Origin of the sequence: Acidihalobacter yilgarnensis (assembly GCF_001753245.1) — a bacterium.
Taxonomy (GTDB): Bacteria; Pseudomonadota; Gammaproteobacteria; order DSM-5130; family Acidihalobacteraceae; genus Acidihalobacter; species Acidihalobacter yilgarnensis.
In genome coordinates, this window is record NZ_CP017415.1 from 282,643 (window position 1) to 339,411 (window position 56,769).

At 60.9% G+C, this 56,769-nt stretch carries 53 protein-coding genes, 1 pseudogene and 1 riboswitch (1 of these 55 only partly in view); of the genes and pseudogenes, 42 read left to right on the plus strand and 12 right to left on the minus strand.

All coding sequences use genetic code 11. The features are described from left to right. Positions 1-167 precede the first annotated feature (167 nt). From BI364_RS01405 to BI364_RS01430, 6 genes are all read left to right on the plus strand, one after another. A complete protein-coding gene (locus tag BI364_RS01405) occupies positions 168-515 on the plus strand; it encodes a response regulator (RefSeq protein ID WP_070079811.1) in 348 nt (115 codons plus the stop codon). 113 nt (positions 516-628) lie between these two features. Next, on the plus strand, positions 629-994 hold the full coding sequence (locus BI364_RS01410) for a response regulator (RefSeq protein ID WP_070077232.1): 366 nt from the start codon (positions 629-631) through the stop codon (positions 992-994). Between the two features lie 17 nt (positions 995-1,011). After that, positions 1,012-1,557, plus strand: coding sequence for a chemotaxis protein CheW (locus tag BI364_RS01415; RefSeq protein ID WP_070077233.1), 546 nt, complete (start codon positions 1,012-1,014; stop codon positions 1,555-1,557). 73 nt (positions 1,558-1,630) lie between these two features. Next, the gene (locus BI364_RS01420; protein WP_070077234.1) at positions 1,631-3,718 is read left to right on the plus strand and encodes a methyl-accepting chemotaxis protein; all 2,088 of its coding nucleotides are present in this window, start codon (positions 1,631-1,633) and stop codon (positions 3,716-3,718) included. A 51-nt stretch (positions 3,719-3,769) separates the two neighbouring features. After that, positions 3,770-9,202: a hybrid sensor histidine kinase/response regulator gene (locus BI364_RS01425; RefSeq protein WP_070077235.1), complete on the plus strand. Its 5,433-nt coding sequence runs from the start codon at positions 3,770-3,772 to the stop codon at positions 9,200-9,202. Positions 9,203-9,224: 22 nt separating this feature from the next. Further along, entirely contained in the window at positions 9,225-9,704 is a 480-nt protein-coding gene (locus BI364_RS01430) for a chemotaxis protein CheW (RefSeq protein WP_070077236.1), read from the plus strand. A gap of 6 nt (positions 9,705-9,710) precedes the next feature. Here BI364_RS01430 and BI364_RS01435 read toward each other — a convergent pair whose 3' ends face one another. The 4 genes from BI364_RS01435 to metK form a co-directional block, all read right to left on the minus strand. After that, on the minus strand, positions 9,711-10,445 hold the full coding sequence (locus tag BI364_RS01435) for a 16S rRNA (uracil(1498)-N(3))-methyltransferase (protein WP_070077237.1): 735 nt from the start codon (positions 10,443-10,445) through the stop codon (positions 9,711-9,713). Positions 10,446-10,457: 12 nt separating this feature from the next. Next, entirely contained in the window at positions 10,458-11,321 is an 864-nt protein-coding gene (gene metF / locus BI364_RS01440; RefSeq protein ID WP_070077238.1) for a methylenetetrahydrofolate reductase [NAD(P)H], read from the minus strand. 74 nt (positions 11,322-11,395) lie between these two features. Then, complete coding sequence (gene ahcY / locus BI364_RS01445) at positions 11,396-12,811, minus strand: adenosylhomocysteinase (protein ID WP_070077239.1); 1,416 nt, start codon at positions 12,809-12,811, stop codon at positions 11,396-11,398. Between the two features lie 16 nt (positions 12,812-12,827). After that, positions 12,828-12,911: riboswitch (S-adenosyl-L-homocysteine riboswitch) on the minus strand. Between the two features lie 35 nt (positions 12,912-12,946). Further along, on the minus strand, positions 12,947-14,131 hold the full coding sequence (gene metK, locus BI364_RS01450; RefSeq protein ID WP_070077240.1) for a methionine adenosyltransferase: 1,185 nt from the start codon (positions 14,129-14,131) through the stop codon (positions 12,947-12,949). A 398-nt stretch (positions 14,132-14,529) separates the two neighbouring features. Between metK and tkt the strand changes: the two genes are divergently transcribed. The 5 genes and pseudogenes from tkt to fba all read left to right on the plus strand — a co-directional run bounded on the left by tkt (position 14,530) and on the right by fba (position 21,616). After that, positions 14,530-16,524 carry a transketolase gene (gene tkt, locus BI364_RS01455; protein WP_070077241.1) on the plus strand — a complete coding sequence of 665 codons (1,995 nt, stop codon included), beginning with the start codon at positions 14,530-14,532 and terminating at the stop codon, positions 16,522-16,524. Between the two features lie 67 nt (positions 16,525-16,591). Then, on the plus strand, positions 16,592-17,599 hold the full coding sequence (gene gap / locus BI364_RS01460; RefSeq protein WP_070077242.1) for a type I glyceraldehyde-3-phosphate dehydrogenase: 1,008 nt from the start codon (positions 16,592-16,594) through the stop codon (positions 17,597-17,599). 109 nt (positions 17,600-17,708) lie between these two features. After that, a pseudogene (locus BI364_RS01465) lies at positions 17,709-18,886 on the plus strand (phosphoglycerate kinase). A gap of 128 nt (positions 18,887-19,014) precedes the next feature. After that, positions 19,015-20,460: a pyruvate kinase gene (gene pyk / locus BI364_RS01470; RefSeq protein WP_070077243.1), complete on the plus strand. Its 1,446-nt coding sequence runs from the start codon at positions 19,015-19,017 to the stop codon at positions 20,458-20,460. Positions 20,461-20,551: 91 nt separating this feature from the next. Continuing rightward, positions 20,552-21,616, plus strand: coding sequence for a class II fructose-bisphosphate aldolase (fba, locus tag BI364_RS01475; protein ID WP_070077244.1), 1,065 nt, complete (start codon positions 20,552-20,554; stop codon positions 21,614-21,616). Between the two features lie 100 nt (positions 21,617-21,716). On the opposite strand, the gene bioD is transcribed toward fba, so the two are convergent. Together bioD and BI364_RS01485 are read right to left on the minus strand one after the other, a co-directional pair. Next, entirely contained in the window at positions 21,717-22,403 is a 687-nt protein-coding gene (bioD, locus tag BI364_RS01480) for a dethiobiotin synthase (protein ID WP_070077245.1), read from the minus strand. 57 nt (positions 22,404-22,460) lie between these two features. Then, entirely contained in the window at positions 22,461-23,357 is an 897-nt protein-coding gene (locus BI364_RS01485; protein WP_070077246.1) for a phosphoribosylaminoimidazolesuccinocarboxamide synthase, read from the minus strand. Positions 23,358-23,471: 114 nt separating this feature from the next. Between BI364_RS01485 and purE the strand changes: the two genes are divergently transcribed. Further along, on the plus strand, positions 23,472-23,969 hold the full coding sequence (gene purE, locus BI364_RS01490) for a 5-(carboxyamino)imidazole ribonucleotide mutase (protein ID WP_070077247.1): 498 nt from the start codon (positions 23,472-23,474) through the stop codon (positions 23,967-23,969). Further along, positions 23,966-25,114 carry a 5-(carboxyamino)imidazole ribonucleotide synthase gene (locus tag BI364_RS01495; RefSeq protein ID WP_070077248.1) on the plus strand — a complete coding sequence of 383 codons (1,149 nt, stop codon included), beginning with the start codon at positions 23,966-23,968 and terminating at the stop codon, positions 25,112-25,114. The genes purE and BI364_RS01495 overlap by 4 nt, the downstream gene beginning before the upstream one ends. Here BI364_RS01495 and BI364_RS01500 read toward each other — a convergent pair. Further along, the gene (locus tag BI364_RS01500) at positions 25,111-26,040 is read right to left on the minus strand and encodes a LysR family transcriptional regulator (protein WP_070077249.1); all 930 of its coding nucleotides are present in this window, start codon (positions 26,038-26,040) and stop codon (positions 25,111-25,113) included. The genes BI364_RS01495 and BI364_RS01500 overlap by 4 nt on opposite strands. Before the next feature lie 256 nt (positions 26,041-26,296). Here BI364_RS01500 and BI364_RS01505 point away from each other — a divergent pair, with 256 nt between their 5' ends. The 17 genes from BI364_RS01505 to BI364_RS01585 all read left to right on the plus strand — a co-directional run bounded on the left by BI364_RS01505 (position 26,297) and on the right by BI364_RS01585 (position 40,537). Continuing rightward, positions 26,297-27,718, plus strand: a complete 1,422-nt coding sequence (locus tag BI364_RS01505; RefSeq protein WP_070077250.1) for a form I ribulose bisphosphate carboxylase large subunit — start codon at positions 26,297-26,299, stop codon at positions 27,716-27,718. A gap of 81 nt (positions 27,719-27,799) precedes the next feature. Next, entirely contained in the window at positions 27,800-28,126 is a 327-nt protein-coding gene (locus tag BI364_RS01510; RefSeq protein ID WP_070077251.1) for a ribulose bisphosphate carboxylase small subunit, read from the plus strand. Between the two features lie 91 nt (positions 28,127-28,217). After that, on the plus strand, positions 28,218-30,914 hold the full coding sequence (locus BI364_RS01515; RefSeq protein ID WP_070077252.1) for a CsoS2 family carboxysome shell protein: 2,697 nt from the start codon (positions 28,218-28,220) through the stop codon (positions 30,912-30,914). A 5-nt stretch (positions 30,915-30,919) separates the two neighbouring features. Next, the gene (locus BI364_RS01520) at positions 30,920-32,485 is read left to right on the plus strand and encodes a carboxysome shell carbonic anhydrase (RefSeq protein WP_070077253.1); all 1,566 of its coding nucleotides are present in this window, start codon (positions 30,920-30,922) and stop codon (positions 32,483-32,485) included. Then, on the plus strand, positions 32,482-32,730 hold the full coding sequence (locus BI364_RS01525; protein WP_070077254.1) for a carboxysome peptide A: 249 nt from the start codon (positions 32,482-32,484) through the stop codon (positions 32,728-32,730). Before BI364_RS01520 ends, BI364_RS01525 begins: the two co-directional genes overlap by 4 nt. A 9-nt stretch (positions 32,731-32,739) precedes the next feature. After that, a complete protein-coding gene (locus BI364_RS01530) occupies positions 32,740-33,006 on the plus strand; it encodes a carboxysome peptide B (protein WP_070077255.1) in 267 nt (88 codons plus the stop codon). 81 nt (positions 33,007-33,087) lie between these two features. Then, entirely contained in the window at positions 33,088-33,384 is a 297-nt protein-coding gene (locus tag BI364_RS01535) for a BMC domain-containing protein (RefSeq protein ID WP_070077256.1), read from the plus strand. Between the two features lie 48 nt (positions 33,385-33,432). Next, entirely contained in the window at positions 33,433-33,732 is a 300-nt protein-coding gene (locus tag BI364_RS01540) for a BMC domain-containing protein (RefSeq protein ID WP_070077257.1), read from the plus strand. 47 nt (positions 33,733-33,779) lie between these two features. Next, a complete protein-coding gene (locus tag BI364_RS01545) occupies positions 33,780-34,118 on the plus strand; it encodes a BMC domain-containing protein (protein ID WP_070077258.1) in 339 nt (112 codons plus the stop codon). Positions 34,119-34,131: 13 nt separating this feature from the next. Next, positions 34,132-34,578 (plus strand): ferritin-like domain-containing protein, encoded by a 447-nt coding sequence (locus BI364_RS01550; protein WP_070077259.1) that lies wholly within the window; start codon positions 34,132-34,134, stop codon positions 34,576-34,578. Next, a complete protein-coding gene (locus BI364_RS01555) occupies positions 34,575-34,838 on the plus strand; it encodes a 4a-hydroxytetrahydrobiopterin dehydratase (RefSeq protein WP_070077260.1) in 264 nt (87 codons plus the stop codon). Before BI364_RS01550 ends, BI364_RS01555 begins: the two co-directional genes overlap by 4 nt. Positions 34,839-34,847: 9 nt before the next feature. Beyond that, entirely contained in the window at positions 34,848-35,474 is a 627-nt protein-coding gene (locus BI364_RS01560; protein WP_070077261.1) for a ParA family protein, read from the plus strand. A 5-nt stretch (positions 35,475-35,479) separates the two neighbouring features. Then, a complete protein-coding gene (locus BI364_RS01565; RefSeq protein WP_156782583.1) occupies positions 35,480-35,728 on the plus strand; it encodes a hypothetical protein in 249 nt (82 codons plus the stop codon). Positions 35,729-35,775: 47 nt separating this feature from the next. After that, positions 35,776-36,684, plus strand: coding sequence for a CbbQ/NirQ/NorQ/GpvN family protein (locus BI364_RS01570; protein WP_083251089.1), 909 nt, complete (start codon positions 35,776-35,778; stop codon positions 36,682-36,684). Between the two features lie 27 nt (positions 36,685-36,711). Further along, positions 36,712-39,060: a nitric oxide reductase activation protein NorD gene (locus BI364_RS01575; RefSeq protein ID WP_070077263.1), complete on the plus strand. Its 2,349-nt coding sequence runs from the start codon at positions 36,712-36,714 to the stop codon at positions 39,058-39,060. Between the two features lie 5 nt (positions 39,061-39,065). Then, entirely contained in the window at positions 39,066-39,707 is a 642-nt protein-coding gene (locus BI364_RS01580) for a BMC domain-containing protein (RefSeq protein WP_070079813.1), read from the plus strand. Between the two features lie 2 nt (positions 39,708-39,709). Continuing rightward, complete coding sequence (locus BI364_RS01585; protein WP_070077264.1) at positions 39,710-40,537, plus strand: S1 family peptidase; 828 nt, start codon at positions 39,710-39,712, stop codon at positions 40,535-40,537. 24 nt (positions 40,538-40,561) lie between these two features. Here the strand turns inward: BI364_RS01585 and BI364_RS01590 are convergent, their stop codons facing one another. The 4 genes from BI364_RS01590 to BI364_RS01605 are packed head-to-tail and all read right to left on the minus strand — an operon-like array spanning position 40,562 to position 46,439. Next, positions 40,562-40,888, minus strand: coding sequence for a P-II family nitrogen regulator (locus BI364_RS01590; protein WP_038093852.1), 327 nt, complete (start codon positions 40,886-40,888; stop codon positions 40,562-40,564). Between the two features lie 16 nt (positions 40,889-40,904). Next, positions 40,905-44,015: a DUF2309 domain-containing protein gene (locus tag BI364_RS01595; protein ID WP_070077265.1), complete on the minus strand. Its 3,111-nt coding sequence runs from the start codon at positions 44,013-44,015 to the stop codon at positions 40,905-40,907. Between the two features lies 1 nt (position 44,016). Then, positions 44,017-44,775 (minus strand): hypothetical protein, encoded by a 759-nt coding sequence (locus BI364_RS01600; RefSeq protein WP_070077266.1) that lies wholly within the window; start codon positions 44,773-44,775, stop codon positions 44,017-44,019. After that, positions 44,775-46,439 carry a proton-conducting transporter transmembrane domain-containing protein gene (locus BI364_RS01605; protein ID WP_070077267.1) on the minus strand — a complete coding sequence of 555 codons (1,665 nt, stop codon included), beginning with the start codon at positions 46,437-46,439 and terminating at the stop codon, positions 44,775-44,777. The genes BI364_RS01600 and BI364_RS01605 overlap by 1 nt, the downstream gene beginning before the upstream one ends. A gap of 491 nt (positions 46,440-46,930) precedes the next feature. Between BI364_RS01605 and BI364_RS01610 the strand changes: the two genes are divergently transcribed. The 3 genes from BI364_RS01610 (at position 46,931) to BI364_RS01620 (ending at position 48,922) form a co-directional block, all read left to right on the plus strand. Beyond that, positions 46,931-47,743 (plus strand): hypothetical protein, encoded by an 813-nt coding sequence (locus BI364_RS01610; protein ID WP_156782584.1) that lies wholly within the window; start codon positions 46,931-46,933, stop codon positions 47,741-47,743. A 72-nt stretch (positions 47,744-47,815) separates the two neighbouring features. Beyond that, on the plus strand, positions 47,816-48,487 hold the full coding sequence (locus tag BI364_RS01615) for an energy-coupling factor ABC transporter permease (protein ID WP_083251090.1): 672 nt from the start codon (positions 47,816-47,818) through the stop codon (positions 48,485-48,487). A gap of 99 nt (positions 48,488-48,586) precedes the next feature. After that, a complete protein-coding gene (locus BI364_RS01620) occupies positions 48,587-48,922 on the plus strand; it encodes a c-type cytochrome (protein ID WP_233279560.1) in 336 nt (111 codons plus the stop codon). A gap of 59 nt (positions 48,923-48,981) precedes the next feature. On the opposite strand, the gene BI364_RS01625 is transcribed toward BI364_RS01620, so the two are convergent. Then, complete coding sequence (locus BI364_RS01625) at positions 48,982-49,446, minus strand: CopD family protein (protein ID WP_070077271.1); 465 nt, start codon at positions 49,444-49,446, stop codon at positions 48,982-48,984. A gap of 164 nt (positions 49,447-49,610) precedes the next feature. Between BI364_RS01625 and rpe the strand changes: the two genes are divergently transcribed. From rpe to speD, 9 genes are all read left to right on the plus strand, one after another. Continuing rightward, the gene (rpe, locus tag BI364_RS01630; protein ID WP_070077272.1) at positions 49,611-50,303 is read left to right on the plus strand and encodes a ribulose-phosphate 3-epimerase; all 693 of its coding nucleotides are present in this window, start codon (positions 49,611-49,613) and stop codon (positions 50,301-50,303) included. Between the two features lie 7 nt (positions 50,304-50,310). Then, the gene (locus BI364_RS01635) at positions 50,311-50,997 is read left to right on the plus strand and encodes a phosphoglycolate phosphatase (RefSeq protein ID WP_197495796.1); all 687 of its coding nucleotides are present in this window, start codon (positions 50,311-50,313) and stop codon (positions 50,995-50,997) included. A 213-nt stretch (positions 50,998-51,210) separates the two neighbouring features. Next, entirely contained in the window at positions 51,211-52,704 is a 1,494-nt protein-coding gene (gene trpE, locus BI364_RS01640; RefSeq protein ID WP_070077273.1) for an anthranilate synthase component I, read from the plus strand. Between the two features lie 13 nt (positions 52,705-52,717). Then, positions 52,718-53,320, plus strand: coding sequence for an anthranilate synthase component II (locus BI364_RS01645; RefSeq protein WP_070077274.1), 603 nt, complete (start codon positions 52,718-52,720; stop codon positions 53,318-53,320). Further along, positions 53,317-54,351 (plus strand): anthranilate phosphoribosyltransferase, encoded by a 1,035-nt coding sequence (trpD, locus tag BI364_RS01650; protein ID WP_070077275.1) that lies wholly within the window; start codon positions 53,317-53,319, stop codon positions 54,349-54,351. Before BI364_RS01645 ends, trpD begins: the two co-directional genes overlap by 4 nt. Beyond that, positions 54,348-55,148: an indole-3-glycerol phosphate synthase TrpC gene (trpC, locus tag BI364_RS01655; RefSeq protein WP_070077276.1), complete on the plus strand. Its 801-nt coding sequence runs from the start codon at positions 54,348-54,350 to the stop codon at positions 55,146-55,148. Before trpD ends, trpC begins: the two co-directional genes overlap by 4 nt. 36 nt (positions 55,149-55,184) lie before the next feature. Continuing rightward, entirely contained in the window at positions 55,185-55,601 is a 417-nt protein-coding gene (locus BI364_RS01660; RefSeq protein ID WP_070079815.1) for an OsmC family protein, read from the plus strand. A 32-nt stretch (positions 55,602-55,633) separates the two neighbouring features. After that, entirely contained in the window at positions 55,634-56,038 is a 405-nt protein-coding gene (locus BI364_RS01665) for a VOC family protein (RefSeq protein ID WP_070077277.1), read from the plus strand. 31 nt (positions 56,039-56,069) lie between these two features. Beyond that, positions 56,070-56,769 carry the 5' portion of an adenosylmethionine decarboxylase gene (speD, locus tag BI364_RS01670; RefSeq protein ID WP_407639329.1) on the plus strand. Its footprint extends 113 nt past the window's final position, so only the first 700 of its 813 coding nucleotides appear in the window; its start codon is at positions 56,070-56,072; its stop codon lies off the right edge, out of view.

The window sequence follows — 56,769 nt, forward strand, 5'->3', positions numbered from 1 at the left end:
TGCGGCGCAGGCGCGCTTGGCTGTTTGCGCCTCGCTCGGCAGATAGGGTACATTCGAACGTCAAGTTAGGCTTAGCGGCCAACGGGGGTGATGAGTTGAGCGTGACGGATGCCAGGCAGGTCAATGGTGCGGCGGGTGTCGATACCGGAGACGCGACCCTCAGGGTGATGGTGATCGATGATAGTAAAACCATCCGACGGACCGCCGAAACCCTGCTTAAGAAAGAGGGCTGTGAGGTGGTGACCGCCAACGACGGTTTTGAGGCGCTGGCCAAGATTGCGGAGTTTCGCCCAGACATCGTATTTGTCGATATCATGATGCCACGGCTGGATGGGTATCAGACTTGTGCCCTGATCAAGCAGAATGGCGCCTTCCGTAAGACACCGGTGATCATGCTTTCGAGTAAAGACAGCATTTTCGATAAAGCGCGCGGCCGTATCGTTGGGTCGGAGGAATATCTGACCAAGCCCTTTACGCGAGACGATTTACTCGACGCGATCAGAAAATTTACATGAGTATCGAGGCCCTGCCGGACTCGTGATGACCGCCACCCAGGGCGGCGGTATCGACATTAGAAAAATCAATTCAAAGTGCATAGATGGCCAAGGCCACAGGAGACTAGGAAGCGATGGCGCATATATTGGTAGTGGACGATTCGCCTACCGAGTTGCATGTCATCAAGGGCATGCTGGAGAAAAACGGATTCCAGGTAACGGCGGCCCAGAGCGGTGAAGAGGGCGTTGATATTGCGCGCCGACTCAAACCCGATCTCGTGTTGATGGATGTGGTGATGCCGGGTCTGAACGGCTTTCAGGCAACGCGTCAGTTGGCACGCGAGCCGGAAACCGCGAAGATTCCGATCATCATGGTCACCACCAAGGATCAAGAAACCGACAAGGTTTGGGCGATTCGCCAAGGCGCGCGCGACTATATCGTCAAACCGGCCAAGGAAAAGGATCTGATTGAGCGGGTCAAAAGCCTGCTGGCATCCTAAGCGACCATCAGCGAACCATGTCCGCCACCGAACAACGTTCGCCCTACGACTACCTGGTGCAGCTGGAGCGCAAGTGCCGTGTAGCCTCGCCTGGACTGCCGGTCGCGGAGGCGCAGCATCAGCAGTGGTCTGGTGTGCTGTTCAAGCTGGCCGGGTACGAGATGGTTGCGGCGATGAGCGAGGTTGCCGAGATCGGCGATATGCTGCCCGTCGCACATCTCCCAGGTGTAAAGCCTTGGGTATTGGGGCTGGCGAACATGCGAGGAAACCTACTGCCGATCATTGATCTACGGCGCTACCTGTTTGCCTCGGCGGCGCCGACTGCGGAGGCTGGGAGAGTGCTGGTGGTCAAGCAGGATGGTTCACTGATTGGCTTGCGGGTGGATGCCGTGATTGGTATGCGCCACTTCCTCGAGACGCAACGTACCGGTGACACGCCGACACTGCCCGACCCCCTTGATGTCTACGTCGTCGAGGGCTTTGTCGATCAGGGCTTGGTCAAGCCCGTTTTCAGCATCAGGCGCCTGGTAAACAATCCGGCATTTCAGGATGCGGCACTGTGAACCGCGACATGAATGATACTTGGCGTGAAGCGTTCCGGAGACCGGAATCGACTGTCAGCTTGGAGAAAAATGCATGAAGTCACCAAGAAAGGCTGATCGGCAGAAAATCGGGCTGAGCGGACGATTTGCGCTGCTGTTCGCATTGCTACTGCTTTTCCTGTTGCTTGCGGGCGCATCCTTCGTCTACACCGCAATCCAGGATCGTCATTACCAGCGGTTTACGCGCACCAACGCCGCGCAGCAGTTGCTTTCCCAGCAGTTGGCTGCAACTGCGCTTGAGGCTGCCGGGGGTAATACGCTCGCCTTCAAGCGACTGGCTGAGCAGCGTGATCATTTCGATGCGCTGATGCAGGCATACAATCTTGGTGGCCAAGGCGCGGGCCCGGCACTGCCGGAATCGCTTAAACCGCAATATGAACGTCTCAATACCCTGTGGCAGATCTATCGCAATCGGTTGGACGAGATTATCCAAGGACAGAAATCGGTTGCTGACATCACGCGCTATGTGACCGATGTCGACCGGTATGTACCCAAGCTGCTGGCCTTTTCGGATCAGGTCACGACTGCGTTGGTCAAGCGTGGCGCAAGCGCTCAGGAGATCTACGTGGCCGAGCGTCAGACCCTACTCGCGCTGCGTATCCAGAACAGCTTGACCCGTGTTTTGCAAGGGGGGGAGGGCGCTTCCACCGCTGCCGACCAATTCGGGCGGGATGCGACGTTGTTCGGCAACGTAATGCAGGCCTTGCTGACCGGTAATGCGGCGATGAAGATCGCCCCGGTGAAGGATGAGCAGACCCGTGAAATCCTACGCCAGATTGCGATGTTGTTCAGTTCAGTGAGCGACCATGTGGCCACGATCCTTGAGCTTGCGCCCCGGTTGTTTGCGATCAAGAACGCCTCTACGCAGCTGCAGGCCAATGCACCACAGCTGCTGAGCGCCACGGGTGATCTGGAAACGGCACTGGGGGCGCACTATCGTCGTTTGGGCCTGATCAATCTGGCCGGTTACGTCTTCGGTGGCTTGGCCTTATTTGTGCTGATTCTTTTCGGTGCATTGTTGTACCGCGATTCGCAGCGTCGTTTGGCATTGACCACCGAGCAAAATCGCCGTAACCAGCGCGCGATCCTGCGCCTGCTCGACGAGATGACCAATCTGGCGGAAGGCGATCTTACGGTTCATGCCACGGTGACTGAGGACATCACGGGGGCTATCGCCGATTCGGTTAATTATGCCATCGATGCCCTGCGCAGTCTGGTGACCACGATCAACCAGACATCGGTGCAGGTCGCGACCGCGGCCGAGAAAACACAGACTACGGCCTTGCGTCTTGCCGACGCCAGCGGCCATCAGGCGCGCGAGATTGCCTCTGCCTCGGCGGCGGTGACCGATATGGCGGATTCCATCGAACGGGTATCCAAGAACGCGATGTCTTCGGCGGATGTGGCCAAAAAATCCGTCGAGATCGCGGCCAAGGGCGCAGCCACTGTGCGGCGTTCGATCGACGGCATGGACACCATTCGCGAACAGATTCAGGACACCGCCAAGCGCATCAAGCGCCTCGGCGAAAGCTCGCAGGAGATCGGCGACATCGTCGGCCTCATCAACGACATCGCCGACCAGACCAACATTCTGGCGCTGAACGCCGCCATCCAGGCGTCGGCGGCGGGCGAGGCCGGACGTGGCTTCGCGGTGGTGGCCGACGAAGTCCAGCGCCTGGCGGAGCGTTCTGCCAATGCCACCCGCCAGATCGAAGCACTGGTCAAGGCGATTCAGGCCGATACCAGCGAGGCGGTGTTGTCGATGGAACAGAGCACCTCGAACGTGGTTGCCGGGGGGCAGCTGGCCGGTGACGCTGGCGACGCGCTGGCTGAGATCGAGAGCGTGTCCAACCAGCTCGCGAAGCAGATTATGACCATCGCGAGTGCGGCACGTCAGCAGGCGGCAGTGGCCGCCAACGTGACCAATACCATGAATGTGATTCAGGAAATCACGATGCAGACCTCGGACAGCACGCACGAGACCGCGCAGTCGATCGGTCAGCTGACCGAGCTTGCTGCCGAGCTGCGGCGCACGGTTGCCGGCTTCAAGCTGCCCGACAGCGAGGATACCGACACGGTTGTGCTGGATGACGGTGGCGCCTCCGATATCGAGGCGGCCTGACGCCGACTCACGACCGGCCGAGTGCGGGCCGATGATAGGGTGGTTTTGCCAATGAAGCACGAAACGACCGTCGAATTTGATGTGCTCGGTTGGGTGAAGCCCGAACTGGATGCGCTGCTCGACCGGGCCAGGCAATCGCTGGAATCCTATATCGAGGACGGCAACCGCGATCAGGAGCGCCTGAGACAGACCGTTACACTGCTTCGCCAGGTGCGAGGTACCCTGCAGGTGGTCAATCTGGCTGGTGCGGTCATGCTGGCGGAGGAAATGGAGGCGTTGGCTGATGCCTTGCTGAGCGGGCAGGTCGGCAACCTCGATGTGGGCCTGGGCGTGCTCTCCGCTGCGGTACTGCAACTGCCCGATTACCTTGAGTATGTGCAGTCGGGACATCCCGACACCCCGATTGTCATTCTCTCTCTGCTCAATGATTTGCGCGCCGCGAGGGACGCCGAGCTGCTTTCCGAGGCCGTGGTTTTCCTGCCGGATCTGGCAAGTGAAGGCAATGGTACGTTCATGGCCGCTGCCGAAGGCGTCTCTAAGGCCGCGGTGACGGCCAAGGGCAAGCGCCATCGATTCCAGTTGGGCCTGCTTGGTTTGTTTCGCGACCAAGATATCGGCACGGCACTGTCACACATGATCAAGGTGATTGATGCCCTGGAGGCTGCCTCGACCGAGGCTGCAGCGAAGCGATTCTGGTGGGTGTCCGGCGCAATGCTCGATGGCGTCAGCCGTACGGAGGTGCCGGTAGCCGTCAAGTTGCTACTGGGACGCGTGGATCGCGAAATCAAACGGCTTATCGATCAGGGAGAGACTGGATTCGCTGCTGGATTAGGCGATGAGCTGCTCAAGAACCTACTGTTCTACGTCGCGCGCGCGGAGACCGCCGGACCTCGTGTGGAGGCTGTTCAAGAAGCCTTTCATCTCGACGAGCTGCTACCTCGCACCCTTACCTTGGAGGCGGCCAAGCGCGAACTTTCGGCGCCTAACCTCAAGCTTTTAGAGGCTGTTTCGAACGCGATCCGCGAGGATTTGGCAGAGGTTCGGGATCGGCTTGAGATCTACACCCATGCGGATGAGGTCACACTTTCGGATATCGGCGCGGTAGCCGAGCGTATGCGTCGCATTGGCGATACGCTGGGTATGCTGGGTCTCGGTGGTGCGCGTGACCGAGTCACGGAGCAGGCGCGTCAAATCGAGCGGGTGAGCCAGGGTAAAGTGGCTCCCAGTGCGGATCAGTTGCTCGACTTGGCCGAGACCATGTTGACGGTCGAAGATAGTCTGCACGATTTATTGGCGCGACGTCGGGGCGAAGCCTCGCTGGTCGATGGGGAAGGCCCTCACCAAGAGATTACCGCGGCGGGAATCGGCGAGGCCTTACGCGAAATCAGCCAAGTCAAGGAAGCGTTGATCAACTATCTGGCGGCGCCGACAGAACCCGGAATGCTTACCGGAGCGCCTGATCGATTGGGCGACGTGGCCGCTGCGTTGTCGGTGATGGGCGTGGCAGAGCCAGTGCCGCAGCTCGGCGCGATCCGTGCACAGTTTTCGGCCTTGCTTGCGGGACAGGTACAGCCTGGGCAGGCCTGGTTGGATTTGATGGCGGATGCCACCACGGCGATCGAAATGTATCTGGAGGCACGGGCGGGGCGTCGCCCAGGTCAGCAGGCACTTCTGACGCGAGCGGACGAAGCACTATCACTGTTAGGCGATATGTTCGGCGAGGCGCGCGTAGAAGAGACGGTGCTCGGCTCCGGCGACAGGGTTCCGCAAGAAGCGCCGGCCGAACCTGAAGAGGATGTCGTCGAAGACGAAATGGCCATCACGGCTATCTCACCGGCACCTGCTTTGGACCCTGCCGAGTCAAACGCAACGCCTGCAGCGGATCGGGTGGATGTTTCGTCCGAGGAAATGCCTGGCTGGCGCGTGTTGAAGCCGGATGCGGACCCCGAAATTCTGGAGATTTTCCTCGAAGAGGCGGAAGAAGAGTATCAGCGGATTCGATCCCTTGTCCCCCGGTGGCGCGCGGACCGGCAGGACTTGGTGGCGCTACATGATCTACGCCGTTCCTTCCATACGCTCAAGGGAAGCGGCCGTTTGGCTGGCGCAGAGTGTCTGGGAGAGTTCGCCTGGGCCTTCGAAGGCATGCTCAACCAAGTGCTCGATCAGCGCGTGGCGATTCAGGAGGCGCATTTTGCCTTGCTTGATGAGGCTATTCCCGCGCTACATCAGCTGATTGTCCATCTGCAGGGTGGAGAGGCGCCAACGCTGGATGTCCGACTACTTGCGGCGCGCGCAGGTCGTGTTGGGATGCCGGATGCGCCGACGGTCGACCTGGACTCTACGGATCCAGAACCGTCGTTAGCTCCGGATGAAATGAATGAAACCCTGATCTCCGAGCCAGCGCACATGCATGCCGCTGGTGACATTCCGCTCGATGATTCGTCTGTCGAGCAGGCACGTATCGAACCAGTATTGGCGGAAGCATTCGCTCTGGCGGACGTGCCGGAAATACCAGCAGAGGCAGAGGCAGAGGCAGAGGCAGAGGCAGAGGCAGAGGCAGAGGCAGAGGCAGAGGCAGAGGCAGAGGCAGAGGCAGAGGCAGAGGCAGAGGCAGAGGCAGAGGCAGAGGCAGAGGCAGAGGCAGAGGCAGAGGCATACCTTGATCCGATTTTACTCGATATTTATACACGAGAATCCAGGCAGCACTTTGCGGTCGTTGACGAGTTTCTGAGTGAGGCCAGAGGTGCTGCTGGCCCTATCGAAATCGGTGAGGATTTTCTACGCGCCTTGCACACCATCCATGGCAGCGCACAGACCGCAGGCGTCCCGGCCATATACGAGGTGTTTGCCCCGCTTGAAGGTATTGCAAAGCATCTGATTGAATCCCATCGAGGCCTCTCGCCGGCGTTCCTCGATCTCTATGGTTCCGCCAATGAATCTGGGCGTGCCGTACTGAACGCATTGAGTGACGCTCGGACATCCCTGCCGGACACCAGTGTATTGCGCGAACAGGCGCTGGCTGCGTTGGCTGACGTCGAGACCAGCGTGCTGGCAACCTACGACGAGCGGTTGCCCTCGCCACGAGAGGCCGGGGTTCCGGACAAGGTCGAGGCACTGGACCCGGAATTGGTGGAGATTTTCCTCGACGAGGCCGATGAGTTGATGGAGGGAGCCGAGTCGGCAGTCGCATCATGGCAATCAACGGATGGCGATACGCTGGCGGCCATAGGCATGCTGCAGCGGCAGTTGCATACGCTCAAGGGCGGTGCACGCATGGCTGAGTTCACCACTATTGGAGATCTGACCCACGCCCTAGAAACACGTGTCGCACGCATGGCTGAGGCCGCCGCCGCGCCCGAGGAAGCTGGTTTTGCATTGCTGCATGCCGCGCTGGATTGTTTGAGTGGCATGCTCGATCAAGCGCGCGAAGGTGACATGATTTATCCGCAAATGGCCATGATAGAACGCCTCGATGCTTACGGGCAGAGTGATGCTGGCATGGTGGCGGAGGACATGACGCCGGCTTCTGATGAAACGCTCTCGCAGGACGGCGGCGCGGCCTCCAGCGGTCCGAATACGCCCGCGACCATAGCGGCGCGGGATGCCCCCGACGAGGCTGCCGAGTCGGAAGCACGCGCTGGTGCTGGTGATCATCTTCGCGTGAGGGCGGCGCTACTTGATGGGCTCGTCAATCACGCGGGCGAAGTCAATATCTACCATGCCCGTCTTAAGCAGCAAGTTACGGGATTGGGTTACAACTTAGCCGAATTGCGCCAAACATCGACAAGACTGCGCGAACAGTTGCGTAAGTTGGAATTGGAAACCGAAGCACAGATTCTGTTCCGTTACGAGCAGGAACATGGCGAATTACCGGCACAGAACACCGATTTTGATCCTCTGGAGTTGGATCGTTACTCGAATATGCAGCAGCTTTCGCGTGCACTTGCAGAGAGCGTCAGCGATTTGTCCAGTATCGAGGAGCTGATGGCCGAACAGCTGCGCGATGCGGAAACACTCCTGCTACAGCAGGCTCGCGTCAGCACGGATCTCCAGGACGGATTGATGCGTACGCGAATGGTCCGCGTGGGCGGTCTTTCCTCACGGTTAAATCGTGTCGTGCGGCAGACCGCAACGGAGCTGGACAAGCGTGTGACGCTGGATTTCGAGGGCGCCGAGCACGAAGTCGATCGCACCATTCTCGATCATCTGATTGCCCCGCTTGAACACATGCTGCGCAATGCGGTGGCGCATGGCATCGAGCGGCCGGATGTGCGTCGTACGTCTGGAAAACCCGAACAGGGCCGCATCGGCGTGCGCTTTAGCCGTGAAGGGAGCGAGATCGTGGTCGTGGTCGAGGATGATGGCCGTGGTATCGATGCCGAAGCGGTGAGGCAGCGAGCCCGCAGCCAGGGATTGCTCGATGCCGGCGTCGAACTGGATGATGAACAGGCGCTACAACTTATTCTGGAGACGGGTTTCAGCACGGCAACGGAGATTAGCCAGATCGCGGGCCGCGGCGTGGGTATGGACGTGGTCGCGCGTGAGGTGCGTCAACTGGGTGGAGTACTTGCGATCGGCTCGGAGCCAGGTAAGGGCGCCCGCTTTACCTTGCGATTGCCGTTTACGCTGACGATTACGCAAGCGCTACTAGCGCAGTCCGGCGACGATCTGTATGCGGTGCCATTATCGGGCATCGAGGGTGTGGTACGTCTTTCGACGCGGGTGCTGGCCGAGTATTTCGCGGGGGATGAGCCGGGTTACGAATACCTGGGTAATTCCTACCGCCTGAAGCGTCTGGATGCGCTGTTTGGAGAGCCGGCCGGACAATTGCCAGAGCAGGAGGGCATTTATCGTCCGTTGCTGATGCTGCGCTCTGGTGAGCAGCGCATCGCCTTGATGGTCGACAGCCTCCTCGGTAGCCGCGAGGTCGTGGTCAAGGCGTTGGGCGCGCAGCTGAGCAAGCTGCGTGGCGTTGCTGGGGCTACGATCCTAGGCGACGGCCGAGTCGTCTTGATTCTGGACGTTCCTAGCTTGGTCCGACTGGCCAGCATCAGCCTGATTCGCAGTGAAACACCGCGGCATGTTGAACATGCGGCGCCGGCACGTCAAACGGTGATGGTGGTGGATGATTCAATCACCATCCGCAAGGTGACGGCCCGTATGCTGGGCCGTGGTGATTACGAGGTCATATCCGCTCGCGACGGCATGGACGCGGTTGCGCAATTGGAAGAACACCTGCCAGACCTGATTCTGACCGATATCGAAATGCCGCGCATGGACGGGTACGAGCTGGCCTCTTATTTACGCAACGACACACGCTTCAGGCAGATACCGGTGATCATGATTACTTCGCGCAGTGGTGAAAAACACCGACAGCGTGCCTTTGAGCTGGGGGTCGATCGTTATCTCGGCAAGCCTTATCAGGAACAGGAATTGATGGATAATATCCGAGAGCTGTTGGCAGACCGGCGGAAATCCGGATGAGTGGGGTGATGGGGGCGAAGGCATGGCGATGAATGCGGTCGGCAGCTTGCTGGTAGAGTTGATCAGCCACCGCCATTGGTTGATTCCGCAGGCCATATTGGCCGAAATCGTGCCGGCGGACCCGCTGCAGCCGATGTCGGGTGCTCCCACATGGATCCGGGGTCGACTTGCCTGGCGTGGTCAGCAGCCCGTGGTGATCGAACCCGGCGTGTTCTGTGGGCTGGGTGCCGGCGAAGAAGCGTTGGCCAATCGATATGCCGTTATCTACGCACTGGAGCATTTGCCGGGTTTGACCTATTACGCCCTCCCACTCGCCGCTATCCCGCATCCTATGCGCCTGGGTGCGGAGGATCTTATTGCGGAGCCTGGGGAGGAGGCTTGTGAGCTTGAGGCCTACAGGGTCAATCTTGGCGAGCGCCAGGCCGCGATTCCCGATTTCGCAGCCTTGGAGCGTCGACTGGCGGGGCAACTCGCCGGCGTGCAGACAACGAGCAGCACCTAGCCAGTTTCAGCGCAGATCTCCCCAGCGTGCCTGGATCAGTGTCAGCGCAGCGATAGCGGCCGTTTCCGTGCGTAACACGCGTGGTCCCATGCGGGCGGCGACGACTCCCGCGGCGGTGACACGCGTAAGTTCATCGTCGGCGAACCCGCCTTCCGGTCCGATCAGCACGTCCAACGTCCCAGTGGCATCCAACGTGATGTCGCTCAATCCGGCATCGGCACGTGGATCGAGCATCAGTCGTTGCTTTGGCGTTCCGATATCGGCGAGCCACTCGTCCAGTTCGATTGGCGACATAAGCGCTGGTAAGCGGCTGCGTCCGCTTTGTTCGCAGGCGCTAACGGCGATTGCGAGCCAGTGCGCATGGCGCCGGGGTATGCGGTCCCTGGGTATGCGTTGGCTGCGCGCGCAGATGACGGGACAAATGCATCGAACGCCCAGCTCGACGGCCTTTTGGATCGTCAGATCCATGTGATCAGCCTTGCTGATGCCTTGTGCGAGACAGAGGTCGAGAGGTGACTCGGTAGGATTTTCGCGGGCTGAAATGATGGCAGCGGATGCTTCGCGCCGGCCGACGCGTTCGAGGGTCGCAGTATAATCGCGACCGTTGCCATTGAATAACACGACTCGCGCGCCCTCTCCTAAGCGAAGTACCTGCACGCAGTGCCGGAATGCGGTCTCCGGTAATGGCAGGTTGTCACCGGGCGTGAGGCTTGCCTCGACGTAGAGGCGTGGGATACGCATTACTTTCTCGGCTCAGGTTGCGGGCATCGGCAGTCCCAGGCGCTGCCAAAGGCTGAGCGTGGCTTCCGACTGGTTCATGGTGTAGAAGTGCAGTCCGGGCGCACCGCCCGCCAGCAGGCGCTCGCACAAGGCGGTGACCACGTCGAGGCCGAATGCGCGAATCGAATCGCGGTCGTCGCCGTAGCCTTCGAGGCGTTTGCGCACCCAGCGCGGGATTTCGGCGCCGCAGGCGTCCGAAAAGCGCGCGAGCTGGGTGTAGTTGGTGATCGGCATGATGCCAGGTACTACGGGCAGATCGAGGCCCATGCGTTCGCATTCGTCCACGAACCGGAAATAGGCGTCGGCATTGTAGAAATATTGGGTGATCGCGCTGTCGGCACCAGCGTCGACCTTTAGCTTGAAGTGACGCAAGTCGTCTTCGGCGCTGCGCGCCTGTGGATGGATTTCCGGATAGGCCGCGACTTCGATATGAAAATGATCGCCGGTTTCCTCGCGGATGAAGGCCACCAGTTCATTGGCATAACGGAATTCGCCGATATCGTGCATACCGGAAGGCAGGTCGCCCCGCAATGCGACGAGGTGACGAATGCCGTGATTTCGGTAGATGTGCAGGGTCTCGCGGATGTGCTCGCGGGTACTGCCGACGCAGGACAGGTGCGGTGCGGCATCGATACCGGAGTCGCGCTGGATCGCGAGGACGGTATTCAGCGTTCGTGCCTGCGTGGAGCCTCCCGCGCCATAAGTGACGGATAGAAAGCGTAGCCCAAGCGCGCAGAGGTCCATCTGTACCTTCTGCAGCCGCTCGGCAGCCTCATCCGTCTTGGGTGGGAAGAATTCGCAGCTGTAAATTTTCGGGTGACGGATTTGGTGTGACATCTCGGATCGTCCGGTGGAGCCGGCGATTGCCGGCCCCACGATTAGGTAACATCTTCTGATTAACGCGGGCCGACTTAGTAGCGGTAGTGCGCCGGCTTGTAGGGGCCATCGGCGGGGATGTCGATATATTCAGCCTGCTGGTCGCTAAGGCGTGTAAGGTGCGCACCGATCTTTTCGAGGTGCAGTCGCGCGACCTCCTCGTCGAGCTTTTTGGGCAGGACGTAGACCTTGTTGACGTAGCTGCCGTCATTGTTGAACAGCTCGATCTGTGCCAGCACCTGGTTGGTGAAGCTATTCGACATGACGAAGCTAGGGTGCCCGGTGGCACAGCCAAGATTCACCAGGCGACCCTCGGCGAGCAGGATGATGCGGCGCTTGGTCGGGAAGATGATGTGATCTACCTGTGGCTTGATGTTGTCCCAGGTGTACTGGCGCAGACTGGCGACGTTGATCTCGCTGTCGAAATGGCCGATGTTGCAAACGATGGCCTGGTCCTTCATCGCAACCATATGATCATGATCGATCACATGGAGGTTGCCGGTGGCGGTAACGAAGATATCGGCCAGTGGTGCGGCCTCTTCCATGGTGACGACGCGGTAGCCTTCCATCGCCGCCTGCAGTGCACAGATCGGGTCGATCTCGGTCACCCACACGGTGGCACCCAGCCCACGGAGGCTCTGCGCGCAGCCCTTGCCGACGTCGCCGTAGCCGGCGATCACGGCGATCTTGCCAGCGATCATGACGTCTGTCGCGCGCTTGATGCCGTCGACCAGCGACTCGCGGCAGCCGTAAAGATTATCGAACTTCGACTTCGTCACCGAATCGTTGACGTTGAACGCGGGGAAGGGCAGGCGCCCGTCTTTTTCCATGTGATAGAGGCGGTGTACGCCGGTGGTGGTTTCCTCGGTCACACCCTTGATGCTCTCGGCCAGCTTGGTGTAGAAGCCGGGTTGAGTCTTGAGACGTTCGCGCATGGCGGCGAACAATGCGACTTCTTCTTCGTTTTCAGGCCCGCCGATCGCGGCGGCATCGTGTTCCGCCTTCGCGCCCAGCGTGACCGCCAGAGTGGCGTCGCCACCATCGTCGAGGATCATGTTGGCTGGCTGTCCGTCAGGCCAATACAAGATGCGATGGGTGAACTCCCAGTATTCTTCCAGCGTCTCGCCCTTGTAGGCGAATACGGGTACGCCAGTGGCGGCAATGGCCGAGGCGGCATGGTCCTGGGTCGAGTAAATGTTACACGAGGCCCAGCGCACCTCTGCACCGAGCGCGGTCAGCGTCTCGATCAGTACGGCGGTCTGGATGGTCATGTGCAGGCTGCCGGCGATGCGGGCGCCCTTGAGGGGCTGGCTGGCAGCGTATTTCTTGCGCAGCGCCATGAGACCGGGCATTTCGGTTTCGGCGATGGCGATTTCCTTGCGGCCCCAGCCGGCAAGGTCGAGGTCTTTTACGTAATAATCGTGTGCAGAATCGTTCACGATGGCGTTCATGGGTTATCTCCACGTCCGTTCGCGAGCGCCGTTGCAATGGGTGAATGGCCGCGCCGTCAGGCCTGGCAGGGGATGCCCTGTTGCAACGCTCCCCGGCGACGCGGTGTCTGCCCTGATTCAGGGCAGCAGATGACGCTACATAACGCCAGCCTTCGGAACCGAGGTGCCGGCGGCATCATTGAGCAGTGCGGCGCGATCGGTGCGCTCCCAGGGCAAGTCGACATCGGCGCGGCCGAAGTGACCGTAGGCGGCGGTTTGTTGATAGATCGGATGCAGCAGGTCGAGCATGGTGATCAGACCCCAGGGACGCAGGTCGAAGTGTTCGCGCACCAAGGCCACGATGCGTTCGTCTGGAATGCGTCCGGTACCGAAGGTGTCGATGCTGATCGAGGTCGGCTCGGCCACGCCGATGGCGTAAGAAATCTGGATTTCGCAGCGGCTGGCGAGGCCGGCGGCGACGATGTTCTTGGCCACGTAGCGCCCGGCGTAGGCCGCTGAACGGTCGACTTTTGACGGATCCTTGCCGGAGAAGGCGCCGCCACCATGGCGAGCCATGCCGCCGTAGGTGTCGACGATAATCTTGCGCCCGGTCAGTCCGCAGTCGCCTACCGGTCCGCCGATAACGAATTTGCCGGTCGGATTGATGTGATAATGCGTGTCCGCACCCAACCATTCCGCGGGGACCACCGGGCGGATGATGTGCTCCATAACCGCCTCCTGCAGGTCTCGTTGCGAGATTGCGGGATCGTGTTGGGTCGACAGCACTACGGCATCGACGCCGACGGGCTTGCCATTGTGATAACGGAAGGTGACCTGACTCTTGGCGTCAGGACGCAGCCAGGGCAGGGTGCCATTCTTGCGCACCTCGGCTTGGCGGCGGACCAAGCGATGGGCATAGGTGATCGGAGCCGGCATGAGTACGTCCGTCTCGTCACTGGCGTAGCCGAACATCAGGCCCTGGTCGCCGGCACCCTGGTTCTCGCGCGATTCGCGATCCACGCCTTGGGCGATGTCGGGCGATTGCTTGCCGACGGCGACGATGACGGCGCAGCTGGAGCCGTCGAAGCCGAGGTCGCTGTGGTTGTAGCCAATCTCGTTGACGGTCGCGCGGACCAAGGCTTCATAGTCGATCTGGGCCGTGGTGGTGACTTCGCCGGCGAGGATGACCATGCCGGTCTTGACCAGGGTCTCGCAGGCGACGCGTGCGTTCTTGTCCTTGTCCAGGATGGCGTCGAGAACCGCATCGGAGATCTGGTCGGCCATTTTGTCGGGGTGGCCTTCGGATACCGATTCGGACGTAAACAGGTGCTCGTAGCTCATGGATGAGTGGACCTCAATGCGAGGCGCCGACGGCGCTGGTTGGATTTAGTATGTCCGGTAAGATATGGAAGTGTAACCGAGCGGGTCGTGACATTTCATCCATTTTGCGTGACGCGGTATTGCGTTGCGAACCGGGCGAGTAGGCGCTAAGCAGTGGATGCATAAGTCAATCTGTCGGTGACATATAAGAAAATGTCGCTATTGCTCCCGTACGATGAGTCGGGTAACAATGGCAATCTTTTTGAGTCCGAGGCGGGCGTGTGCGGCATTTGCCCGCGAATCGTCTCGGGCACGCCTTGCGGCTGGTGCTGGGTTTCGCCTCGTCGCGTATCCCCGACGTGGACCGGCACCGACATGGGCCCAACGGATTCGTCCAGTCTATAGGGAGATCTAAAGCTATGCCTTCGCGTAGAGAGCTTGCAAACGCCATTCGTGCGCTCAGCATGGATGCGGTTCAGAAGGCCAATTCCGGCCACCCGGGTGCGCCTATGGGCATGGCCGACATTGCCGAGGTGCTGTGGAACGATTACATGCAGCATAACCCCGCTAATCCGGGATGGGTCAACCGCGATCGTTTCGTGATGTCCAATGGTCACGGTTCGATGCTGGTTTATTCGTTGCTGCATCTGACCGGCTACGATCTGCCGATGGACGAGATCAAACGCTTCCGTCAGCTGCATTCCAAGACCCCTGGGCATCCCGAATACGGTTACACGCCTGGCGTGGAGACGACTACCGGCCCGCTGGGTCAGGGCATTACCAACGCGGTCGGCATGGCCATCGCGGAAAGGGCGCTGGCGGCACACTTCAACCGCCCCGGTCACTCGATTGTCGACCACCACACCTACGCCTTCCTCGGCGACGGCTGCATGATGGAGGGCATCTCGCACGAGGCCTGCTCGTTGGCGGGCACTCTGGGTCTCGGCAAGTTGATCGCCTTTTATGACGACAACGGCATTTCCATCGACGGCGAGGTCGAGGGTTGGTTCACCGACGATACCCCCGCCCGTTTCGAGGCTTACGGCTGGCATGTGGTGCGTGACGTCGACGGTCACGACGCCGGTGCGGTCAAGGCTGCGATCGAGATCGCGCGTGCGGTCACCGACAAACCGACGATGATTCAGTGCAAGACCATCATCGGCTGGGGATCGCCCAACAAGCAGGGTAAAGAAGAGTGTCACGGCGCCGCATTGGGCAACGAGGAAATCGCTCTGGTGCGCAAGACTATCGGCTGGGACGCGGCTCCCTTCGAGATTCCTGAGGCGATTTACGAAGGTTGGAGCGCGCGTGAGCGTGGCGATACCCAGGAAGCAGCCTGGAATGAGCGGTTTGCCGCCTATCAGGCTGCGAACCCAGAATTGGCTGCCGAGTTTGAGCGCCGCATGAGCGGTGAGCTACCGGCCGACTGGCAGGCGAAGTCCCAGGCTTACCTGCGTCAGGTGGCCGAGAAGGGTGAAACCATCGCCTCGCGCAAGGCCTCGCAAAACGCCATCGGCGGCTATGCGCCAGCACTGCCCGAGTTGCTCGGCGGCTCCGCCGACCTGGCCGGCTCGAATCTGACCTTGTGGCCTGGCGCCAAGGGTATCAGCCACGAGGATGCGGACGGCAACTATCTCTATTACGGTGTGCGCGAATTCGCCATGACCGCAATCATGAATGGCATCGCCTTGCACGGGGGCTTCATCCCCTATGGCGGCACCTTCCTGATGTTCTCGGACTATGCGCGGAATGCGGTACGCATGGCGGCGCTGATGAAGCAGCGCGTGATTCTGGTTTACACCCATGATTCCATCGGCCTCGGTGAAGACGGTCCGACCCATCAGCCGATCGAGCAGGTTTCGAGTCTGCGTCTGATCCCGAATCTGGACCTGTGGAGGCCCTGTGATGCGGTTGAAACCGCAGTTGCCTGGAAGCGGGCGATCGAGCGGACGGACGGGCCCTGTGCGCTGATCCTGTCGCGTCAGAACCTGCCGCACCAGTCGCGTAGCGACGAGCAGCTTGCATCCATTGCCCGCGGTGGTTATGTCCTGAAGGACTGCCAGGGGACACCCGAGGCGATCCTGATCGCTACGGGTTCAGAAGTCGGTCTTGCCATGGATGCGGCGGCGCAGCTTGAGGGGAAGGGGCGCCGCGTACGCGTAGTTTCCATGCCCTCGGTCGATGTCTTTGAGGCGCAGGACGAAGCCTATCGTGAGGCAGTATTGCCGCGTGCCGTGCGCGCACGCGTTGCTGTCGAGGCGGGTGTGACCAACTTCTGGGGCAAATACGTGGGTCTTGACGGCGCCGTGGTCGGCATCGACCGCTTTGGTGAATCCGCACCCGCCGGCGAGCTCCTGAAGTATTTCGGCTTCACCACTGAGCGCGTGGTCGAGGCCGTCGAGGGAGTGCTCTGAATCCGCATTGGGTGACGCGCCACGAGAGCGCGCGCGATATAAGTTGCTTAATGACTGGGAGAGTCACATGACTGTGAAAGTAGGTATCAACGGCTTTGGTCGCATCGGCCGCATGGCCTTCCGCGCCATCGTGCAGGAGGCCGAATTCAATGGGCTTGAGGTGGTTGCCATCAACGACCTGCTCGATGCTGATTATCTGGCCTATCTGCTCAAGCACGATTCGGTTCATGGCCGCTTCAAGGGCGAAGTCGTCGTCGAGGGTGGGCAGCTGATCGTCAATGGCAAGCCCATTCGACTGACTGCAGAGCGCGACCCCGCCAATCTTAAGTGGGGCGACGCTGGTGTCGAGCTGGTGATCGAGTGCACCGGATTCTTCCTCACGGAGGAGACTTGCCAGAAGCACATTCAGGCGGGTGCCAGAAAGGTCGTGCAGAGTGCGCCCTCAAAGGACGCGACGCCGATGTTCGTCTACGGCGTCAACCACGAGGCGTATGCCGGCCAGGCCATTTCCTCGGCGGCGTCCTGCACCACGAACTGCTTGGCGCCTGTCGCCAAGGTGCTGAATGATAGCTTCGGTATCAAGCGCGGCTTGATGAGCACGGTGCATGCCGCGACCGCGACCCAGAAGACGGTGGACGGGCCCTCCGGCAAGGATTGGCGCGGCGGACGCGGAATTCTCGAAAACATCATCCCGTCTTCCACCGGCGCAGCCAAGGCCGTGGGCAAGGTGTTGCCCGCGCTTAATGGCAAGCTCACCGGCATGGCCTTCCGCGTACCCACCTCTGACGTTTCGGTGGTCGATCTGACCGTCGAGCTTGAGCGCCCGGCTTCTTATGCCGACATCTGCGTCGCGATGAAATCCGCATCCGAGGGGGAGCTCCAGGGCGTGCTGGCCTACACCGAAGAAAAGGTGGTATCCACCGATTTCCGAGGTTATCCGGCACCTTCGATCTTCGATGCCACGGCGGGCATCGCCCTGGACGAGACCTTCGTCAAGGTCGTGGCGTGGTACGACAACGAGTATGGCTACACCTGCAACATGCTGCGCTTCGTCCGTCACGTGGCAGCAAGCTAAGACGGTAAATCGTCGGGGTGCGCGAATCGTGCGCCCCGACATTGCCCGCAGAGAGATTTTCGGTAACCGTAAACTTACCCAAAATCTTTCGAACTCAGGAGCGCACGGTATGTCCTTCATCAAGCTGACCGACCTCGATCTTGCCGACAAACGGGTGCTGATTCGTGCCGACCTCAACGTCCCACTCAAGGATGGCAAGGTCAGCTCGGATCAGCGCATTCGTGCCTCGCTAGCGACCATCGAGCATGCGCTGGCCGCAGGCGCGCGGGTAATGGTGATGTCGCATCTTGGTCGTCCCGATGAGGGAGTCTACGACGAACAGTATTCGCTCGCGCCGGTCGCCGATCACCTGGCGGGACTGCTCGGTCGCCCGGTACGGCTGATCAAGGACTACCTGGAGGGTGTCGATCTCGCCGAGGGCGAACTGGTCATTCTGGAAAATGTGCGTTTCAACAAGGGCGAAAAGAAGGACGACGAGGGTTTGTCACGTCGTTATGCGGCCTTATGCGACATCTTTGTGATGGATGCCTTCGGTACCGCCCACCGCGCTCAGGCCTCGACGCACGGTGTGGGCAAGTTTGCATCGGTTGCCTGTGCTGGGCCGCTGCTTGCCGGCGAACTGGAGGCGCTGGGCAAAGCGCTGGACAACCCGCGCGGCCGATGGTGGCGATTGTCGGTGGTTCCAAAGTGTCTACCAAGCTGACGGTGCTCGAGTCCCTGTCCAAGATCGTTGATCAGTTGATCGTAGGCGGCGGTATCGCGAATACCTTCATCGCAGCCGCTGGTAAGCCGGTAGGCAAATCTCTTTGCGAGTCCGATTTGCTCGATACCTGCCGGCGATTGACTGCTGAGGCCCAGTCGCGTGGGGCGGATATCCCAGTGCCGACCGACGTGGTCTGCGGCAAGGAATTTTCCGAGGCGGCCGTCGCCGAACTCAAGTCCGCCGATGCCGTGGCCGAAGACGACATGATCTTCGACGTCGGCCCGCAGACATCGGCCCAGTTCGCCGAAATCCTCAAGCGCGCCGGTACCATCGTCTGGAACGGCCCGGTGGGCGTGTTCGAATTCGACCAGTTTGGCGAGGGCACCAAAGCGCTTGCCTTGGCAATCGCCGAATCGGACGCCTTTTCGATTGCCGGTGGTGGCGATACCCTGGCGGCAGTGGATAAATATGGTATTGCGGACCGCATTTCCTATATTTCGACCGGCGGCGGCGCCTTCCTTGAGTTCCTCGAGGGTAAGCAGTTGCCAGCGGTTGCGATGCTGGAAGCGCGGGCGCGGGATTGATGGGCCCGATTCGGCCGAGGTGTCATACCTTGGCCATCTGGGCGGTTTAGGGTGCCGGAAGTCTTCCGGACACGCGTCGCCCGCGGCGTATTGCGCGGGCACACACGGCTCACAGGAGTCTTTAGAGCATGCGACGAACCAAGATAGTGGCGACCATGGGCCCGGCCACGGATCAACCCGGCATGATCGCCGCGATTGTGCGGGCGGGGGTGGATGTCGTTCGACTCAATTTTTCCCACGGCAGCCCCGAATCTCACCGCGAGCGCGCGGAGATGATCCGGGCCGAGGCGGCACGTCAGGGACGCTATGTGGGCGTGCTCGGTGACCTGCAGGGTCCGAAAATCCGTATTGATCGCTTCGCCGAAGGCAAGGTTAACCTGATCGATGGGGCGCATTTTATCCTTGATGGGGCATTGGGACGCGACGATGGCACTCAGGATCGGGTCGGCCTGACCTACAAGACACTGCCCGATGATGTGGTGACGGGCGATGTGCTCCTGCTCGACGATGGGCGTATTGTCCTCGAAGTGGAACGCGTCGACGGTACCGAAATTCATACCCGGGTAGTGGTCGGTGGCGAATTGTCCAACAACAAGGGGATCAATCGCCAAGGTGGCGGTTTGTCCGCGAGTGCGTTGACTGACAAGGATCGCGAGGACATCCGTACCGCCGCAGAGATCGGGGTCGACTATCTGGCGGTGTCGTTTCCGCGTAGCGCGGACGACGTCAATGAGGCGAGGCGTTTGCTGCGCGAGGCAGGGGGGCACGGCGGCATCGTCTCCAAGATTGAGCGTGCTGAGGCGTTGTCGGCCATCGAGGAAATCATCGAGGCCTCCGATGTGATCATGATCGCGCGCGGCGATCTCGGGGTCGAGATTGGTGATGCCGAATTGCCGGGGGTGCAAAAGGATCTGATTCGCAAGGCGCGCGCCATGAACCGGGTAGTCATCACCGCCACCCAGATGATGGAGTCGATGATCCAGAATCCGATTCCCACACGCGCTGAGGTCTTCGACGTCGCCAATGCGGTACTCGACGGAACGGATGCGGTGATGTTGTCGGCCGAAACGGCGACCGGACGCTTCCCGGCCAAGGCGATATCGGCGATGGGCCGTATCTGCGAGGCCGCGGAAAAACGCCGCTCGGCAATGGTGTCCGAACATCGCATGGACGTCGAATTCCAGTACGTAGACGAAGCCATCGCCATGGCCACGATGTATACCGCCAATCACCTGAAAGTGCGCGCAATCGCGGCGATGACCGAATCCGGTTCCACCTGCCTGTGGATGTCTCGCATCAGCACCGGGATACCGGTCTACGCGATGACCCGTCATGAGCAAACGAGTAGAAAGGTTTCGCTTTACCGCGGCGTGTATCCCGTGGCCTTCGAGACGATCCAGGCCAGCCACGCAGAGGCCAACCGCCAGGCGGTGAAGTTACTGCTGGAACAGGGCGTCGTAAGCGAGGGCGACCTGGTCATCATCACCAAGGGCGACATGATGGGCATGCACGGCGGCACGAACGCGATGAAGCTCGTGCGCGTGGGCGACCCAATCCTGTCGGACACGGCCTGATGCCGGCGCGATTCGACGACGAGACAGACCCGATCGCGTACAGAATTCATGCAACGCTTTAAAACCCACCACAATACCTAAGGAGGTCAACATGGCCCTCATTTCCCTACGTCAGTTGCTGGACCATGCCGCCGAACAAGGCTATGGCATGCCGGCGTTCAACGCCAACAACATGGAGCAGGTGCATTCGATCATGGATGCGGCCCGCGCGGTCGACAGTCCCGTGATCATTCAGGCCTCAGCCGGCGCTCGTAAATACGCTGGCGAACCCTTCCTGCGCCACCTGATCGTGGCCGCCGTCGAGCAGTATCCCGAGATACCGATCGTGTTGCATCAGGATCATGGTTCGGAGCCGGCCGTGTGTTTCCGCTCGATCCAGTCGGGCTTTACCTCGGTGATGATGGACGGTTCGCTGCAGGCCGACATGAAGACGCCTTCGACCTACGATTACAACGTTGAAGTTACGCGCAAGGTGACCGAGCTGTCGCATGCATTGGGCGTCTCCGTCGAGGGTGAACTCGGTTGCCTGGGTTCACTCGAAACCGGCATGGCGGGTGAGGAAGACGGTAGCGGTGCCGAAGGCAAGCTCTCGCATGACCAGTTGCTGACCGACCCGGAGGAAGCAGCCGACTTCGTCAAGAAGACCGGCGTCGACGCCCTGGCCATCGCCATCGGGACGAGTCACGGCGCTTACAAGTTCACGCGCCCGCCGACCGGGGATATCCTTGCGATTCAGCGCATCAAGGAAATCCACGCCCGTATCCCCAATACCCACTTGGTCATGCACGGTTCCAGCTCGGTGCCTCAGGAATGGCTGCAGATTATCAACAACTACGGTGGCGACCTGGGGCAGACCTGGGGCGTGCCGGTCGAAGAAATTCAGGAAGGCATCAAGCATGGCGTGCGCAAGGTCAACATCGACACCGACCTGCGTATGGCCAGCACCGGTGCGGTGCGCAAGTTCCTGGCCGAAAATCCGAAAGACTTCGATCCGCGTAAGTGGCTCAAGGCCTCCACCCAGGCGATGAAGGATATCTGCCAGGCACGCTTCGAGGCCTTCGGTGCCGCCGGCCAGGCGTCCAAGATCAAGGTGCTCAGCCTGGAGACCATGATCGGGCGCTATAAGCGCGGTGAGCTGGACGCCAAGATCAACTAAGGCGTTCGATTCGGCGTTTCACAAAAAAGGGCGGCCGCAGGGTCGCCCTTTTTTGTCGTGGGAGAGATCAGGCGTCGCGTGACGTCCGATTAATCCTCGCTCAGCGAGCGAATCGCCGCGCCAGCGCGGCCGCAAGTGGCTGCATGTCCGCTTCCGTGAGTACGCTATACAAGGGGACATCACCGACCAGGGCCGATAACTCGGTCAAGTTGTCGAGATGAGCGGGGCGTGCGGGATCCGGCAGGCGGTTGAGCACGACGCCAGCCACGGGCAGCCCACGTCGCGCTGCTGCCTCAAGGGTCAGCAATATGTGTCCGATCACGCCCAGGCGATCTGGCGCGAGTATTAGCAGCGGTAGCGCAAGGTGGCTTGCGAGATCTGCATTGAGTCCATCGCTTGCCAACGGCGAATAAAATCCGCCGGCACCTTCCACCAATAGAAAATCACCCGGTTCAACGTCTTGCCGGCAGGCGCGTGCGAGCTGGTCAATAGTCAGTGTCAGACCCTCAAGTGAGGCGGCACGGGCGGGTGATATGGCGGCCTCAAGCCGATAAGGCACCACGCTGTCCAAATGTTCGAGCGCGCCACTGGCGCGGTGCAATGCCACCGCATCCGCTGGCTGCAATTGTCCGTCCGCGCCGCGTACGCAGCCTGATTCCACGGGTTTCCTGACGCGGACGCGCCACTGAAGCGAGCGCAGCGTGCGCGTGAGATGCGTCGCAAATGTGGTCTTGCCGGTGCCGGTATCGGTGGCGGTGATGAAGAGGCCTGAGTGGTGTGCGCGCATGGTCTTGAGGCGGTGGTTGTGTGTAAGTGTCGGTCGCTTGTTCTTGAGCGGCCGCGATCAGTCTGATTGGCCGGTGAGGCGGAGGAGCGCCTCGGCATACTTGGCGCGGGTGCGGGTGATGATGTCTGCCGGCAGGCTGGGGCCTGGTGCTTTCTTGTCCCAGTCCAGGGTCTCCAGGTAATCGCGGACGAACTGTTTGTCGAAAGAGGGCGGATTTGCACCGGGGCGGTAGGCATCGGCCGGCCAGAAGCGAGACGAATCCGGTGTCAGTACCTCGTCGATGAGGACCAGTTCGCCGTTTTCGGGATCTCGGCCGAACTCGAATTTGGTGTCGGCGATGATGATGCCGTGTTCCAGGGCGTAGGTCGCCGCCTCGCGGTAGAGGGCGAGGCTGAGGTCGCGGACGCGTGCGGCCTCTTCGGCGCCGATGGTATCGCATAGATTTGCGAAATCGACGTTTTCATCGTGATCGCCGACAGCAGCCTTGGTCGAAGGGGTGAATATTGCTTCCGGCAGCTGGCCGGCAAGTGGCAGGCCGGTTGGCAGCTTGATGCCGCAGACGGCGCCATTGCGTTGGTAATCTTTCCAGCCTGACCCAATCAGATAACCGCGTACGATGGCCTCGACCGGCAAGGCTTCCAGCCGGCGCACGATCATGGATCGACCGATCAGGGGCGCGCGTTCGGCTGGATCGGGCAGCACATCCTCGAGCTGGAGATCAGAGAGGTGATTGCGGCACAGATGCGCGAGGCGTGCGAACCAGAATTGCGATATCCGGGTAAGTGTCCGTCCCTTGTCCGGAATAGGGTCGGGCAGGATGACGTCGAAGGCCGACAGGCGGTCGGTGGCAACGATCAGTAGGTGTCGGTCGTCGACGGTAAAGATGTCACGGACCTTGCCGCGATGGACCAGAGGCAGGCTGCTGATCTCAGCCTGGAAGAGGGTGTCGGCCATTCCGAATGACTCCATGGGCAAAACGCTATTGTATGCTTTCGAGGCGAATGCTTGGCATCGGCGGCGGGCTGGGCGAGAATTGAAAGCTTTTCGACCCACAATCTCGGGGTGAACATGCAGGATGCGCCGTTGATCGGCATTGTCATGGGCAGTGATAGCGACTGGCCGGTAATGGTTTGCGCTGTTGAGTGTTTGACGGCATTCGACGTGCCGCACGAGGCACGCGTGGTGTCCGCGCACCGCACGCCGGATTTGCTCTTCGAGTACGCCGAGCGCGCAGCCTCGCGCGGGCTGGCCTGCATCATTGCCGGTGCTGGCGGGGCGGCGCACCTGCCAGGCATGTTGGCCAGCAAGACCACGGTGCCGGTATTGGGCGTGCCCGTGCCCTCACGTCACCTCAAGGGGATGGATTCGCTGTTGTCGATCGTGCAGATGCCCAAAGGCGTGCCGGTCGCGACCTTTGCCATTGGTGAGGCCGGCGCCGCAAATGCTGCGTTGTTCGCGGTGGCCATGCTGGCTCGGGAGGATGCGGTACTGGCGCGTCGCCTGACCGAATTCCGCGAGGCGCAGGCGCGGAAGGCCGCGGCCATGACCTTGCCACCACAGACATGATCCTGCCAGGTGCTACCCTGGGACTGCTGGGCGGTGGTCAGCTGGGTCGACTGTTCGTGTTGGTGGCGCGCGAGATGGGTTATCGGGTGATCGTGCTCGATCCGGATGACCGCAGCCCGGCGGGCGAGTTGGCGGATGAGCATGTTTGTGCTGATTACCGCGATGCCGAGGCGTTGACGCGTTTGGCGTCGGCGTGCGCGGCGATCACCACGGAGTTCGAGAACATCCCGGCGGAGTCACTGAAGCTGTTGGCGCAACGATTGCCAGTCCATCCGTCCGCTGACGCCGTGGCTACGGCGCAGGACCGTCTGCGTGAGAAGCGCTTTCTACGCGACTTGGCTCTGCCGACCGCAGCCTTCGCGGCGGTGGGTTCGGCGGCGGACTTGCCGGTCGCGGCCGCTGCGGTGGGCTTCCCTGCGATACTCAAACGGGCGAGTTTCGGGTATGACGGCAAGGGCCAGATTCGCGTGGCCACGGCCACAGACCTTGAAGCGGCGTTCGTTTCGTTGGGCGGCGTTGCTTGCGTGCTGGAACAGCAGGTGGCGTTGGCGTGCGAAATTTCAGTAGTGCTCGCGCGCGCGACAAGCGGAGAGATGGTGTGCTACCCGGTAGCCGAAAACGAACACCGTAACGGTGTTCTGGCCGTCTCCACCGTGCCCGCGCAAATTGACGAAGTGCTGTCCGAACGGGCGTTGTCGATGGCCCGTAGCATTGCCGAAGCGCTGGAGTATTGTGGCGTGCTGGCGGTGGAGTTTTTCGTCACCCGCGAGGGTGAATTGTTGGTCAATGAGATGGCGCCGCGTCCGCATAATAGCGGTCACTACACGGTGGATGCTTGCGTGTGTTCTCAGTTTGAGCAGCAGTTGCGCGCGCTCTGTGGTTTGCCGTTGGGCGATACGCGTCTGCTCAGCCCAGTGTCCATGGTGAATCTGCTGGGTGATCGCTGGCTGCAGGACGGGGGTATTGACTGGGCGCAGCTTTATGCGACGCCCGGCGCCCGTCTGCACCTGTATGGTAAACACGAGACCCGCGCCGGGCGCAAAATGGGGCACTACTGCGTGCTGGCTGAGACGCGCGCGGCGGCGCAGGGTGCAGCCAGGGCGCTGGATGCCGCGCTATCGCCATCGACTGATCCGGCCGCTTAGGTTGTGGCGGCCATGTGCGTTCTGGGCAGGCGTACATGTTGCGCCGCCTCTGCCAGCACGTAGTCGTGAAAGGCCTGAGTCACCGGTGTATTGCGCTTGCCGCGCCGATGAACCATGTACCAGTCGCGCAGGATGGGGAAGCCATCCGCCTTGAGCACGACGATGCGCGCTGCCTCTAGCTCCAGCTCCAGGGTGTGAAGCGAGACGATGCCTAGGCCGAGCCCGGCCTCCACCGCGTGCTTGATGGCCTCGTTTGAGCTCATCTCCATGCCGGTCCGCAATTGTTGGCCATGCTGTTCGAAGAACCTCGCGATTGCGCCGCGTGTACCCGATCCCTGCTCGCGTAATACGAAACGCTCCTGCGCTAGGCGCGCCAGCGGAATCGATACTTCGCCGACCAGCGGATGTTCTGGCGCGGCGATCGCAACCAGCGGATTTTCCATGAATGCCTCGGCCTCCAAATCCATGTCGCTGGGAGGTTCGCCCATGATGACGATATCGGTTTCATTGTTGCTAAGTTGCTTGAGCAATGTTTCCCGATTGGTCACATCGAGGGAAATGGAAACCTCGGGGTACTGGCGGGAGAAATCGGCCAGCAGGCGCGTGGCGAAGTGGTTCGCGGTGGAGGCGACTGAGATGCGCAGCTGGCCTCGGCGCAGGCCCTTCATGCCCTCAAGTACCTCATCGGCCTCAGCGACGACTTCGTTGATGCGCTGCACGAAGCCATGTAATACACGGCCCGCGTCGGTGAGGTCGATGCGGCGTCCGAGGTGTTCGAACAGGGGGAGGCCGATATTTTCCTCCAGCTGCCGGACCTGCATGGAGACGGCCGGTTGCGTGAGGAACAGTTCCTCCGCGGCACGGGTGAAGCTAAGCTGGCGGGCTACGGCCTCGAAGGTCTTGAGTTGGCGGAAGGTGAAATTCATGATGCGCTCCTCAGGGGGTGTTGCGCTTGCCGGCACGGGACGCGCATCCTTTCATGATTGGGGTGTCGCATCGTTTGATATAGGCCAATGTATAAGTTTTTACTGATCAAAACAATCATTAAAATTGATTGTTCTTTATATTGAGGTTCGGACTAAGCTTGCCGGACCGTGATTAGGGTGGGTGTCCTACGACCGCGCGAGGCCCCAGATATCTGGATCGAATCAAGAGCTGCTTTCTGATCTGAGGAGACAAACTATGGCTGAAAAAAAATACAGTGCCGGTGTGAAAGATTATCGGCAGACATACTGGCAGCCGGAGTACGTGCCGCTGGATACCGACATTCTGGCGTGCTTCAAGATCACGCCGCAGGCTGGCATTGACCGCGAGGAAGCCGCTGCGGCAGTAGCCGCCGAGTCGTCGACCGGCACTTGGACCACCGTGTGGACCGACCTGCTGACCGACATGGATTACTATAAGGGACGAGCCTACCGCATCGAAGATGTGCCAGGCGACGATACCTGCTTCTACACCTTCATTGCCTATCCGATCGACCTGTTCGAAGAAGGTTCGGTGGTCAACGTGTTCACTTCCTTGGTGGGCAACGTGTTCGGTTTCAAGGCGATTCGCGCGCTGCGTCTCGAAGATGTTCGTTTCCCGATTGCCTATGTTAAGACCTGCGGTGGTCCGCCGAGCGGCATTCAGGTCGAGCGTGACAAACTCAATAAGTACGGCCGCCCGATGCTCGGCTGCACCATCAAGCCCAAGCTCGGCCTGTCGGCCAAGAACTACGGCCGTGCGGTCTACGAGGCCCTGCGCGGCGGCTTGGACTTCACGAAGGACGACGAGAACGTCAATTCGCAGCCGTTCATGCGCTGGCGCGACCGTTTCGAGTTCGTCATGGAAGCCATCCTCAAGTCCGAGCAGGAAACCGGCGAGCGCAAGGGTCATTACCTGAACGTCACCGCCCCGACGCCCGAGGAAATGTACAAGCGTGCGGAGTTCGCCAAGGAAATCGGCGCGCCGATCATCATGCACGACTACATCACCGGCGGCTTCTGCGCCAACACGGGTCTGGCCAACTGGTGCCGTGACAACGGCGTGCTGCTGCACATTCACCGCGCCATGCACGCGGTGCTCGACCGCAACCCGCACCACGGCATCCATTTCCGCGTGCTGACCAAGATCCTGCGCCTGTCCGGTGGCGATCACCTGCACACCGGCACCGTGGTCGGCAAGCTTGAAGGCGACCGTGCCGCAACGCTGGGCTGGATCGATCTGCTGCGCGAATCTTTCGTGCCGGAAGACCGCTCACGGGGCATCTTCTTCGATCAGGACTGGGGCTCCATGCCTGGCGCGTTCGCTGTCGCCTCTGGCGGCATCCACGTCTGGCACATGCCCGCGCTGGTCAGCATCTTCGGCGACGACTCTGTGCTGCAGTTCGGTGGTGGCACGCTGGGCCATCCTTGGGGTAATGCGGCGGGTGCGCATGCCAACCGCGTGGCGGTGGAAGCCTGTGTCGAGGCGCGCAACCAGGGTCGTGAACTCGAGAAAGAGGGTAAAGAAATCCTTACCGGGGCTGCCCAGCATTCGCCCGAACTCAAGGTTGCCATGGAAACTTGGAAGGAAATCAAATTTGAGTTCGATACCGTCGACAAACTCGATCTGGGTCACAAGTAATTTTGTGGCCGGATCGGACATGCGGTTAGAGATCAAGCCTATCCAAGCGCGCCACGGCGCAGAAAGAACAGGAGTATTGCAATGGCTGTGAACCCTTATATTTCAAGCAAGCGTTATGAGACGTTCTCCTACCTGCCGGCGTTTACGCCCGAGCAGGTGCGCAACCAGATCGCCTATGCCATTTCCCAGGGCTGGAACCCGGCGGTGGAGTACGCCCATCCAGACGATCAGGCCGACCACTACTGGCACATGTGGGGCCTGCCGATGTTCGGCGAGGATGCGGTCGACGTGGTGCTCAGCGAGATCGCAGCTTGTCATCGTGCCTTCCCGAACTATGTCGTGCGGTTTGTGGCGTATGACAACTATACCCAGAGCCAGGGTTTGGCTTTCGTGGTCCATCGCGGATAGCCGAAAGTCTGACCCTTGTTCGGTGACAAAAGGCCCGCCGCGGGTCCGATTGACCGGTGGCGGCCCATGTTGGTGAAAGAAGGTAAACGATATGACGCATACTCAGCCTGAAACTCATGCCGAGGCGCGGCTCTCGGGCCGCGAACTGGCACGCCAACGCCGTAAGGCGATGGCTTCCCAGGGCAAGCGCGCGGTCAAGCCGGCTCGCCAAGCCGCCGCTCACGTGGCGGCCGCGTCCGGTGGCCAGGTGTTGGCGAAGAAAAGTGCCCCTACGGCGGCAAGCGTTGCGCCGACCGGGCCGTCGGGCCGGATGCTGGCCCGGAGTCGACGCGAGGCGATGGCGCGCAACGGCAAAGCCGCGTTGCCGAACGCGCGGTCGAGTGGAAGGCCTGTGCGTGCGGCCCGGAGCGAGCCTGCTGGGGCGAAGAATTGTGCCGAAGCATGCTCCTGCGGTTGCAAGGGCGCGCGCGAGGATGCGTTGACCGTCGATACTGGGCAGTCGGCGGAACGTCGCGTTGCCATGGCGAGCGAGGCAACGTCACTCACCCCCAAGGAAATAGCCGCGCGTCTGGTGAAGAATCAGGTGCATGGCAGCGGGCGCGATATCGCACTGGCGCGTCGCAAGGCCCTGGGGCAGGAAGGCAAGGCGGGACTCAAGCGCGCGGCGCAGGCGACCAAGATCGCGAAGTATCTGCCTGAGAAGGACTGGCGGGTAGCTATTGCCAAGGGTGTAACTGGCCGCCAGGTGGCCATGCAGCGTCGCAAAGTGAGAGCGCTTGCCGGCCGCGGCGAGACAGGACAGTCCGCTGATGAGACGCGTAAGTCGGCCAGTCGCCGTACTGCGCGTGCGCTTGCTGCGCCGCCGAAGGTCGAGCAGGGCCATACGTTGTCGGGTCAGGAAGTCACCGGCACCATGGTAGAGCGTGCGCGCCAAGTCACCGGCAACGAATCGGGTTCATGCCGGTCCGTGACCGGAACCGAGTATATCGGCCTGGAACAATTTGACGCTTTCTGCCAGGCGCGACCCGAGGCGAATCCGGCCAAGGTCACGCTGAGCCGGACGCTGCATGGTCGCTCCGTGTCGGGTACCGAGGTGGCGCCCGACGACAGCGTTACGGGTGCGGAATCTGGCGCTTGTCGCGAGGTGACGGGTACACAGTATCTGTCCGCCGACCATTTCGAGCGTTTTTGCCCGACCCGGCCGCAGCCGCCGGCGAGCAAGGTGGGCATGACACGGACACAGAAAGACCAAGCGCTCACCGGCACGATGGTGCTTTCAGAGAGTCGTGTCACCGGCGGTGAAGCCGGCGCAGGCAGAGACATCACTGGCACCGGCTATGCGCGCGCCAAAGCGCCGAAGCCTGCTGCGGAAAAGGTGGCGGTCATGCATACGGCGAGTGGCGGCCAGGTGACGGGCACCACCGTCGGCCGTTCGGAGCACGTGACCGGTAACGAGCCAGGTACGTGTCGTGTCGTGAGCGGCACGGAGTATCTGAGTTCGGAGCAGTATGCCGCGTTCTGCGAAAACAGCCCGCCCCGGCCGCCGCGCAAGGTCAGTATCATGTCGACGCCAGCCGAACAGCCGGTAACGGGTACCTCGGTCTCGCGCGACGCGAAAGTGACAGGCAACGAGCCGGGCTCCTGCCGCGCCGTCACCGGTACGCCGTACTTTAATAGCCGTGATTTTGGCGATGTCTGTGCGAGCAATGGACCCGCCAAGGTGGGTGCAGCCGCGACACGGGCCGGTACGCAGGTATCCGGCACGGAGGTACGCTCCAACCCAAAAATGACAGGTGACGAGGAAGGTCGGTGCACCCTCGTCACCGGAACCGACTATGTCGGCGCGCAGGATTTGCGGGCCGTCTGTGTCGAAGGCACCCCGCCCGATCAGGCCGTAACCAAAGTAGCGGTTGATCGGACTTGGCAGGGCGAAACGATCACCGGTGCGGCTGTCGGTCGTGCCGCCAAAATGACTGGTGACGAATACGGCGGTTGCGCACCTATCAGCGGCACGCCTTACATCGGCCAAGGTCAGTATGTGCAGTTCTGCGAGCCGCGCGAAGCCGAGGCACAACTGGCGCGCGTGCCCACGCGTGGCATTGTTTCCGCCGCTGATATCACGGGCGACAGGCCGGGTGCAGGCGGATCCGTCATGACTGGCGACGAGCGCGGCGCGTGTGAACCAGTAACGGGTACGCCGTACGTGGGTCCGGACAATCTGTCTGCAGAATGCGCCATCGGTGGTGTCGGCAGCGGACGCTTCGTCGGTTCGCGCCGGGAAGTCGCTGAGCCGCCGCGGCCGTCTGCGCCTCGGGATTTCAGTATTGTGCCCCCCGCTAGGCAGGCATGCGAGGAGCGGCGCGGGCAGGCGGTGACCGGCGCACAAATCAACAGCGATCGGATTACCGGTAGCGCGAATCGCGCTCAGGGTCTGATCACGGGTACGCCTGAGTTTCGTCATCGCGACATCGATAGTAGGGCGGCCGAGACCGAGGCCGCTTCGGTAAAACTGCACAACAGGCCGAGCGACGAGGCAAGTCCACGCAATTTGCAGATCACGGGCGATACGTGGAGTGCGCAACAGAGAGAGAAGGTGACCGGCACCGAGGGCCACTTCTCCGTGATGCGCAACCCGACCCAGCGAGGCAATCCGCGGGGTGCGGGGCGCAATGCGCAAGGCCATCGTGACGTTGAGCGTCCGGAGGTGCCGGAAAGTCCAGTCACTGGCTCGGCAGGCGCCACAATGCGCGGTGCGGTTGTGACGGTGTCTAGAGGCGCACGCGGGTAAAGGCCATGCGTACGCGTACCCGACAACGCCAACCAACCCGCCGTGCCACGCGCTCGGTATCGCCTCTGCCCGGCGGTACTCTGTTGTCCGGCGCTGATGCGCTGATGCCCGCGCGCGTGATGCTGGCCAACCCGGCCTGCAATCTGGGTGAGAGCCAGCATTGTGAGCACGTGTTGGTCGATCGCGAGCTGAACAAGGCGCTGTATGGTTACGAGGGCATGCTGCAGGCTCGTTTCGACGGTGTTGACGAGACATTGAAGGCGGTGGCCGAACTGCCCCGAGACGAGGGGTTTGTGGCGCGGGCACAGCAGCTGGCGTGTACACGTCTCGGCTGTGAACTGCCGGCATTTATGTTGCAGGGGCCGTGGATCGCGGGGTTGGATATGCCCGCGCTGTACGCCCACTGTCTGTTCGAGATGTGTCGACACAGCGTGGCGCAGGCCCCGCAGGAGCAGCAGAGCTGGCTCAAGGGTATGGCGATCGACGATGCCTTCCTCACGGAGTGCGGCTACCACACGCTGGACATCACGCCCTGTGCTGATGGCCGCCTTCAGGGCGTGTTGCCCTTCGTGCTTCGGATTGCGCCGACCAGCGACGCGGTCGTGCTCAAGGCTTATGCGGGCGCATTGTTCGATATCGAGCTGGACATGGCTGACTGGAGCCAACGCGAGTTGGCGCAGCGCCTAAGTGGACGTCGCGAAACCCGCTATTTGAAGATGGCGGTGTACCACTACAGCAGTTCCAAACCATCTAGCGAAGGCTGCGCGGCGCATGGCAGCGACGAACAGGCGGCGCGCGATGCCGCGATCGACCGCTTGAGACAGCTGCGTAATGGCATTGCTCAGGCCTTTGGCGCCGGGCTCGGCCCAGATGTGCTGTTGCTCGGTGTGGATACGGACCTGGACGCGATCCGCGTACATTTTCCAGATGCGAATGGTGAGCCGACGGCAACGGCAACCGTGGACGCAGCGCGTATTTATCGCGAAACACTGGGCATGACGGCAGAGCAGGCGCGCGCACATATCGCATCGGCCGTCGAACAGGTCGCTGACAAGCTCCGTAGCACGGGCCGGGCAGGTATGAAGGCCCTGATTGCGAGATTGCTGGAAGCCAATCTGTCGCAAATCGAATATGTCATCCAGCACCATGAGGGGCGCTACGAAAGTCTTGGCCATGGTGAACGTTTCATTTGCGTCGGCGATCCCATCGACGATCTGCAGATGCGCAACCTCTATTACTTCGCGCATCTCGACACGCTAGAAGAAGGAGCAGCCTGCGTCGACGTCGGCATGCATATCTTCGAAAAGCTGAATCTGTCACGCGGCTTCCCGATACCGGTAATCGTGCATTTCAGCTATGCCTCGGTCATCCCGGGCGCGCGTGAGCGTGTGATCGAGCGAGGGGAGCGAGTGATGAGCGCTATACAAGCGCGTTACCGGGATCGCATGCCCTCAGGGATGATCAAATTCGCACTGTGCGTCAGCGATGCGACCGGAGCAGAGCGTTTGGCGCTGGTGCGTGAATGCGTTACGAATGCTCAGGCCGGAAACAGCGAAGGAATGGTTTCATGAAGATCATGCGGGTCGTGCAGACACTGGTGTCCACCAATCGGATCGATAGCATGGGTCATCGGCCGCTGCTGGTCGTGCAGGAAAAGGAAGGTGGGATACCGAGCGTCGCGATCGATGCGATCGGCTGCGTGCCTGGTGACTGGGTAATCTGCGTGGGTTCCTCGGCGGCGCGCGATGCGGCGGGCGCCAAGGATTTCCCATCTGACCTGACGATCGTGGGCATCATCGACCATTGGAATCCGTAGGGGAGTGCCATGGAGATTATGCGCGTGAAGGATGACCTCGTTTGCACACGACGCGCAGCGGGCCTAGGCGGCGAGGATCTACGCATCCTGGAATCGCTGAGCGGCGCGTTATCGGTAGCGGTGGATCCGGTGGGCGCACCTGCCGGAAGTTGGGTTTTCACGACTAGTGGCAGCGCCGCGCGCTATGCGCTGCCGGATCCGAGGACTCTGACCGATCTCACGATCTGCGGAATCATCGATCACTGGGAGGTAGCGCAAGCCTGCGGCATGAAGTGATGGTGGCGTGGCGAGCCGGCTGGCTTGAAACGCGTTATTGGTTTTTATTGAATCAATGTTGACATGAAAGGAGATGGACAAATGGCGGATTACAGCGGTGTAGCGTTGGGCATGATTGAAACCCGTGGCCTGGTGCCGGCGATTGAAGCGGCGGATGCGATGACCAAGGCGGCGGAAGTGCGTCTGATCGGTCGTCAGTTCGTGGGTGGTGGTTACGTCACGGTGCTGGTGCGCGGTGAGACGGGTGCGGTGAACGCGGCGGTTCGTGCCGGCGCTGATGCCTGCGAGCGTGTGGGTGATGGCCTGGTGGCAGCACACATCATTGCGCGCGTGCACAACGAGGTCGAGGGTATCCTGCCTAAGGCGCCGAGCGCCTGAAGCGAGCCCAAGGGCGAATTTCAATAATGATTGCTTGAGGAACTGAAAATGGCGGATTACAGCGGTGTAGCGTTGGGCATGATTGAAACCCGTGGCCTGGTGCCGGCGATTGAAGCGGCGGATGCGATGACCAAGGCGGCGGAAGTGCGTCTGATCGGTCGTCAGTTCGTGGGCGGTGGTTACGTCACGGTGCTGGTGCGCGGTGAGACGGGTGCGGTGAACGCGGCGGTTCGTGCCGGCGCTGATGCCTGCGAGCGTGTGGGTGATGGCCTGGTGGCAGCACACATCATTGCGCGCGTGCACAACGAAGTTGAGGGTATTCTGCCGAAAGCGCCACCGAGCGAGTAATCGCCAGCGCCGGCTTCGTACACAACGATTGATCGAGGAACAACTGAATGGCGGATTACAACGGAATAGCGCTGGGCATGATCGAAACCCGTGGTCTGGTGCCGGCGATTGAAGCGGCGGACGCGATGACCAAGGCGGCGGAAGTGCGCCTGATCGGTCGTCAGTTCGTGGGCGGTGGTTACGTCACGGTGCTGGTGCGTGGTGAGACGGGTGCGGTGAACGCGGCGGTCCGCGCTGGCGCTGATGCCTGCGAGCGCGTGGGTGATGGCCTGGTGGCGGCACACATCATTGCGCGCGTGCACAACGAGGTCGAGTGCATCCTGCCCAAGGCGCCCGACGCGTCAGGCAGTGGCCGCGACAGTGAGATCGCGCCTGCGCTCAGCTAAGGGGCTGAGCGGCATGAACCAGCGAGTCGATCCACGCACGCTCGGTTGGCTAAATCGAGCGCTTAATCACGAGATGAGCGCCGTACAACAGTACCTGGCCCAAAGCGTGCTCGCACGTTTGTGGGGCGATGAGGCGCTCTCCGCCAGACTGCGCAAGGAATGCATGGAGGAACTCGACCATGCGGAGTGGTTGATGGAGCGGTTGATTCTGGACGGAGTAGCGCCGAATGCCGGCACGCTCCCGCCCGCTCGGCTCGGCCGCGAGGCTAGGGCATTGCTGGATGCTGATCGCGAACTGGAGGTTGATGCCGTCGCTTTATACAAGATGGCACTGGCGCATGTGCGCCGCGTTCGCGACCCAGCCGGTGAGCAGTTGTTCGCACAATTGCTCACGGAAGAGGCTGAACACGTGCGCGAGCTAGATCGCCTCGATGACACAGCCAGGAGGCATGAGGAATGAGCGTAACACCGCCCGATGGCTGGACGACGAGCAGTGCGGGGCCGGCGACCTGGTTCAAGCGCTTCGAATTTTCCGATTACGCTAGGTTACGCCGCTTTCTAGACGATATGGCAGCGCTTGCGGAAGAGACGGGCGTACATCCCGACAATATCGGTTTTGGGCGCAATTATGTGAATGTCACCCTGGAGGCGCAAGCCGAACAGGATGTCCAGCAGGGCGACTTCATTCAGCGTCTGGACCGTTTGTCCGAGCAGGATTGACGAGCCTCCATGCACTATATCGCGGTGATCAATCAGAAGGGTGGGGTCGGCAAGACGACCATTTCGATCAACCTTGCGGCGGGTTTCGCGCAGCGGTTGCCCACGCTACTGATTGATCTCGACCCTCAGGGTACAGCGAGCGCATGGGCGTCTGTGGCCAGCCGCCCGCTGCCGATGCGGGTTAGCCACATGCCAGCCGGCTTTGATGCAAACCGGCCGGTTGCCGAGGGTGATCAGCCGGAAGTGGTGATTGTCGACTGTCCCCCGACCTTGGACAGCGATACGGTGATCCAGGTCCTGCGTTCGGTCGACCAGGTGTTGATCCCGGTGCTGCCGTCGCCGCTGGATCTGTGGTCCAGTTTGCGCTTAGCCGAATCCGTCGAGGAGGCTCAGCGCGTCAGCGGCAAGCTACAGGCGCGGCTCTTGATTAATCAGCTGGAGCCGCGTAGCGCGCTATCGAGTGCAATGGAGGGCGCGCTGCGCGAATTTTCCATTCCCTCTTTGTCGACGGCAGTACGTCGACGCGCGGTTTATCGCAGTACGGCGATGGAAGGCTTGACCGTATTCCAGGTGGGTACGAACGGCGCGCCAGCGCGCGCTGAATTCAACGCGATAATAGACGAGGTGCGGACATGACCAGTATGAGCGATAAGCTGAGCGCCAGCGTACGCAAGGCCAAGGCGCAAGGGGCTGAGGAAGCCAAGGCCGAGACGAAGACCGAATCGTCTGCGAGCACGCCGCGTAAGACAAGCAGCACGCGCCGTGCTGGTACGACACGAGCCGCCAGTCGCGCGGCCAAGCCTGCGGCCACTTCTCACGCCGAAGCCAGCGCATCGGCGCCTAAGGCCACATACGCAGAGCTTTTCCCGGCCCGGGTCTGGCCAGACTGATACCTCGCGTCACCCGCACTTGGCCCACTTTGGATCGGAACCCCATCATGCGCAGACTCACACCCAAGCAACTTCAGGCCCAGCATCGCCGCGAGGGCGCTAGACCCGCCGCCGAACAGACTTCCGCGCCGATCGCCGACGTCCCTAGCGGCAGCGCCGACCTGCTGGCCGACTACCGAGTGACCCAGGAGCCCTACTATCGGACCCTGGGTGATGAAGTTGAATTGTACGAGGCGGCCTACGAAATCCGCATGCCCATGATGCTCAAGGGCCCAACCGGCTGCGGCAAGACTCGTTTCGTCGAATACATGGCTTGGAAGCTCGGCAAGCCATTGATTACAGTTTCCTGCAACGAAGACATGACTGCATCGGATCTGATCGGTCGCTATCTGCTTGACGCTAACGGTACGCGCTGGCAAGACGGGCCGTTGACGCTGGCTGCACGCCACGGCGCGCTTTGCTATTTAGATGAGGTGGTCGAGGCTCGCCAGGACACGACCGTAGCCATTCATCCGCTAACCGATTCGCGTCGTATCCTGCCGCTGGAGAAGAAGGGTGAGGTGGTCCAGGCGCATCCTGACTTCCAGCTCGTGGTTTCCTACAACCCTGGCTACCAGTCGGTGATGAAGGATCTCAAGCAGTCGACCAAGCAGCGCTTTGGCGCCCTCGACTTCGACTATCCAGAGCACGATGTCGAAGTGGAGATTGTCGCGCATGAATCGGGCGTCGATGCTGAAACCGCTTCCAAGCTCGTACACATTGCAGAGCGCGCTCGAAATCTCAAGGGGCACGGGCTCGACGAAGGTCTTTCAACCCGCATGCTTGCCTATGCCGGCTCACTGATCGCCAAGGGCGTCGATCCGTTGAAGGCCTGCCGCGTTGCGCTGGTACGTCCGATTACCGACGATCTGGACATGCGCGACGCACTGGACGCCGCCGTGACGACCTATTTCTAGACGCCGCGACGACGACTGCACCCCCGCATGAGCATACGTCTGGAAGAGCAAAGCGCATTGATTGAGGCGCTGCCTGAGCGTACCGCATCACTGTTGCGCGACACTTGGTCGGAGGCAACACGGACGTTTTCCGGTGCCGGGCTGCGTAATTTTCTGCGCGGGGTAGAAGCATTCAATGACCTCGGCCGCAGCGAAAACCTTTTGCTCAGCTACATCGAGAAGGCGCCGCAGCTGGCGCGCGCAGTCGGCGAGGACAGTGTCCCGTTATTGGTCGAATTCATCCTGGCGATGTCCTCTAAAACCTCGGGCGAGGTACTGGGGCTGTTAGTGGATGCGGCGCCTGGCGCCGCTGCACGCCTGGGGGATATCGAAGTATTCACCCAATTTCTCGATCTGATGTCGCATGTGGCCGCCACCGCGCCGCGTGGTACACGGCCGCTGCTCGAACACCTGGATCGCCTGTTCAGCCAGCTCACCCTGGGTGGCCTGCGCCGCTGGGTGCAGTGGGGATTGAAAACCTACGCCAACGATATCGAGGGCCAGCATCGCTATTTCTCGCTGAAAAGCCCGGATTCGCTCAGCGTATTGCAGCGTGAACGCAAAGGCACGGTTTTCATTGAGGTGCAGCGGCGCCTCAACATGTATTTGCGTGCGATATGGGGGCGGGATTTCTTCATGCGCCCGACCGCAGGTGACTACGAGGATCGCGAGGGGCTACGCCCCTATATTGAGCGCTACGTTATCCATATCGCCGATGCATATGACGATTACCGCTCTGATGACGATACGTCGTCCGACGGCGTCGTCGTCGGTACGGACATCTACCGCGCGGCTGCCAACCATTGCGCCGCGCACTTGGTATTTACCCGCGAGCCACTGCCGTCGGAGGGTCTCAGTGCGCTGGAACGCGCGGTATGCGAGCTGATTGAGGACGCACGGGTCGAAACGCTGGCCTGCGCACGCTATCCAAACATGCGCAACGCTTGGCTGGCGATGCATCCGATACCTTCGACGGAGATACCGCAAACGCCAGGTGATCTGTTGCATCGACTTGCCTACAGCCTGCTGGATGAACAGCATGAGGATCCGCACGTTTGGGTTGCCGATGCGGTCGCACGCTTTCGTGCGCTACCTTCTCTGGAGAACGGGGTTTTCAGCCTGGAACTCGGCGTTCAGCTCGCACAGACCTTGACCGAATACGGTTTACCACCCTATCAGGCTCGACGTGACAGACAGCGGGCGATCTACCGTGACGACAACCGCTTCATCTGGAGCGGTGGGGACTACGATACGGATGAGGCGTTGATGGCGACATGGGAGCCCAAGCAGCAGCGCCGAGATATCAACGTGATGGAAATGGTCAATGCCGTCGATGTCGAATTCGCCGGCGACGATGCACAGGAAATCTGGGTGCTCGGTACCGAGTTCATGCTCGACGATGGTACCTCGCTCAACGAGCTGGAGGGTGGTCAACCGGTCAGCCTCCCGGTGCATTATCACGAGTGGGACTACCAGATACAGCTCGAACGTCCAGAGTGGGCAACGGTCATCGAGCGGCGGCCGCAGATGGGCGATATCGACACGATTGAGCAGACTCTCGATGAACTCAAGCCCACCGTCTCGCGGCTCAAACATAAGATCGAATCGCTGGTGCCGCAGGGGATGCAGCGCATCCGGCACCTGGAGGATGGCGACGACCTGGATATCGACGCGGCCGTGCGGGCGATGATTGACCTGCGCTTAGGGCGGCAGCCCGATCCTCGGGTCATGATGCGTAACCGTCTACACAATCGTGACGTCGCCGTACTGATGCTGCTCGACGTCTCCGAGTCGGCCAACGACGCGGTGCCGGGTGGCGACGAGACCATCCTGTCCTTGACCCGCAAGGCCTGCCTGGTGCTCGCCGAGGCACTGGAAAAGATCGGCGATCCTTTCGCGCTGCACGCGTTTTCTTCCGACGGCCGCCACGATGTCCGCTATCAGCGCATCAAGGATTTCAATCAGCCCTACGATGACATCGGCAAGGCCCGGCTCGCCGGCATGACGGCCGGTTATTCGACCCGCCTCGGCACGGCGCTGCGTCATGCCGGCAGCTATCTGCGCCAACTCCCGCAGCAGAAGAAATTGCTGCTGGTGATTACTGATGGTGAACCCGCTGATGTGGATGTTCGCGATCCCCAGTATCTGCGTTACGACGCGCGCTACGCGGTCGATGAATTGCGGCGCGAGGGCGTCGTGACCTACGGCCTGAGTTTGGACCCCTATGCCGATCAATACGTCTCGCAGATTTTCGGTGTTGGGCGCTATGCGGTCGTCGACCACGTCGAGCGTTTGCCGGAGAAACTGTCGACGCTTTACATGGGATTGACGCGATGAACCCGATGAATATCGAGTTGCGCACCTTCGTCTTCATCGACGCGTTGCAGCCGCAGCTTGCCTCCTATCTGGCGACCTCGTCACAGGGCTTCCTGCCGATTCCGGGCGACGCCTGCCTGTGGGTCGAGGTTGCGCCGGGCATGGCGGTGCATCAGTTGTCCGATCTCGCGCTTAAATCGACCAACGTGCGTATGGGCCAACAGGTGGTCGAGCGTTCGTTCGGTTCGATGGAAATTCACTTCCGTAACCAGAGTGAGGTCAAAGCGGCCGGCGATGCCATTCTTGGCCGGTTGGACGTGTCGGTCGAGCAGCGGATGGGTTGCAACATTCCCTGGCTGGAGATCATCCGTGCCATTACCCCGGATCACGCTACCCTGATCAACCGTCAGCAGCGCTACGGCTCCATGATTCTGCCGGGCAAGTGTCTGTTCATCATGGAAACGCAACCGGCCGGTTATGTCATCCATGCGGCCAACGAGGCGGAAAAGGCGGCCAACGTGACGCTGGTCGATGTCAAACCGTTCGGTAATTTCGGTCGTCTGACCATGATGGGCAATGATGCTGATGTCGAGCAGGCAGCGGAAGCGGCTCGACGGGCAGTGGAATCGATCAATCGGCGGGCAAAACCCGTGATGCAGGTGGACTGAGCATGCGCATCGACACCTTAGCGAAACGCCTGATGTTCAACACCGTGCGCGTGGATACGGTACTGGAAGACGGCACCGAGGGTTCGGGCACGGGTTTCGTGGTTGCACACCAGGGCCCACACGGCCTGCGTCGCTTCATCGTCACCAACCGTCACCTGGTTGAGGGCGTGCGTAGCGGAGGGCTTGTGTTCACTCAGGGGCGGGACGGACAGCCCTTGATCGGTACCCGGTTCGAACTTGAGATTGAGGAATTTCCGCACGCGTGGTTCCTGCATCCCGATCCGGAAATGGATCTTGCCATTGTGCCGATGGCGCCGCTGGAGCGCGCCGCGCGCGACCAGGGCGTGCAGCTTTACTACCACGACATCGACACCGTACTGGTGCCCGACGCGGCCACCGTCAACGGTTTCGATGCACTTGAGGAAATTCTGTTCATCGGTTATCCCAATGGGGTCTGGGATCACGTGAACCTGCTGCCGATCATGCGTCGTGGCACCACTGCCACGCCCATCGGTATGGATTTCGAGGGACAGGCCGAATTTCTCATCGATGCCGCTGTCTATCCCGGCTCCAGCGGCAGCCCGGTATTCCTATACCGGGGCGAGAGTACGGCACCTGCCGGCGCTGCGCGCGCGCCGTTGTATTTTCTCGGTGTGATTGCCGCGGTCTTCTTTCGTGAGGAGGAGAACCAGCTGGTGCCCGGGCCGGTACCTGCCGGCCAGGGCAGCGCCAGGGTGCGCCAGTCTGAGATGATCGATCTCGGTCTGGTCATCAAGTCCAAGGCGGTGGTCGATCTGATCGAGGAATATTGCCGCCGCTGGCGCGAATGACGCAGCACCGATCGAGAGCACGTCTCAGTTGGTGAATTTCACCAACCGGCTCACCTGGATGTCGGAGATGAAGATCACGCCCGAATGCTTGTTGAAGAACGGCGTGAAGCCTTCGACGATGGGCTCCACCAGTGCTTCGGGCACTGCGGTGATGATCATGATCAGCACGTCGTCCTCGTTGAACATCACGTGTCCTTCGTAGAAGCCGTGGCTGCCCTTGCCGGATAGCTGGTTGACGATGGTGTACCCCTTGACGCCCGCACGGTCGAGCAGGTCGGTCGCGAACTCCATATGCTCACCTTCGAGGATGATTTCCAGTTTTTTCAGGGGATTCAGCTTCAGATTTTGCATCGCGCTACTCTCGAAATCAGTGTGTGGAAGCGACAGGGGGAGCGGCCAGCTCCGACCATTCGCGCCGTTCGTCGTCGAAGAAATGGATTTGCCCGTTTTCGGGGTCGACCACCACCAGCCTGATCCAGCCGTTGTGGACCAATGATTTGACGGGTGCAACCGCATTTAGGGCGTCGCAGGCATGCGAGAACGGCGCCTCGATGACGGTGATCAGGCGCAGTGGTTCATGGTAGGGACGACCATTCTTGAGCACGGTCTGTGCCGGCAGGCCGGTGCGCAGATCGCCGATGTTGCCGCTCATGACCGCGAAGCGGCCGGCGACGTTGTGATACACCTTGCTGCCGCTGCCATAGTGTTCGTTGTCGACAGCAGAAAAGTAATGCTCCATGTTGATCCACTGACCGACGACGAGCGGGCCGGTCAGGATGTTTTCAAGCAGCCTGCGACGCGGATCCAGCCGCCAGTCGTAAGAGTGCAGGAATGCGCGTCCGTCGAGGGACGTGCCCTGGGTCATGCCACGTCGGCCGATGATGAAATAGGCATTGCGCGAAAGCCCCCATTCTGGACGTACCTGCGACCAGTCTAGCGCGTTGCGACGCACCATCCGTTCTGCCTGATCGGGGTCGAGACGGCGTGCGGGCATCGTCATGAGCTTGGGCGCGCGCTCCACAGCGGACAGCCGGGAGGCAGCACGTAGGCCCTTGCGTAGGCGGTCAATATACAAAAGATGGCCGGCCGGAAGCAGTTCCAGGTCATGCGGCACGACCTCGTCTGTCGTGGTGTTGTGCAGCGCGGGTATGAACCAAGTGTCGTCTGGGATATCGATGCCTTGCTTGCGCAGCCGGCCGCGAACCTCCGGCTTGTTGGCCATGTAGGCCAGCGCACGGGCATTGTTGAGGCCGAGGTTGCCGCCGCAGGCACCGCAGTCCAGTGCGGATTCGTAGGGGTTGTTCTGCGACAGACTGCCGTGGCCGATGAGCAGGACGAAGCGCGAGAAATTGCGTGCCAGACCAATGGAGCTCAGGGCCTGGGCCACGAAACGTACCTGCTCGCGCAGCGAGAAGCCGATCCTGGCCAATTGCTCCATCTGCCGCGCGGCTTCGTCTCGGTTGATGCGGTAATGCGCACGCAAGCGTGCCAGCAATGCATCGAGCCGCACGCGGTCGATACCTAGCCGTTCCACCAAAGAGTCGTTTACGACTTGATGTTCCAGTGCAATTTCGCGCAGTTCGCGGACCACGTTGTCGGGGATGGCCTCATCCTGGCGGCCAAGCTCCTGTTTGAGCGCGATCATGATCAGTGCGCGCTGAACGGCGCGCACGATCGAATCGGCTTGCTCGCTGGTGAGCTTGTCCAGCAGCAGCCGGGTGGCGGGTTTGTGCGGTATCAGGCGCTCACGCCAGCGGTTGTACAGGCTCGGGGCAAAGGTCTTGCCGAACATGTCGAAGCCGAACAGTAGGCCGACCGCCTCGACCGTGGCAAACGGTGCGACGACGGACTCTTTAAGTTCGTGCAGCGCGTGCTCCAGGGCGCTAATCGCGGCGGGCTCGCCGGCCTGCTGATCGATGCTCATTTCCAGTGTCAGGTTGCGTGGTGTGGCCACCGCAGGGCACAGATGGGTTTCGCTGCCCTTGCCGAGTTCGATGAAGCTCATCGGCACGCCGAAAAAACCGGCGATGCCGTAGGTCTGGTAGTCGCCGATGGATTCGAGTTGACGGCGGAGCGGTTCCGAGCGCGTGTCGATGCAGAACAGGGCTTGCGCGAAGGGGCGCTTGTCTGACGTCTCGGCTGGCTGGATACACAGGTCGCGCAACAGAGATTGTGTGGCGCTGGCCTCCATAGCACGTAGCCACAACATGCCTTCGGCGCGCTCGAACTCGACCAGTGTGATCAGCAGGGTTTCCAGTTCGTCCACGGAAAGTCGGCCGAGGTCGACGCCAGCGCCCTGGGCGAGCGCACGCAGACGATCGGCCTGCTGTGCAGTCTCCTGGGCGCGCAGGGCCTCGGCATAGCGAGAACAGAGCACGCTCGTGACCTTCGCATCGCTGCATAACAGCGCTTCTTCGACCTCCAGGGCGAATGCGGGGAGGATTTCCCCGCTGTGCAGCTCATGCTGCAGAAATGCGCGGTGAGTGTCACGGTCGAGGTAGGTATGCATGGACGGCGCATCGATATTGCGCCAGGGCAGGTGACGTGCGTGTTCTTGCAGTAATGCGAGACTCAGCGACAGACGCAGGGCTAGCAGGTCGACGAGATCGGCTGGATGTGTTTTTTGCCAGTGATACTGCTTAGCGTGCGAGCGCCAGCGGATGAAGCCGGACCAGCCATGCAGCCGAGTGAGTTCGCGGGTGAAGTAGTCTTCCCACGCATGTTCCGGGATCTTCAAGGCCTCCATCACCAGAGCAATCATGGTCTCGGGTTGCTGCGCGCGCGTCAGCAGCTGTTCCATGTCGAGGCCGCGCAGCTTGAAGCGCAGATTGCGCAAGGCGAGCTGGCGCCACGCGCGGTACAGTCCTTGGTCGCGGTCCGGCATGCCCCAGGCGGACTGTCCTTCATCGAAAAAGTCCAGGCAGCTCTTGACCAGCAGGTCGTCCAGCGTGGTGCCTATATCGGTTGCCAACAGCGCATCGACCGATTCGTATACTGGGCGAGTCTCGCCCATCGCCTGGTGAAGTAGCGCTCGCAGCGTGTCGTCGGTGGGGTTTGTCCGGGCGCTGTCACCGGGCTCCCCACGCAGGTGGCTGGCGACGTCGCGCGGCGTTGCCAGCTTGCTTTGGCGGGTCACCGGCGTTTCGATGCAGGTGGCTAAGTGCAGGAATAACTTTTGTCCGTCTAAGGCTTGCGGCAGCGCATGACGGGCACTGAAGTTGGCAATCTGCGCCGCCAGCGCGTCTGGTTTTACACTGCCGTCGGCGAGGTAGCGCTGATATTCCGTGCGGGATAGGAAGCCGCGCGCATGGAACAGTTCCTCGCCGAGCGCTACCGCTCGCTCGAAAGTGAGGTGCTCAAGGCCGTGCAGCGGGTTGTGGTGAATGAAGCTGCGCATCGGCCAGAAATTGGGAATGGCTTCGCCCGCGATATAAACCATCGAGCGAATTTTGAGGGCGCGGGATAGAGGCAGGGTCATTTCAACCTCCCTGCAGCAGAGTTGTGAAAAGCGCTAGGCTGACCAGCAGCAGCGCGGCGAGCGAGGCCACGAGACCGTAAAGCGACTTGTCGGGGAGATCCGTGACCGCGGGAAGTGACTGCGGTCTACCGAACATAAAGCTTTGTAGCAGCACGACGGCCGCCCAGGTCCACAGGATCCAGACGAATAGAATGCCGGTGGCGATACCCGGGTCGGTATGCAGGACGATGCCCGTCAATACGAAAAAACCGGGGAAGACCGGGCTTGCCACGGCCGCCAGCGTGGTTAGCGTGAGGCTGCCGGCCAGGCGAGGTTGGTGCAGGTGAAGTCCGCCGTAGAGCCCGCCGTAGGCGGCACCGAATCGTTGTTCGAGTGCATCGCCCACGATGGCCATCAATGCCAGTGGCGCGCCGAGACTGAGCGCGGACTGCCAGCCTGACGTGAATTCCGGACGCAGCAACCAGAGCATCGAGTAGGCTGAGGCGCCCAGGTAGGCGCTCCATAGGCGCAGGTCACGCGTGGCCAGTAGCCGGACGGCATAAAGCAGCGCGCTCAATAACACCCAGATGCGCAGCCAGTCTGGTATGGCTAAGGCAGATCCCAGCAGGATCACGCCTGCGAGCGGCCAGAGCAGGAACAGGGCAGCGCGTATCGGAGCGGACTGTATCCGGCGCCCGAGCAATTGCACAAAAAGTGCGCTGAAGGGGAATACCGGTAGGAACAGCAGTGCCATAACGAGACGCGGAGTCAATTCGGTCATCACAGCCACCTCAGCCAGCGGTTGAGTCGGGCGGAAACACGGAACAGTGTTCGACCGAACAGGGAGTAGAAATCGCTGATGTACAACTCGCGGGAGAGATGCGTGTAGGCGGAGAGCCACACAGCGCCATTGCGAGGGCCATTGTCGTGCCGGTCGGATCGATACACGAGCAGCCAGCCCGCGAAGATGACCAGCGCGGCCAGACCTACTAGGGTGTAGAAAAAGGGTTGCGTGATGCCGGCAGCGTGGTAGATGGCTAGGCGCATGGCTTCGTCCGGATACAGGAATACGCCGAACGCATAACTAATGAGGGTGTAACCGACCACGATGATCAGCAGGGAGAAGACGGCGAGCGCGATCATGCGCCAGGGATCCGCGGTCTCCATGCGGTGTATCGAATAGAGCAGCTGCGCACCCGTCATCCAACCGAAGAAGAGTAGGATCACCGCCCCTTGTTCCTGCAAGATGTCGTTGCTGACAAACCAGTGCGCGAAGCCGAGCAGCAGCGCCGGGGTGGCGACGGTGAGCAGGGCCATCGTCAGCCAGGAGGGCTTGCTGGCGCTCGGTTGACGCTCGACTACGAAGGTGTAGACGCTGTTCTTCGGCACGTCGTCGCTGTGCCGGGCGCGGCCGATAACACTACCCGAGCTGAGAAATAAGGTCCCCTTGAACAGACCGTGGGCGATGAGATGGAAGATGGCCAGCGAGAACGCGCCCAGACCGCATTCCATGATCATGAAACCCATCTGCCCCATGGTTGAATAGCCCAGCGATTTCTTGATGTCGTTCTGGATGAGCATCAGCATCGAGCCGATGATCGCGGTGAACAGACCGACGAAGAAGGCCCAGTGCAGCACCGGGCCGGCGTCAATGAACAGCGGTGCGAAGCGGTTGATGATGAAGGCGCCCGCGTTGACGATGCCCGCGTGCATCAAGGCTGAGACGGGCGTTGGGCCCTCCATGGTATAGGGCAGCCAGGTGTGCAGCAGGAATTGTGCGGAACGCGCAAACGCCGATAGCACGATGAGCGCGGATGCGGTCATCACCACCGGGAGGCCTTCGGTTGTGATCGAGGGGTTATCGCGCACCAGTTCGAACAGATGGGGCAGATAGAGCGTGCCATAGGCGTGATAGAGCAGGGCCACGGCAATTACGATCGGGATGTCGCCGAGTCGGTAGGTTAAAAGGGTCCAGAGTGCGTAGCGCTGGGCGCTGCGGCTGCGCGTCTCGAAGCCGAGCAGGAAATACAGCAGCACCCCAATGAGGTGCCAGGCGACTAGCAGCAGGATCAAGTTGCCGGCCGTGACCATGAGTATCAGCGAGGCCGTCATCAGGTCGAGCAGCATGAAGAAATGCGCGTAGCGGGGTTCTTCTGCCATGTAGCGCAGCGAGTAGATGTGCACGACCAGACTGATTGCGGCGATGACCAGGGCCATCAGCGTGCCCAACGGGTCGAGTAGGAGCAGGGTTTGGCTGGTTTGTGGGGCGCCGGAGTGATGTTCGAACAGTTGTCCGGCAAAGAGCACGGCGGCCGCTAGCGCGGTGAGTACACTGAAGGTCGCGCTGATCTTGCCGGCGCGCAGCGGAGCGCCGGCGGGCGCCAGTCTGACGGCGCCCGCCGAGACCAGGGGTAGAGAGATGAGCAGTAAGAGCAGTACGTCCATCGGTTTCCCGTCCCTTATTGTCTAGCGGTCGGCTGGCTGTCCCGTATACCAGCAGTCCAGTCCGTTGGCGCTGCCAGCACAGTCATCTGCCAGCGGTCGGGTGTGAGGTTGCGTTTCTGCATATAGAGGCCCTGGAGCCGGATGATCATGGATCGTCTCCCTGCTGGCAGCAATCTGCGCACCCGCGTGCGCGTGGTCTCCCAAATATCCGCTTATGCGATTCATCAATTTACGTGATGCAAAGTCGTTCAGCTATAGGCGAATTTAATCTGAAATCAGCATGCGGATGCAAGCCCCCGAAGTGTCTGGATTGCGAGGCCGATATCGGTATGCGTCCTGGCGCGTCCGTTGACATTTCAATGTCGTGGCATGCTGACTGCGCGTCGCGGATTGAAAGCGGTATGATGCCCGAGGGATTAGCCGTCCTTGGCGGTGGAGACGCTAAACTGTTGGCGGTCGGGTTAACTTCGATAAGAACAGGAGACGATTGCATGAATAGATGGACTGTAGTGGCTGCCGGCATGTTGCTGGCGTCTGGGGGCACGGCCTGGGCGGGCGAGGTCAATACGACCATCGTCAACGCCGATCGCTATCTTTCCGTGCAGGTGGGCGGGTTGCAGCAGAATTACCGCGAGACAAATAATGGCACGGTGCCGGACAAGGAGCAGGGCTTCATTCCGCGCATCGGCGTGGAGTATTCCCTGCTCGGTTTGGAGCGACCCTTCCGCTTCGTGCTCGGCGCGAGCTATGCGAGCGGCAATACATACTACAAAGGTGGCTTACAGAACGGGACGCCGTACGATACCAACACCGGCAATCATATCTTGGACGCCCATGTCGGCCTTGGCTACGCCTTCGGTTTTGGCTCCTTCGCACTGACGCCAGGTATCGAGTATGGCGAGCATAGCTGGGAGCGCAACATCAATCATGGCACCAGTAGCGGTTACCAGGAACGATATGGCAACCAGTACATGGCTGCCACATTGGAAGGGCAATTCGCGTTGAGCCAGAGCACCGTGCTGAGCCTGTCCGGCGCCTACGGCACCACGCTCAATCCGACGATGACCAATAATCTGTATCCAGGTCTAACGTATTATCTCGGTACCAAGCCTTGGGCGAGGGTGGGCCTCAAGCTCGATTATGCGGCCTATAGCAATTTGCATATGGGTGTCCAATTGAGCTACACGCGCTTCGCATACGGGGTCTCATCCCTCTATCCCGTCGGTAACAATCTCGGCACCTACGAACCCAACAGCGAGACTAGGCAGACCGCGTTCGACCTTTCGCTGAGCTACAATTTCTAATCTGACTTACTGATTCTCTAGAGTCTATGTCGCCGGGTCGCCCCGGCGGCATCGTGTCAGGCGGAGGTTGTAATGGCTGCTGCTATGCTTGACGGACTGCCTGCCGGCTCGCTGGTATTCATGGGGGGCGTTTTCGCGCTATCGGCCGGTTTAGTCATACGTAGAGCACCATGGCGTCGCTTCATCGACGAACCCGCGTTGATCCATCTGTTCATCGCTACGGTGCTGTGCCTGTCGGCGCTTTGGCAGCTGAGGGCAGGCACCGCGCCTGGGCTTGCGCTGCACTTTCTGGGGATCTCCACCCTTACCCTCATGTTTGGCTGGGCGCTGGCACTCGTGGCCGCCGCGCTGGCGCTGCTCGGCAGCGCCCTGGTCTGGGGGGCGCCATTGGCATCGCTGCCGATGGATGTGCTCGTTGTTGCGGTCCTGCCGGTGGCGGTGTGCTGGTGGTTGTACCGCCTGGTGATGCGTTATCTGCCAGCGCATCTCTTCGTGTATCTCTATCTATGCGGTTTTTTGGGTGGGTTGCTCAGCACGGTCGTCAGCGTATTTGCCGTCGCGGGCCTGCTGGGCTTGAGTGGCGTCTATGCGCCTGATCGCTTGATGCGCGATTATCTGACCTACCTGCCACTGTTAGCATTCCCTGAGGGTTTGCTCAACGGCATGCTGCTGACTGCCCTGGTCGCATTGAGGCCCACCTGGTTGGCCACGTACAGCGATGCGCGTTATTTGAAAGGCAAATAGCGGCTGCGGTCGGATTTGGCTAAGATTTGTGGAGATCGCCGCGTCACGAACGCGGCGGCGCGTGTATGACAACATCTGCGATTACAAAGGGAGAAAGCCGTGGTAGCGAGTCGAAAGGCTGTATTGATCGGGGGAGCCGTGGCCATGCTGTGGCTATGGGGCAGTGTGGCGATGGCGGCCGGCGACATTGCCGCAGGGCGAGCCAAGGCTGCGATGTGCATGAGCTGCCACGGCGCACAGGGCATCAGCGCTGTGCCGACCTATCCTAACCTGGCCGGTCAGAAGGAGGCCTATCTGGTCAAGGCGATGCACGAGTTCAAGGATGGCACTCGCAAGAATGCGACCATGAATGCCATGGTGGCTGCGCTGAGTGACAAGGATATGGACAATCTTGCTGCCTACTTCAGCAGCCTGAAGTCCGCAAGCTGCAAGTAAGGCGCTAGCGTAGCGCGATGTTCGGGCGGGACGGGTGCACAGGCCCGCCCCGTCCGATATCAGGCGGCCGACATCAAGGGCCCGGCGCTCGCGATGGCAACCACGACCAACCCCAAGATCAGGTTGATTCCGATGAGCATGCGGATTTGCCCGAGCCGGCGGCCGGCCTCGGCAAAGTCTTCCACTGCGATGGCAAGGCGCATGCGCTTGAAGGGGGCGAAGAAGATGTGGGCGTACATCGCCATCATCACCAGCCCGATACCGAACATGGCGTGGATGTAGGGCGCGGTCTTCATGCCGCCGAGGTAAGCGAACATCATCCACAAGCCGGTGCCAAGCAGTAGTAGTACCGCCAACCACACCCAGGGGAAGAAGCGCGCGAAGGTGGCTTCCCACAGACGCAGGCGCGCGGGCGCCTCGAGTACAGCTGCGGCGGCGGGGCGTAGGGCCATATAGGCGAAGAACATGCCGCCGACCCAGACGACGGCGGAGAGCAGGTGCAGGGTAATCAGCAGCATCAGCATGGCGGTTCCTTGTCGCGTGGTATCCCGGAAGACGGGGTGGCGCCGGCATTGTGCGTCATGGCATGTACGGGAGACAACATTGTGTGCCTGACCAAGGGCTGTAAATCCTCATCCGATGGGTTAGAGTTCGCGTCCTTAGAATCTAGACTGAGGTAGGCTTCCGCATGGCTAACGACAACCTGATTGCACCTTCCATCCTCTCAGCGGACTTCGCGCGTCTGGGCGAGGAGGTCAAACACGTACTGTCGGCGGGGGCCGATATCGTCCACTTCGATGTCATGGACAATCACTACGTGCCGAACCTGACCATCGGCCCACTGGTATGTAAAGCGCTGCGGGATCACGGCATCACCGCGCCCATCGATGTCCATCTGATGGTCAAACCGGTAGATCGGATCATCCCGGATTTTGCCGAGGCGGGCGCGAGCTACATCACCTTCCACCCCGAAGCCAGCGAGCATGTGGATCGTAGCCTGCAGCTGATCCGAAGCTTGGGTTGCAAGGCCGGGCTGGTATTCAATCCGGCAACGCCATTGTCCTATCTGGACTACGTCATGGATAAGGTAGATATGATCCTGCTGATGTCCGTGAACCCTGGCTTCGGCGGTCAGGCATTCATTCCGACCACGTTGGACAAGCTGCGCGCGGCGCGTGCACGCATTGACGAATCCGGTCTGCCGATCCGCCTGGAGATCGACGGTGGCGTGAAAGTGGACAACATTCGCGAGATCAAGGCGGCGGGCGCGGATACCTTTGTTGCTGGCTCGGCGATTTTCGGTGCAGGTCGGGCGGAAGACGCGAATCGTTACGACAGCGTCATCGCCGCAATGCGCGATGAGCTTTCCAAGGCGGGGTGATCGCATCATGCTGCGACGTCCGAAGCTGATTCTGATCGATCTCGACGGTACGTTGGTCGATAGCGTGCCGGATCTCGCATGGTGTGCGAATGAAACCTTGATTCGCCTGGGCATGGCGCCGCACGATGAATCAGCGGTCCGCTGCTGGGTCGGTAATGGCGTTGACCGTTTGTTGGAGCGGGCCCTGGTTAACGATATCGACGGTATGCCGGATCTGGAGCTGCGTGCCCGGGCCATTCCGATTTTCTACGAGCTTTACGCAGAGCACACGGCTACGCGCAGCCGCTTGTATCCAGGAGTAGAAGCGGGCCTGGATGCCTTCGCAACGTTGGGTTGTCGTATCGGTTGCGTGACCAACAAGGCTGAACGCTTTACTCTGCCGCTGCTGGAAAAACTCGGTATTCTCGGCCGCTTTGAGTTGGTGGTCAGCGGCGACAAATTACCCGAGCGCAAACCCTCGCCACGACCGCTGTTGTACGCGGCTGAACACTTCCGTGTGGCGCCTGAGGACTCGACCATGATCGGCGATTCCCGCAGTGATGTTGCGGCCGCCCGTGCGGCAGGATTCCAGATCGTGTGCGTCAGCTACGGTTACAATCATGGCGTCGATATTCGCGAGGAGCGGCCCGATGCGGTGGTCGATTCGATGGATGAGGTGGTGGCGCTGTTCGAACTCGATACGGCGGGCCCATAACACGTCGCTTACGTTCCTCTAGCCAAGCGACGGTTGGCTGTGCTTATAATCGGACCTCGGCGCGGGCGCGCTGAGGTTAACGACGACATAAAACCGACAGATTCCGATATGGCCTTTTTTCGAGTCAAAGCGATGTGGTGCGCGATGCGATGGTGGCGTTGATCAGGCTTCGCTGACCACGCACGTTCGCAATCCCAGACTCGGAATTACGCCATGAGCCCTGAACAGTTCGCCCAACTCGCCCAGCGCGGGTTCAATCGCATACCCGTCGTCCGCGAGGTACTCGCGGATCTCGACACCCCGCTTTCCGCCTACCTCAAGCTTGCCGACGCGCCCTATACCTATCTATTTGAATCGGTAGAGGGCGGCGAGAAATGGGGGCGTTATTCCATGATCGGCCTGCCGGCCCGCGATATCGTGCGCGTACGCGGGCAAGAGGTGACGGTCGAATCGGCAGGGCGGGTGGTCCTGCGCGAAGAAGCTGCGGACCCGCTCGCCTGGATCGAGGCCTTTCAGGCGCGCTATCACGTGGCCGAGCGGGATGATCTACCGCGCTTTACCGGCGGCCTGGTCGGTTACTTCGGCTTCGATACCATTCGCTATATTGAACCACGCCTCGCGCATGGCGCCGACGGCAAGCTTGATCCCATCGGCAACCCCGACATTCTGCTCATGGTGTCCGAGGAGGTCGTGGTATTCGATAACCTGAGCGGCAAGCTTTCCTGCATCGTCCACGCCGATCCTTCCGAACCGGAGGCGCTGGTGCGTGCCGAAGCGCGCCTGGAGACACTGTCGGCACGTCTTCGCGAAGCGCATGCGGGGTACCGGGCGCAAAAGGCGGCGCGGTGTGTCGACGAGTCGGACTTCGAGTCGAGCTTTAGCCGCGAGGGTTACGAGGATGCAGTACGCCGCATCCGCGAATACATCGTCGAAGGCGACGTCATGCAGGTGGTGCCGTCGCAGCGCATGTCGATCCCTTTTTCGGCGAGGCCGTTGGACCTCTATCGCGCGCTGCGTCAGCTCAACCCCTCGCCCTATATGTATTACCTCGACCTCGAGGATTTCCATATTGTGGGTTCTTCGCCGGAAATCCTGGCGAGGCTGGAGGATGGGCTGGTCACCGTGCGTCCGATCGCCGGCACGCGTCCTCGTGGCCGCGGTGAGGCTGAGGATCGCGCCTTGGAGCGCGAGTTGCTTGCCGATCCCAAGGAGTTGGCCGAGCATCTCATGCTGATTGATCTGGGCCGCAATGATGCTGGGCGCGTCAGCGAGGTGGGTACGGTTGAGGTCACCGAGCAAATGGCCATTGAGCGCTATTCGCACGTCATGCACATCGTTTCGCACGTGACCGGGCGTTTGCGGCCTGGGCTGGGCGCGATGGATGTGCTGCGGGCGACCTTTCCTGCAGGTACGGTCAGCGGCGCGCCCAAGATCCGCGCACTGGAAATCATCGACGAGCTGGAGCCCGTACGTCGCGGCATCTATTCGGGCGCGGTCGGCTATCTTGCCTGGAACGGCAATATGGATACCGCGATCGCGATTCGTACCGCCGTCATCAAGAACGGTACCCTGCACATCCAGGCGGGGGGCGGCATCGTCTACGATTCGGTGCCTGCGACCGAATGGGAGGAGACGTTGAACAAACGTCGCGCCATGTTCCGTGCCGTTGCCCTGGCCGAGGCCGGGCTTGATGGCGTACACCGGTGAGGGAGGACCAGCCATGCTTTTGATGATCGACAACTACGATTCCTTCACCTACAACCTGGTTCAGTACCTTGGTGAGCTGGGCGCGCAGGTGGAGGTCCGCCGTAACGATGCCCTCGCGCCGGAGGATATCGAGCGCCTCGCACCTTCGCACATCGTTATCTCTCCTGGGCCGTGCACGCCGAACGAGGCCGGCATCTCGCTGGCCGTGGTCGAGCGCTTCGCGGGGCGGATTCCCATTCTCGGCGTCTGCTTGGGGCACCAGTGCATCGGTCAGGTGTACGGCGGTCGCGTGATCCACGCGCGCGAGATCATGCATGGCAAGACTTCGCCCATTCATCATGCCGGCGCCGGGGTGTTCGCGGGACTGCCCAATCCCATGCAGGCGACGCGCTACCATTCGCTTGTCGTCGCACACGAGGGGCTTCCCGAGATATTGGAAGTGACGGCGTGGACCGAAGACGGCGCGGGTGGCTTTGACGAGATCATGGGCCTGCGCCACCGCGAGCTGGCGGTCGAGGGTGTGCAGTTCCACCCCGAATCCATCCTTAGTCCGCAGGGGCACGATCTGCTGGCCAACTTCCTGCGCGTGGATTCGCCGCGGAGGGCTGCCGCATGAACCTGCCCGATGCCATCGCTAGGTTGCTTGCGCGCGAAGATCTCAGCACCGCCGAGATGAGCGATGTCATGGGGCTCATCATGGGAGGGGAGGCGAGCGCAGCGCAGATCGGTGCCTTTCTCATGGGGCTTGCGATGAAGGGCGAAACCGTTACCGAGGTCGCTGCCGCGGCGCATGTGATGCGTAGCCTGGCCAAGCCGGTGCATATCGACACGGTGGGCGTCGTGGATATCGTCGGCACCGGCGGTGACGGCGCACGCACCTTCAACGTCTCGACCACGGCCAGCTTTGTGGTCGCCGCCGCCGGCGGGCGTGTGGCCAAGCATGGCAACCGTTCGGTATCCAGTTCGTCTGGCTCGGCGGATGTACTGGAGGCCATCGGTGTGCCTCTGGATCTGAATCCGGAGCAGATCGCACGTTGTGTGGAGGAAGTCGGTGTCGGCTTCATGTTCGCCCCGATGCACCATGCAGCGATGAAGCACGCCATCGCGCCACGGCGCGAAATGGGTGTGCGCACGATTTTCAATGTACTCGGCCCGCTGACCAACCCCGCTGGTGTGCCTAACCAGCTGCTGGGCGTATTCAGTCCGCGCTGGCTGGAGCCGCTGGCCGAGGTGCTCAAGCGCCTCGGTAGCCGGCATGTCATGGTCGTGCATGCCGAGGATGGGCTTGACGAAATCAGCATCGCCGCGCCTACGCGCATTGCCGAGCTGCGCGATGGCCGGATTTCGAGTTATCGCTTGGCGCCGGAGGATTACGGGTTGGTACGCGCGCCCCTGGATGCGATTCGGGTCGATGATCCCGCCGCGAGTCTGGCCATGATGTCGGGCGTGCTGGCGGGCGAGTTGGGCCCCGCCCGCGACATCGTACTACTCAATGCAGGGGCGGCTCTTTACGTCTCTGGGCACGCGACGGATGTGGCGAATGGCGTGCTTCTTGCGGCCAAAGCGATCGATAGTGGAGCAGCACGTGCCCGACTCGACGCGCTCGCTCGCTTCACCCGGCAGCTTGTCGAGGAGCGGCAAGGATGAATGCACCGCGTCCCGATATCTTGCAGACGATCCTCAAGCGCAAGGCGGAGGAACTCGACGAACGCCGTCGTCATACACCGCTTGCAGAGTTGCGTGCCCGTCTCGACGAGGCCTCACCCGTACGCCCATTCGTCGGCGCGCTCGAGGCTAGCATCGCCGCAGGACGGGCCGGCGTGATTGCCGAGATCAAGCGCGCGTCGCCCAGCCAGGGTTTGATTCGCAAACACTTCGATCCCCCCTCGATTGCACATGGCTATGCCGTGGGTGGTGCAAGTTGTTTATCGGTATTGACCGACCGCGATTTCTTTCAGGGCGACGATGCCTACCTACAGGCTGCGAGGGCGGCCTGTGGCTTGCCGGTACTGCGCAAGGATTTCGTGATCGATCCCTATCAGGTGTACGAGGCGCGCACGCTCGGTGCTGACTGTGTCCTGCTGATCGTTGCGGCGCTTGCCGACGGGATGCTCGCCGATTGTCTCGCGTTGTCTCGCGAGCTGGGTATGGATGCGTTGATCGAGGTGCACGACGCGGCCGAACTAGCGCGTGCACTGGCTCTGCCGGATGGGCTGCTCGGCATCAACAACCGTAACCTGCGCACGTTTGAAACCCGGCTGGAAAATACCCTGGACCTGCTGGAGCGAATCCCAGCCGCGCGCCGCGTGGTGACGGAAAGCGGTATTCACAGCCGTGCGGACGTCGCACGGATGCGCGCGGCCGGTGTGCATGCGTTTCTGGTTGGGGAGGCGTTTATGCGCGCCGACGAACCGGGTACGCAGCTTGCCGCGCTCTTCGATTGACGTCGCGCGCTAGCGCGATCAGGAGGTTTGACGATTATGAAGGCACGGGTCAAATGGCTGGATCACATGAGCTTCGTGGGCGAATCCGAGAGCGGCCATTCGGTGGTCATGGATGGTGCCGCCGAGTTTGGTGGTCGTAATCTCGGACTGCGCCCGATGGAGATGCTGTTGCTTGGCATGGGCGGTTGCTCTTCCTTTGACGTGGTGAATATTCTCAAGCGAGGCCGCCAGGAGATCGCGGGTTGTGAGGTTCTGCTCGATGCTGAACGCGCGACCGAAGATCCCAAGGTTTTTACCCGCATTCACGCGCATTTCGTGGTTAGTGGCCACGACCTGAGCGAGAAGCGCGTGGCGCAGGCGGTGCAGCTTTCGGCCGAAAAATATTGCTCGGCCTCGATCATGCTCGGCCAGATGGCTGAGATTACGCACGACTACGAAATCGTAGCGATCTGACGCTCGCGCTGGCCGAATCAGGGAGGTTTTCAATGCAACGTCCACCCGTAACGGGCGGGATGCGCCATCTGGCCTTGAACGTCATCAAGCTAGAGGCTGCCGAACGCTTCTACGTCGAGCTTCTGGGTATGAAGGTTGAGTGGCGCCCGGATCCCGACAACATCTATCTGTGCTCCGGATGCGACAATCTGGCGTTGCATCGCGCGCCGTATGAATCGCATGTGGCGCACGGTCAGCGGCTCGATCACCTCGGCTTCATCCTGCGGACGCCGGAGGATGTGGACGCTTGGCACGCTTTTTTGCAGACGCATGAGGTACCAATGGATCAGCCGCCCAAAACCCACCGTGACGGTGCGCGCAGCTTTTACTGTTTCGATCCGGATGGCAACCGGGTCCAAATGATCTATCATCCGCCCGTCGCCGCCGCCTGCGGCTGAATCGATGGCAAATCCTGGGAGGGCGCAGCGGGTGTCCAAGGCTAAACAGCGCAAAATCAAGCTCCATGGCTTTAATAATCTGACCAAGAGCCTGAGTTTTAATATTTACGATATCTGCTACGCGCAGACCGAGGAACACCGGGCCGAGTACATCGCCTATATCGATGAGGTCTATAACGCCAAGCGGCTGACGCAAATCATCACCGAAGTGTCCGATATCATCGGAGCCAATATTCTCGATGTGTCGCAACAGGACTACGAGCCCCAGGGGGCGAGCGTAGTCATGCTCATTTCCGAGGAGCCGGTTGTCTCCGAGCAGGTGGCAAACGTGGAGGAGCCTGGGCCGTTGCCGGAAACCGTGCTGGCGCACCTCGATAAAAGCCATATCACCGTGCATACCTATCCGGAGAGTCATCCCCAGGGGGGAATCAGCACATTTCGGGCAGACATCGACGTGTCGACCTGTGGGCGGATATCTCCGCTGCGTGCCCTGAACTACCTGATCCACAGTTTCGAGTCTGATATCGTAACGGTCGATTATCGCGTGCGTGGCTTTACTCGTGATATCCGTGGCAAAAAGCACTACATCGATCACAAGATCAACTCGATCCAGAATTTTCTTGCCAGCGATACGCGCGAGCGCTACCAGATGATCGACGTGAACGTCTATCAGGAGCACATCTTCCACACCAAGATGTTGCTCAAGGAGTTCGGCATCGACAACTATCTGT

Excerpts from the sequence above, each read along its gene's own strand:
- BI364_RS01405 (WP_070079811.1), top strand. The coding sequence starts at position 168 with ATGGTGATCGATGATAGTAAAACCATCCGACGGACCGCCGAAACCCTG.
- BI364_RS01410 (WP_070077232.1), top strand. The coding sequence starts at position 629 with ATGGCGCATATATTGGTAGTGGACGATTCGCCTACCGAGTTGCATGTC.
- BI364_RS01415 (WP_070077233.1), top strand. The coding sequence starts at position 1,012 with ATGTCCGCCACCGAACAACGTTCGCCCTACGACTACCTGGTGCAGCTG.
- BI364_RS01420 (WP_070077234.1), top strand. The coding sequence starts at position 1,631 with ATGAAGTCACCAAGAAAGGCTGATCGGCAGAAAATCGGGCTGAGCGGA.
- BI364_RS01425 (WP_070077235.1), top strand. The coding sequence starts at position 3,770 with ATGAAGCACGAAACGACCGTCGAATTTGATGTGCTCGGTTGGGTGAAG.
- BI364_RS01430 (WP_070077236.1), top strand. The coding sequence starts at position 9,225 with ATGGCGATGAATGCGGTCGGCAGCTTGCTGGTAGAGTTGATCAGCCAC.
- BI364_RS01435 (WP_070077237.1), bottom strand. The coding sequence starts at position 10,445 with ATGCGTATCCCACGCCTCTACGTCGAGGCAAGCCTCACGCCCGGTGAC.
- metF (WP_070077238.1), bottom strand. The coding sequence starts at position 11,321 with ATGTCACACCAAATCCGTCACCCGAAAATTTACAGCTGCGAATTCTTC.
- ahcY (WP_070077239.1), bottom strand. The coding sequence starts at position 12,811 with ATGAACGCCATCGTGAACGATTCTGCACACGATTATTACGTAAAAGAC.
- metK (WP_070077240.1), bottom strand. The coding sequence starts at position 14,131 with ATGAGCTACGAGCACCTGTTTACGTCCGAATCGGTATCCGAAGGCCAC.
- tkt (WP_070077241.1), top strand. The coding sequence starts at position 14,530 with ATGCCTTCGCGTAGAGAGCTTGCAAACGCCATTCGTGCGCTCAGCATG.
- gap (WP_070077242.1), top strand. The coding sequence starts at position 16,592 with ATGACTGTGAAAGTAGGTATCAACGGCTTTGGTCGCATCGGCCGCATG.
- pyk (WP_070077243.1), top strand. The coding sequence starts at position 19,015 with ATGCGACGAACCAAGATAGTGGCGACCATGGGCCCGGCCACGGATCAA.
- fba (WP_070077244.1), top strand. The coding sequence starts at position 20,552 with ATGGCCCTCATTTCCCTACGTCAGTTGCTGGACCATGCCGCCGAACAA.
- bioD (WP_070077245.1), bottom strand. The coding sequence starts at position 22,403 with ATGCGCGCACACCACTCAGGCCTCTTCATCACCGCCACCGATACCGGC.
- BI364_RS01485 (WP_070077246.1), bottom strand. The coding sequence starts at position 23,357 with ATGGCCGACACCCTCTTCCAGGCTGAGATCAGCAGCCTGCCTCTGGTC.
- purE (WP_070077247.1), top strand. The coding sequence starts at position 23,472 with ATGCAGGATGCGCCGTTGATCGGCATTGTCATGGGCAGTGATAGCGAC.
- BI364_RS01495 (WP_070077248.1), top strand. The coding sequence starts at position 23,966 with ATGATCCTGCCAGGTGCTACCCTGGGACTGCTGGGCGGTGGTCAGCTG.
- BI364_RS01500 (WP_070077249.1), bottom strand. The coding sequence starts at position 26,040 with ATGAATTTCACCTTCCGCCAACTCAAGACCTTCGAGGCCGTAGCCCGC.
- BI364_RS01505 (WP_070077250.1), top strand. The coding sequence starts at position 26,297 with ATGGCTGAAAAAAAATACAGTGCCGGTGTGAAAGATTATCGGCAGACA.
- BI364_RS01510 (WP_070077251.1), top strand. The coding sequence starts at position 27,800 with ATGGCTGTGAACCCTTATATTTCAAGCAAGCGTTATGAGACGTTCTCC.
- BI364_RS01515 (WP_070077252.1), top strand. The coding sequence starts at position 28,218 with ATGACGCATACTCAGCCTGAAACTCATGCCGAGGCGCGGCTCTCGGGC.
- BI364_RS01520 (WP_070077253.1), top strand. The coding sequence starts at position 30,920 with ATGCGTACGCGTACCCGACAACGCCAACCAACCCGCCGTGCCACGCGC.
- BI364_RS01525 (WP_070077254.1), top strand. The coding sequence starts at position 32,482 with ATGAAGATCATGCGGGTCGTGCAGACACTGGTGTCCACCAATCGGATC.
- BI364_RS01530 (WP_070077255.1), top strand. The coding sequence starts at position 32,740 with ATGGAGATTATGCGCGTGAAGGATGACCTCGTTTGCACACGACGCGCA.
- BI364_RS01535 (WP_070077256.1), top strand. The coding sequence starts at position 33,088 with ATGGCGGATTACAGCGGTGTAGCGTTGGGCATGATTGAAACCCGTGGC.
- BI364_RS01540 (WP_070077257.1), top strand. The coding sequence starts at position 33,433 with ATGGCGGATTACAGCGGTGTAGCGTTGGGCATGATTGAAACCCGTGGC.
- BI364_RS01545 (WP_070077258.1), top strand. The coding sequence starts at position 33,780 with ATGGCGGATTACAACGGAATAGCGCTGGGCATGATCGAAACCCGTGGT.
- BI364_RS01550 (WP_070077259.1), top strand. The coding sequence starts at position 34,132 with ATGAACCAGCGAGTCGATCCACGCACGCTCGGTTGGCTAAATCGAGCG.
- BI364_RS01555 (WP_070077260.1), top strand. The coding sequence starts at position 34,575 with ATGAGCGTAACACCGCCCGATGGCTGGACGACGAGCAGTGCGGGGCCG.
- BI364_RS01560 (WP_070077261.1), top strand. The coding sequence starts at position 34,848 with ATGCACTATATCGCGGTGATCAATCAGAAGGGTGGGGTCGGCAAGACG.
- BI364_RS01565 (WP_156782583.1), top strand. The coding sequence starts at position 35,480 with ATGAGCGATAAGCTGAGCGCCAGCGTACGCAAGGCCAAGGCGCAAGGG.
- BI364_RS01570 (WP_083251089.1), top strand. The coding sequence starts at position 35,776 with ATGCGCAGACTCACACCCAAGCAACTTCAGGCCCAGCATCGCCGCGAG.
- BI364_RS01575 (WP_070077263.1), top strand. The coding sequence starts at position 36,712 with ATGAGCATACGTCTGGAAGAGCAAAGCGCATTGATTGAGGCGCTGCCT.
- BI364_RS01580 (WP_070079813.1), top strand. The coding sequence starts at position 39,066 with ATGAATATCGAGTTGCGCACCTTCGTCTTCATCGACGCGTTGCAGCCG.
- BI364_RS01585 (WP_070077264.1), top strand. The coding sequence starts at position 39,710 with ATGCGCATCGACACCTTAGCGAAACGCCTGATGTTCAACACCGTGCGC.
- BI364_RS01590 (WP_038093852.1), bottom strand. The coding sequence starts at position 40,888 with ATGCAAAATCTGAAGCTGAATCCCCTGAAAAAACTGGAAATCATCCTC.
- BI364_RS01595 (WP_070077265.1), bottom strand. The coding sequence starts at position 44,015 with ATGACCCTGCCTCTATCCCGCGCCCTCAAAATTCGCTCGATGGTTTAT.
- BI364_RS01600 (WP_070077266.1), bottom strand. The coding sequence starts at position 44,775 with ATGACCGAATTGACTCCGCGTCTCGTTATGGCACTGCTGTTCCTACCG.
- BI364_RS01605 (WP_070077267.1), bottom strand. The coding sequence starts at position 46,439 with ATGGACGTACTGCTCTTACTGCTCATCTCTCTACCCCTGGTCTCGGCG.
- BI364_RS01610 (WP_156782584.1), top strand. The coding sequence starts at position 46,931 with ATGAATAGATGGACTGTAGTGGCTGCCGGCATGTTGCTGGCGTCTGGG.
- BI364_RS01615 (WP_083251090.1), top strand. The coding sequence starts at position 47,816 with ATGGCTGCTGCTATGCTTGACGGACTGCCTGCCGGCTCGCTGGTATTC.
- BI364_RS01625 (WP_070077271.1), bottom strand. The coding sequence starts at position 49,446 with ATGCTGATGCTGCTGATTACCCTGCACCTGCTCTCCGCCGTCGTCTGG.
- rpe (WP_070077272.1), top strand. The coding sequence starts at position 49,611 with ATGGCTAACGACAACCTGATTGCACCTTCCATCCTCTCAGCGGACTTC.
- BI364_RS01635 (WP_197495796.1), top strand. The coding sequence starts at position 50,311 with ATGCTGCGACGTCCGAAGCTGATTCTGATCGATCTCGACGGTACGTTG.
- trpE (WP_070077273.1), top strand. The coding sequence starts at position 51,211 with ATGAGCCCTGAACAGTTCGCCCAACTCGCCCAGCGCGGGTTCAATCGC.
- BI364_RS01645 (WP_070077274.1), top strand. The coding sequence starts at position 52,718 with ATGCTTTTGATGATCGACAACTACGATTCCTTCACCTACAACCTGGTT.
- trpD (WP_070077275.1), top strand. The coding sequence starts at position 53,317 with ATGAACCTGCCCGATGCCATCGCTAGGTTGCTTGCGCGCGAAGATCTC.
- trpC (WP_070077276.1), top strand. The coding sequence starts at position 54,348 with ATGAATGCACCGCGTCCCGATATCTTGCAGACGATCCTCAAGCGCAAG.
- BI364_RS01660 (WP_070079815.1), top strand. The coding sequence starts at position 55,185 with ATGAAGGCACGGGTCAAATGGCTGGATCACATGAGCTTCGTGGGCGAA.
- BI364_RS01665 (WP_070077277.1), top strand. The coding sequence starts at position 55,634 with ATGCAACGTCCACCCGTAACGGGCGGGATGCGCCATCTGGCCTTGAAC.